The 50,814-nt window shown below is 45.5% G+C and carries 49 protein-coding genes (1 of these 49 running past the window's edge); 41 read left to right on the top strand and 8 right to left on the bottom strand.

Going from position 1 to position 50,814, the window contains the following annotated elements:
• Positions 1 to 235: 235 nt before the first annotated feature.
• The 6 genes from ahrC (at position 236) to CN378_RS16790 (ending at position 6,396) form a co-directional block, all read left to right on the top strand.
• Positions 236 to 685, top strand: coding sequence for a transcriptional regulator AhrC/ArgR (ahrC, locus tag CN378_RS16815; protein ID WP_098353657.1), 450 nt, complete (start codon positions 236 to 238; stop codon positions 683 to 685).
• Positions 686 to 785: 100 nt separating this feature from the next.
• On the top strand, positions 786 to 2,495 hold the full coding sequence (gene recN / locus CN378_RS16810) for a DNA repair protein RecN (RefSeq protein ID WP_098353648.1): 1,710 nt from the start codon (positions 786 to 788) through the stop codon (positions 2,493 to 2,495).
• A 126-nt stretch (positions 2,496 to 2,621) separates the two neighbouring features.
• Positions 2,622 to 3,911 carry a SpoIVB peptidase gene (gene spoIVB / locus CN378_RS16805; protein WP_098353647.1) on the top strand — a complete coding sequence of 430 codons (1,290 nt, stop codon included), beginning with the start codon at positions 2,622 to 2,624 and terminating at the stop codon, positions 3,909 to 3,911.
• Between the two features lie 307 nt (positions 3,912 to 4,218).
• Complete coding sequence (gene spo0A, locus CN378_RS16800) at positions 4,219 to 4,998, top strand: sporulation transcription factor Spo0A (RefSeq protein WP_098353646.1); 780 nt, start codon at positions 4,219 to 4,221, stop codon at positions 4,996 to 4,998.
• Positions 4,999 to 5,284: 286 nt separating this feature from the next.
• Positions 5,285 to 5,497, top strand: coding sequence for a hypothetical protein (locus tag CN378_RS16795; RefSeq protein WP_098353645.1), 213 nt, complete (start codon positions 5,285 to 5,287; stop codon positions 5,495 to 5,497).
• Between the two features lie 164 nt (positions 5,498 to 5,661).
• Entirely contained in the window at positions 5,662 to 6,396 is a 735-nt protein-coding gene (locus tag CN378_RS16790) for a glycerophosphodiester phosphodiesterase (RefSeq protein ID WP_098353644.1), read from the top strand.
• Between the two features lie 13 nt (positions 6,397 to 6,409).
• Here the strand turns inward: CN378_RS16790 and CN378_RS16785 are convergent, their stop codons facing one another.
• Positions 6,410 to 6,649, bottom strand: coding sequence for a DUF2627 domain-containing protein (locus CN378_RS16785; protein WP_098353643.1), 240 nt, complete (start codon positions 6,647 to 6,649; stop codon positions 6,410 to 6,412).
• Positions 6,650 to 6,774: 125 nt separating this feature from the next.
• Between CN378_RS16785 and CN378_RS16780 the strand changes: the two genes are divergently transcribed.
• The 18 genes from CN378_RS16780 (at position 6,775) to CN378_RS16700 (ending at position 27,456) form a co-directional block, all read left to right on the top strand.
• Positions 6,775 to 8,844 (top strand): sigma 54-interacting transcriptional regulator, encoded by a 2,070-nt coding sequence (locus tag CN378_RS16780; RefSeq protein WP_098353642.1) that lies wholly within the window; start codon positions 6,775 to 6,777, stop codon positions 8,842 to 8,844.
• 135 nt (positions 8,845 to 8,979) lie between these two features.
• Entirely contained in the window at positions 8,980 to 9,894 is a 915-nt protein-coding gene (gene yqiS, locus CN378_RS16775) for a phosphate butyryltransferase (RefSeq protein ID WP_098353656.1), read from the top strand.
• Between the two features lie 38 nt (positions 9,895 to 9,932).
• Positions 9,933 to 11,030, top strand: coding sequence for a branched-chain amino acid dehydrogenase (gene bcd, locus CN378_RS16770; RefSeq protein ID WP_098353641.1), 1,098 nt, complete (start codon positions 9,933 to 9,935; stop codon positions 11,028 to 11,030).
• Positions 11,031 to 11,167: 137 nt separating this feature from the next.
• Positions 11,168 to 12,289: a butyrate kinase gene (gene buk / locus CN378_RS16765; protein ID WP_483295096.1), complete on the top strand. Its 1,122-nt coding sequence runs from the start codon at positions 11,168 to 11,170 to the stop codon at positions 12,287 to 12,289.
• 18 nt (positions 12,290 to 12,307) lie between these two features.
• Complete coding sequence (gene lpdA / locus CN378_RS16760; RefSeq protein ID WP_098353639.1) at positions 12,308 to 13,732, top strand: dihydrolipoyl dehydrogenase; 1,425 nt, start codon at positions 12,308 to 12,310, stop codon at positions 13,730 to 13,732.
• Between the two features lie 114 nt (positions 13,733 to 13,846).
• Positions 13,847 to 14,845 (top strand): thiamine pyrophosphate-dependent dehydrogenase E1 component subunit alpha, encoded by a 999-nt coding sequence (locus CN378_RS16755; RefSeq protein ID WP_098353638.1) that lies wholly within the window; start codon positions 13,847 to 13,849, stop codon positions 14,843 to 14,845.
• Positions 14,846 to 14,859: 14 nt separating this feature from the next.
• On the top strand, positions 14,860 to 15,843 hold the full coding sequence (locus CN378_RS16750) for an alpha-ketoacid dehydrogenase subunit beta (protein WP_098353637.1): 984 nt from the start codon (positions 14,860 to 14,862) through the stop codon (positions 15,841 to 15,843).
• 44 nt (positions 15,844 to 15,887) lie between these two features.
• Positions 15,888 to 17,201 (top strand): dihydrolipoamide acetyltransferase family protein, encoded by a 1,314-nt coding sequence (locus CN378_RS16745; RefSeq protein WP_098353636.1) that lies wholly within the window; start codon positions 15,888 to 15,890, stop codon positions 17,199 to 17,201.
• Between the two features lie 160 nt (positions 17,202 to 17,361).
• On the top strand, positions 17,362 to 17,541 hold the full coding sequence (locus CN378_RS22360) for a hypothetical protein (RefSeq protein WP_142323621.1): 180 nt from the start codon (positions 17,362 to 17,364) through the stop codon (positions 17,539 to 17,541).
• 212 nt (positions 17,542 to 17,753) lie between these two features.
• Positions 17,754 to 19,550 carry a methylmalonyl-CoA mutase family protein gene (locus tag CN378_RS16740; RefSeq protein ID WP_098353635.1) on the top strand — a complete coding sequence of 599 codons (1,797 nt, stop codon included), beginning with the start codon at positions 17,754 to 17,756 and terminating at the stop codon, positions 19,548 to 19,550.
• On the top strand, positions 19,531 to 21,693 hold the full coding sequence (gene scpA, locus CN378_RS16735; protein ID WP_098353634.1) for a methylmalonyl-CoA mutase: 2,163 nt from the start codon (positions 19,531 to 19,533) through the stop codon (positions 21,691 to 21,693). The genes CN378_RS16740 and scpA overlap by 20 nt, the downstream gene beginning before the upstream one ends.
• On the top strand, positions 21,693 to 22,742 hold the full coding sequence (meaB, locus tag CN378_RS16730; RefSeq protein ID WP_257141177.1) for a methylmalonyl Co-A mutase-associated GTPase MeaB: 1,050 nt from the start codon (positions 21,693 to 21,695) through the stop codon (positions 22,740 to 22,742). Before scpA ends, meaB begins: the two co-directional genes overlap by 1 nt.
• Positions 22,743 to 22,844: 102 nt before the next feature.
• Positions 22,845 to 23,282, top strand: a complete 438-nt coding sequence (locus CN378_RS16725) for a BrxA/BrxB family bacilliredoxin (RefSeq protein WP_098353632.1) — start codon at positions 22,845 to 22,847, stop codon at positions 23,280 to 23,282.
• Between the two features lie 334 nt (positions 23,283 to 23,616).
• On the top strand, positions 23,617 to 24,393 hold the full coding sequence (locus tag CN378_RS16720; protein WP_098353631.1) for a transporter substrate-binding domain-containing protein: 777 nt from the start codon (positions 23,617 to 23,619) through the stop codon (positions 24,391 to 24,393).
• A 77-nt stretch (positions 24,394 to 24,470) separates the two neighbouring features.
• Positions 24,471 to 25,130, top strand: a complete 660-nt coding sequence (locus CN378_RS16715) for an amino acid ABC transporter permease (protein ID WP_098353630.1) — start codon at positions 24,471 to 24,473, stop codon at positions 25,128 to 25,130.
• Positions 25,123 to 25,839 (top strand): amino acid ABC transporter ATP-binding protein, encoded by a 717-nt coding sequence (locus CN378_RS16710; protein WP_098353629.1) that lies wholly within the window; start codon positions 25,123 to 25,125, stop codon positions 25,837 to 25,839. Before CN378_RS16715 ends, CN378_RS16710 begins: the two co-directional genes overlap by 8 nt.
• A 106-nt stretch (positions 25,840 to 25,945) precedes the next feature.
• Positions 25,946 to 26,932 carry an aromatic acid exporter family protein gene (locus tag CN378_RS16705; protein ID WP_098353628.1) on the top strand — a complete coding sequence of 329 codons (987 nt, stop codon included), beginning with the start codon at positions 25,946 to 25,948 and terminating at the stop codon, positions 26,930 to 26,932.
• Positions 26,933 to 26,952: 20 nt separating this feature from the next.
• Positions 26,953 to 27,456, top strand: a complete 504-nt coding sequence (locus tag CN378_RS16700; RefSeq protein WP_098353627.1) for a L,D-transpeptidase — start codon at positions 26,953 to 26,955, stop codon at positions 27,454 to 27,456.
• A 50-nt stretch (positions 27,457 to 27,506) separates the two neighbouring features.
• On the opposite strand, the gene prli42 is transcribed toward CN378_RS16700, so the two are convergent.
• On the bottom strand, positions 27,507 to 27,602 hold the full coding sequence (gene prli42 / locus CN378_RS22700) for a stressosome-associated protein Prli42 (RefSeq protein ID WP_179884952.1): 96 nt from the start codon (positions 27,600 to 27,602) through the stop codon (positions 27,507 to 27,509).
• 186 nt (positions 27,603 to 27,788) lie between these two features.
• On the opposite strand from prli42, the gene mce reads away from it, so the two are divergent.
• The 8 genes from mce (at position 27,789) to CN378_RS16660 (ending at position 36,252) form a co-directional block, all read left to right on the top strand.
• Positions 27,789 to 28,202 (top strand): methylmalonyl-CoA epimerase, encoded by a 414-nt coding sequence (gene mce, locus CN378_RS16695; RefSeq protein ID WP_098353626.1) that lies wholly within the window; start codon positions 27,789 to 27,791, stop codon positions 28,200 to 28,202.
• 5 nt (positions 28,203 to 28,207) lie between these two features.
• Complete coding sequence (locus CN378_RS16690; protein ID WP_098353625.1) at positions 28,208 to 29,755, top strand: acyl-CoA carboxylase subunit beta; 1,548 nt, start codon at positions 28,208 to 28,210, stop codon at positions 29,753 to 29,755.
• Between the two features lie 76 nt (positions 29,756 to 29,831).
• On the top strand, positions 29,832 to 30,956 hold the full coding sequence (locus tag CN378_RS16685; protein WP_098353624.1) for a tripeptidase T: 1,125 nt from the start codon (positions 29,832 to 29,834) through the stop codon (positions 30,954 to 30,956).
• A 169-nt stretch (positions 30,957 to 31,125) separates the two neighbouring features.
• Positions 31,126 to 31,596: a chemotaxis protein CheW gene (locus CN378_RS16680; protein ID WP_098353623.1), complete on the top strand. Its 471-nt coding sequence runs from the start codon at positions 31,126 to 31,128 to the stop codon at positions 31,594 to 31,596.
• 21 nt (positions 31,597 to 31,617) lie between these two features.
• On the top strand, positions 31,618 to 32,871 hold the full coding sequence (locus CN378_RS16675; protein WP_098353622.1) for a DNA polymerase IV: 1,254 nt from the start codon (positions 31,618 to 31,620) through the stop codon (positions 32,869 to 32,871).
• A gap of 162 nt (positions 32,872 to 33,033) precedes the next feature.
• Positions 33,034 to 34,440: an NADP-dependent phosphogluconate dehydrogenase gene (gene gndA / locus CN378_RS16670; RefSeq protein ID WP_098353621.1), complete on the top strand. Its 1,407-nt coding sequence runs from the start codon at positions 33,034 to 33,036 to the stop codon at positions 34,438 to 34,440.
• A 137-nt stretch (positions 34,441 to 34,577) separates the two neighbouring features.
• On the top strand, positions 34,578 to 35,075 hold the full coding sequence (locus tag CN378_RS16665; RefSeq protein ID WP_098353620.1) for an HIT family protein: 498 nt from the start codon (positions 34,578 to 34,580) through the stop codon (positions 35,073 to 35,075).
• 73 nt (positions 35,076 to 35,148) lie between these two features.
• Positions 35,149 to 36,252, top strand: a complete 1,104-nt coding sequence (locus CN378_RS16660; RefSeq protein ID WP_098353619.1) for an NADH:flavin oxidoreductase — start codon at positions 35,149 to 35,151, stop codon at positions 36,250 to 36,252.
• A 116-nt stretch (positions 36,253 to 36,368) separates the two neighbouring features.
• Here the strand turns inward: CN378_RS16660 and CN378_RS16655 are convergent, their stop codons facing one another.
• Entirely contained in the window at positions 36,369 to 36,989 is a 621-nt protein-coding gene (locus CN378_RS16655; RefSeq protein ID WP_098353618.1) for a cyclase family protein, read from the bottom strand.
• Positions 36,990 to 37,005: 16 nt separating this feature from the next.
• Positions 37,006 to 38,514: a glucose-6-phosphate dehydrogenase gene (gene zwf / locus CN378_RS16650; RefSeq protein WP_098353617.1), complete on the bottom strand. Its 1,509-nt coding sequence runs from the start codon at positions 38,512 to 38,514 to the stop codon at positions 37,006 to 37,008.
• A gap of 280 nt (positions 38,515 to 38,794) precedes the next feature.
• On the opposite strand from zwf, the gene rnz reads away from it, so the two are divergent.
• The 3 genes from rnz to CN378_RS16635 are packed head-to-tail and all read left to right on the top strand — an operon-like array spanning position 38,795 to position 41,054.
• Positions 38,795 to 39,721 (top strand): ribonuclease Z, encoded by a 927-nt coding sequence (gene rnz / locus CN378_RS16645; RefSeq protein WP_098353616.1) that lies wholly within the window; start codon positions 38,795 to 38,797, stop codon positions 39,719 to 39,721.
• A gap of 10 nt (positions 39,722 to 39,731) precedes the next feature.
• Entirely contained in the window at positions 39,732 to 40,271 is a 540-nt protein-coding gene (locus tag CN378_RS16640) for a histidine phosphatase family protein (protein WP_098353615.1), read from the top strand.
• Between the two features lie 27 nt (positions 40,272 to 40,298).
• Positions 40,299 to 41,054: a GNAT family N-acetyltransferase gene (locus tag CN378_RS16635; RefSeq protein WP_098353655.1), complete on the top strand. Its 756-nt coding sequence runs from the start codon at positions 40,299 to 40,301 to the stop codon at positions 41,052 to 41,054.
• Positions 41,055 to 41,114: 60 nt separating this feature from the next.
• Here CN378_RS16635 and namA read toward each other — a convergent pair whose 3' ends face one another.
• The 3 genes from namA to proC all read right to left on the bottom strand — a co-directional run bounded on the left by namA (position 41,115) and on the right by proC (position 44,274).
• Entirely contained in the window at positions 41,115 to 42,131 is a 1,017-nt protein-coding gene (namA, locus tag CN378_RS16630; protein WP_098353614.1) for an NADPH dehydrogenase NamA, read from the bottom strand.
• 96 nt (positions 42,132 to 42,227) lie between these two features.
• Positions 42,228 to 43,379 carry a glycosyltransferase family 2 protein gene (locus CN378_RS16625; RefSeq protein ID WP_098353613.1) on the bottom strand — a complete coding sequence of 384 codons (1,152 nt, stop codon included), beginning with the start codon at positions 43,377 to 43,379 and terminating at the stop codon, positions 42,228 to 42,230.
• A gap of 76 nt (positions 43,380 to 43,455) precedes the next feature.
• A complete protein-coding gene (proC, locus tag CN378_RS16620; RefSeq protein WP_179884951.1) occupies positions 43,456 to 44,274 on the bottom strand; it encodes a pyrroline-5-carboxylate reductase in 819 nt (272 codons plus the stop codon).
• Between the two features lie 503 nt (positions 44,275 to 44,777).
• Here proC and CN378_RS16615 point away from each other — a divergent pair.
• The 5 genes from CN378_RS16615 to CN378_RS16595 all read left to right on the top strand — a co-directional run bounded on the left by CN378_RS16615 (position 44,778) and on the right by CN378_RS16595 (position 48,957).
• Positions 44,778 to 45,737, top strand: a complete 960-nt coding sequence (locus CN378_RS16615) for an MBL fold metallo-hydrolase (RefSeq protein ID WP_098353654.1) — start codon at positions 44,778 to 44,780, stop codon at positions 45,735 to 45,737.
• A 16-nt stretch (positions 45,738 to 45,753) separates the two neighbouring features.
• Complete coding sequence (locus CN378_RS16610; RefSeq protein ID WP_098353611.1) at positions 45,754 to 46,548, top strand: SDR family NAD(P)-dependent oxidoreductase; 795 nt, start codon at positions 45,754 to 45,756, stop codon at positions 46,546 to 46,548.
• A gap of 49 nt (positions 46,549 to 46,597) precedes the next feature.
• Positions 46,598 to 47,125, top strand: coding sequence for a DUF3221 domain-containing protein (locus CN378_RS16605; RefSeq protein WP_098353610.1), 528 nt, complete (start codon positions 46,598 to 46,600; stop codon positions 47,123 to 47,125).
• 181 nt (positions 47,126 to 47,306) lie between these two features.
• A complete protein-coding gene (locus CN378_RS16600; protein WP_098353653.1) occupies positions 47,307 to 48,158 on the top strand; it encodes a GRP family sugar transporter in 852 nt (283 codons plus the stop codon).
• Between the two features lie 13 nt (positions 48,159 to 48,171).
• The gene (locus tag CN378_RS16595) at positions 48,172 to 48,957 is read left to right on the top strand and encodes a glucose-1-dehydrogenase (protein WP_098353609.1); all 786 of its coding nucleotides are present in this window, start codon (positions 48,172 to 48,174) and stop codon (positions 48,955 to 48,957) included.
• Between the two features lie 72 nt (positions 48,958 to 49,029).
• Here CN378_RS16595 and CN378_RS16590 read toward each other — a convergent pair whose 3' ends face one another.
• Positions 49,030 to 49,332 carry an EthD family reductase gene (locus CN378_RS16590; RefSeq protein ID WP_098353608.1) on the bottom strand — a complete coding sequence of 101 codons (303 nt, stop codon included), beginning with the start codon at positions 49,330 to 49,332 and terminating at the stop codon, positions 49,030 to 49,032.
• Between the two features lie 397 nt (positions 49,333 to 49,729).
• On the opposite strand from CN378_RS16590, the gene CN378_RS16585 reads away from it, so the two are divergent.
• A protein-coding gene (locus CN378_RS16585) for a Y-family DNA polymerase (RefSeq protein ID WP_098353607.1) crosses the window boundary here: on the top strand, positions 49,730 to 50,814 show its 5' portion. Its footprint extends 178 nt past the window's final position; the window shows 1,085 of its 1,263 coding nt (coding positions 1-1,085); its start codon is at positions 49,730 to 49,732; its stop codon lies beyond the right edge, outside the window.

Genomic DNA, 50,814 nt, shown 5'->3' with positions numbered 1-50,814 from the left:
AGCCGCCTCCGCTTTTCATTGTCCAGCTCCGGCGGCTAGTCCCTCGAGGTCATAAGATGAATCGACCAAAAAGGCCAAGAACGCCTTTCCGGTCGATTCATCTTATGCTTGTCGGGCCTGACCCAGCCGCCTCCGCTTTTCTTTTTTATTGTACTTCCCCCAAAAATAGGCTAACATAAGCGTAGAGGTATATTTATACAGGCTTTAATCAAATGTAAGAGGTGTATGTTCTATGATGAACAAAGGGCAAAGACATATTAAAATCAGGGAAATTATTACGAATAGAGATGTGGAAACCCAGGATGAACTGGTGGAAAGCCTTAAGAATGCAGGATTTAACGTGACTCAGGCAACCGTGTCCAGGGATATCAAGGAGCTTCATCTGGTCAAGGTCCCTTTGATGGACGGCCGATACAAATACAGTCTGCCAGCGGATCAACGCTTCAATCCCCTTCAAAAATTGAAGCGAACACTGACCGATGCATTCGTAAAAGTGGATCAGGCAGGACATATGTTAGTCATGAAAACGTTACCCGGCAATGCAAATGCCATCGGGGCATTGATTGATAATTTGGACTGGGAAGAAATCCTCGGCACCATCTGCGGGGATGACACATGCCTGATCATCTGCCGGACGGAAGAAGAAACGAGAGTCGTGTCAGAGCGATTTTTAGATATGCTGTAAAAGAACGATTATCATGGGGCCCTCTGTCGGCCCCTCATACAAAATCCAATAGGAAGCTTTTCTTTTATGGGAAAGTTCCTTTTTATTTGAGGTGAATGTTTTGCTACAAGAACTATCAATCAAAAATTTCGCCATCATCGATTCCCTCTCCCTGTCATTTGAAGAAGGTTTGACCGTGTTATCCGGTGAAACGGGTGCGGGTAAGTCGATCATCATCGATGCCATTCATCTACTGGTCGGCGGTCGGGGATCCTCTGAATACGTGCGTCACGGGGAGAAAAAGGCAGAAATTGAAGGGTTATTTATTCTTGATAATGAAACGCATCCTTGCTTTCAGAAAGCTTCAGAATTCGGGATCGAGATCGAGGAAGGCATGATCATCCTCAGGAGGGATATTTCGTCTACAGGTAAAAGTGTCTGCAGAATTAATGGCAAGCTTGTGACGATCGCCATCATGAGGGAAATCGGGGCTTCCCTCATTGATATCCACGGGCAGCATGAACATCAGGAACTCATGAATGAAAGCCTTCATCTATCCCTTCTAGATCAATTCGGAGGCAAAGACATCGCTTCTAATTTATACAGTTATGGACAAGTTTATAAAGAGTATCTTTCCATTTATAAGCAGTTGAACCGATTGAATGAGAACGAGCAGGAAATGGCCCATCGCCTGGATCTTATCCAATTTCAGCTGAAGGAGATCCATGATGCCAATCTTCAGCTGAATGAAGATGAGGAGCTGCAGGAAGAGAAACGGAAGCTTATGAATTTCGAACGCCTCTTTGAAGCGCTTCAGACGTCCTATGACAGCATCCAGGGTGAAAGAAAGGGAATGGATTGGGCTGGACTTGCCATGAGCCATTTAGAGACGGCTGCGGAGGTTGATGCCCAATATGAGAAAACCCTTGAATCTGTGTCGAATGCGTACTATATCCTTGAAGATGCCGCCCATCAAGTAAGGGGAGCTTTAGATCAGCTTGAATTTGAGCCGAATCGGTTGGACCTTATCGAGGCAAGGTTGAATGAAATCAACGGGTTAAAGAGAAAATATGGATCATCAGTGGAAGAGATTCTTGCCTATAGTTCAAAGATCGAAGAAGAAATTGAAACGATCATGAATAAGGATTCCCATGTTGAACAATTGCAAAGTAAACTACATTCATTAGAGAAGGATTTATCGTTAGAGGCGAAAAATCTGTCTCAAACAAGGAAGCAGTGGGCGAAGAAATTGACGGCAAGCATCCATGAACAGCTCAAGCAGCTGTATATGGATAAGACGAAATTCGAAGTCCGGTTTGTGAAAAACGGGGAAAACCAGGCTTTTTCCTTTCAGCACTTCAAGAAGGATGGCTGGGACACGGTGGAGTTTTACATTTCCACAAACCCTGGAGAGCCTTTGAAACCATTATCGAAGGTGGCTTCAGGAGGGGAACTTTCACGGATCATGCTCGCCCTTAAAACGATTTTTTCAAAGCATCAAGGAATCACTTCGATCATTTTTGATGAAGTCGATACGGGTGTCAGCGGCAGGGTCGCACAGGCCATCGCGGAAAAGATCTATCAGGTTGCCGTCCATTCACAGGTCATGTGCATCTCTCATTTACCACAGGTCGCTGCCATGGCTGATTGTCACCTGTTCATTTCGAAAAAGCTCTCAGGAGGCAGGACGAGTACCATGGTCAAACGTCTTCAGGAGAAGGATAAGATCAGGGAAATATCCCGTATGATATCCGGGGTGGAAATAACCGACTTAACATTGGAACACGCGAAGGAATTGCTGCAGTTGGCAGGTTCCATCAAAGAAACATGAAAAGCTATCCATTTCGGGTAGCTTTTTTTTGATGATTACCAGTTATAAATGTAGCTATTAAAGGCAAAATTAAAACTGTAGCCAATAGTTAGTGTGTGTGGATTAGAAGCGAGGAGAGTGAATATATTGAATTTAGATTGGTTAAGGAAATGTATAGGTGGAATTCTCCTTGTTTCGCTTTGTCTTATTGGTTTTTACAAACCCGTTCAACAATTTATCAATACACCGAACTCTGTCAGGATGATGGAAGGGGATCACGTTGCTCTCCCTAAGGCTGCATCCGTCACGACAATGGGTTCTTCGCATAATGAGCATGTTCAAGTGCAAGAGGCAAAAGGTCAGCTTTCGATCCAGGGAAGTTCTGTGGGGAAAGACGAAGTGGTGTTCGAGCTCGCAGGCTTACCCATCAAAAAGGTCGATGTTGAAGTACTGAAAGATTTCAAGGTGATTCCGGGTGGACAGTCCATCGGGGTCAAATTAAATACTGTAGGGGTGTTAGTGGTAGGTCATCATCTGGTTGACACGGATGATGGGAAAATGTCACCCGGTGAAAAAGCAGGGATTCAGGTAGGGGACATGATTACAGAAATAAATGGAACGAAGATTGAAGAACTTTCTGATGTTGCTCCTTTTGTTCAGAAGGCAGGAGAGGAATCGAAATCTCTTGACGTCGTGATCAAGCGCGAACAAAAGACAGTAAAGACTCAATTACTTCCGTTAAAAGAAAAAGGGGACAAAAACTATAAGCTGGGCCTGTATATCCGGGATTCAGCAGCCGGTATCGGCACGATGACATTTTATGATCCAAAGTCAAAGAAATACGGTGCCCTGGGACATGTCATTTCCGATATGGATACAAAAAAGCCGATCGTCGTTGACAATGGGGAAATCGTGAATTCAGAAGTAACATCGATTCAAAAAGGGACGGATGGAAAACCAGGGGAAAAATTGGCCCGCTTTTCATCTGATCGGAACGTGATCGGGAACATCACGCGGAACAGTCCTTTTGGGATATTCGGCGAATTGAATCAGTCGATTGAAAATGATCTGCTTGATAAGCCGATGCCAATCGCTCTTTCTCATCAAGTGAAGGAAGGTCCGGCGCAAATCTTGACTGTCGTGGATGGAAAAGAAGTAGAAATGTACGACATTGAAATCGTCAGCACCATTCCACAGAAATACCCGGCAACAAAAGGGATGGTATTGAAAGTGACGGATCCTGAACTCCTGAAGAAAACAGGTGGGATTGTTCAAGGGATGAGCGGGAGCCCGATCATCCAGGACGGGAAGGTCATCGGGGCCGTCACCCATGTATTTGTCAATGACCCGACCAGCGGGTACGGCGTCCATATTGAGTGGATGTTGAGTGAAGCTGGAATCGATATTTATAAAAAAGATCATAACCGAGCAAGCTGATAATGGAAAACCCTTACCGAAGTGCCGATTGCGGGCGCTGTTAAGGGTTCTTTTTTTGTCCGCTTTCTTTGTTCATACTCGTTTGCCAAAAGCAGCTTCTGCTTGTTAAAATAAAGATTATTCGACAAAAGGAAGAGCGGATATCGAATAGGGTCGAAATATAAAGAAATCTTTAGAAAATCAAAGAAAATATAATATTTTTCAAGTTTTTTTCAAAAATAAAAGGAATTTAGGTTGCATTGTCGAAAAAGTAATTTAGAATAAAATTACAGAGATGAATTAATTAGGATTGAGGAGGAAACCTGTAGTGAAATCGATTAAAGTATGTGTTGTGGATGATAACCGTGAGCTTACGTCATTATTGGAGGACTACATTGCTTCGCAAAATGATATGGAAGTGGTGGGGATTGCCCATAATGGTCAAGATTGTTTAGATTTATTAGAAGAAGTGGATCCGGACGTCCTGGTCCTGGATATCATTATGCCCCACCTGGACGGGCTGGCGGTCCTTGAGCGGCTTCGTGAAAAAAGGAGCATTCCGAATGTGATCATGCTTACGGCCTTCGGTCAGGAAGATGTGACGAAGAAAGCTGTCGACCTTGGAGCTTCTTACTTTATCCTGAAACCATTCGACATGGAAAACCTTGTGAGCCATATTAGACAAGTTAGCGGAAAATCAAACCCAATCATCAAAAAACCTTCCTCATCCAGAATGAATACAGAACAAAAACCCAGAAATTTGGATGCAAGCATTACAAGCATCATCCACGAGATCGGCGTGCCGGCACATATTAAAGGGTATTTATATTTAAGAGAAGCGATTTCAATGGTTTATAACGATATCGAGCTACTCGGTTCCATCACAAAGGTCCTTTACCCGGATATCGCAAAAAAATACAATACGACGGCATCACGTGTGGAACGGGCGATTCGTCACGCCATTGAAGTGGCTTGGAGCAGAGGGAACATCGATTCCATTTCTTCTTTATTCGGTTACACCGTCAGCATGTCCAAGGCAAAGCCGACCAACTCAGAATTCATTGCCATGGTGGCCGACAAGCTTCGCCTGGAGCATATGGCTTCCTGAAAGAGTAAGGAATAGTCCACGTCTAAGAAAAACTAAAATCATACGAACGTGAATAACCCTCTGAGCCCCTTTGGTTCATGGGGTTTTGTTTTTTTTTTTGAAGAAGTCCTTTTGTGAAGTATTTGTATTTCCCTCTCCCCATCCTCTCATGTCAACCCCTTCACTTAGAGCATCAACACAGTAACATTCGCCTCTTTTTTCAACAATTGGTGTTTCGCCCTTACAGCTTGTCCCCTGCCACATAAGATAAAGTGTAGTGCAATAACAAAACAGGGGAGGTGAGACAATGGGATACTACCGCAATAATGACGATGTAGCCGGAGCTTCTGACCGTTGCAGAAACAATGATGTAGCCGGGGCTTCCGACAATAACTTCAGAGTCCCTGTTAGAGCTTATATCAGAGGGGAAGATTTCTGTAGAGCCGTGCGTCGTTGCAGAGAAAACGATGTAGCAGGTGAAATGGACAACCGTCGCAGATGCAGATGCCGCTGGTTCTAATTGAACCCCGAAAAATCCTGAGTTTCTCAGGATTTTTTTATTTTGATGATCGTATTTAAAAGGCTCATGCTTTGAGGTCGGATAAAATAAGTTTATAATGGAGTCAGTCATACGACTATACAGAGAAAATAAGATACTTAAAGAACAGCGAAGGATGTGAACACATGACGCTAATCTTTGCCCATCGTGGATCTGCCGGCACTCATCCTGAAAATACTATGGAAGCTTTTTATGAAGCCGAAAGAGTGAAGGCAGATGGAATTGAATTGGATGTTCAGATGACCAAAGACGGAGAAGTGGTCGTGATCCATGATGAAACTGTCGATCGGACAACAAATGGAAAAGGGTTCGTCAAAGATTATACATTTAAGGAAATTCAAAAGCTTCAAGCGAACTTTAAATTTAAAAGTAAGCTATTCAAGAAAAATCGTGTTCCTTCATTGAGAGAGGTCTTTCTGTGGATGCAGGGAAATAATCTTCTTTGTAATATAGAGTTGAAAAACAATATCATTGACTATCAAGGACTGGAAGAAAAGGTGATCGGTTTAATCCGTGAATTCGGGTTTGAGGAGAGAATCATCATCTCATCATTTAATCATTATTCGATTGTGGCTTGTTACCAATTGGAGCCTGCCGTGGAAATTGCACCGCTGTACTCATCAGGATTATTCATGCCCTGGATTTATGCCCAGTCTTTAAGGGCGAAAGCGATACACCCCAACCTGAAAGCGGTCAGGGATGAAATCATCATCGAGGCGATGGATAACGGGATTGCTGTCAGACCTTACACGGTGAACAAGGTGGAACAGATGGAGAGATTACTGAATATAGGATGTTCTGCTTTTGTAACGGACTATCCTGAAAAAGCATGGAAGCTGAGGGAAAGTAAAAAAGGCTAGCGCTGTCTAAGCGCTAGCCTTTCTTGTTGAATCGGGATTGAACTTTATTGCGTTTTCGATCACGATGCAGGACGAATCCTGCAATGAATCCCAGACCGCAAATAAAGAATAGCAACCCGATAATAAATTGCAGCCATAAAAAGGGGATGGGAGGCTGCAGGATCCCAAATAACATATCTCTCATCAGCTTAATCCCAAGAGCAGCAAATGCACCGGGAATCAACATAATAATAAGGGCAATTAGACGGACCATGAGATGTATAACTCCTTTTCGTTTCCATACTAAAATTCTAACCCCAAGAAGAAAATTGTCAAGTTTCGAAAAGTAGTGTAACATTATGATTGTGAAAAAAATTGCAGGTGTCGGGGTGAAGAAAGTTGCAGGAGGTTCTAATTGTCGGCGGCGGTAAGGGTGGGACAGCAATATTGCAGATCCTACATGAAGTCTCCGTTATGAAAGTGATTGCCGTGGTAGACCTAAATGAAAACGCTTCAGGTATCAAGCTTTCTAAAGAGCTTGGCATTCCTGTAGGTACTGATTGGCGGCCATTCCTCAGTGATTCGGTGGACATCGTCATCGAAGTGACCGGTGAACAGGAAGTGTTTGAACAGATAAGGGATCATCGTGGAAAGAATACAGTTTTAATCCCTGGAAGCGTGGCTTTCCTTATTTCCAAGCTTCTCGAAGAAAAAGAGGATCTTATCCATCAATTGACGAGCGAGTCCTTTAAAAGGGATCTTATCTTTAATTCCACTGATGATGGCATGGTCGGGATCGATGATCAGGGCATCGTCATGCTGTTTAATAAAAGTGCAGAGAGAATGATCGGTAAACACCAGGAAGAAGTGATGGGGCTTCATATTTCCGAAGTGATCCCTGAAAGTAAATTGACCAGAACGATCGAGACAAGGCGGACGGAAATCAATCAGGAAGTCATCTTGGGGAATGGATTGAAGATCATCTCCAATCGGATCCCGATGATCACAGACCAAGATGAAATCATTGGTGCCTTTTCTGTATTCAAAGATATCACGGAAGTGGTGAATCTGGCAGAGGAAATAACCAACCTCAAAGAAATCCAGACGATGCTTGAAGCCATCATCCATTCCAGTGATGACGCGATCTCCGTCGTCGATGAAGAAGGTAAGGGGATTATGATAAACCCTGCATATACCAGGATCACGGGCCTTTCTCAGGAGGAAGTGATCGGAAAGCCTGCGACGGCAGATATTTCCGAAGGGGAAAGTATCCATTTGAAAGTGCTGCAAACCCGGAGAGCGATCCGCGGGACGAGGATGCGTGTGGGTCCCAAACGCAAGGAAGTCATTGTCAATGTAGCACCGATCATCGTGAACAACAAGCTTAAGGGAAGTGTCGGGGTCATCCATGACATGTCTGAAATTCAATCTCTTACCCAGGAATTGGACCGGGCGAGGAGAATCATCCGTACTCTGGAAGCGAAGTATATGTTTGAAGATATTATCGGTGATTCCGAGGAAATGATGATTGCCATCGAACAAGCGAAACTTGGGGCGAAAACCCCTGCAACCGTCCTCCTTCGCGGAGAATCGGGGACAGGGAAGGAATTGTTTGCCCACGCCATACATAACGCGAGTGATCGCAAATTCAATAAATTCCTCAGGGTCAATTGCGCTGCATTATCGGAGAACTTATTAGAAAGTGAATTATTCGGGTATGAGGAAGGCGCTTTTTCCGGAGCGAAGCGCGGTGGTAAGCGAGGCTTGTTTGAAGAGGCGAATAACGGGAGTATCTTCCTCGATGAGATAGGCGAATTAAGTGCCAATACCCAGGCGAAATTATTGAGGGTTCTTCAGGAAAATGAAATTGTAAGGGTCGGAGGGACGAAATCAATCCAAATCAATGTCCGCGTCATCGCTGCTACGAACGTAAACCTTGAAAAGGGGATAGCAGACGGATCATTCAGGGAAGACCTGTATTATCGCCTTAACCGGATGCCGATTCAAATACCTCCATTAAGACAGCGCAAATCCGATATTCCCCTCATTTCAGAAGCTTTGATCACGAAAATCAACCAGGACTACGGAAGAAATGTAGAAGGAGTGACGGAGACTGCCATGAACAAGCTGATGAATTATCATTGGCCAGGGAATGTGCGGGAGCTTGAGAATGTGCTGGGTAGGGCCATCATCTTTATGAACTATAATGAAGTGAAAATAGATGGCAAGCATTTACCTCAATTAGAGAGTACTGCGAAACCCATTGTCAACGTGGGGGAAGTTGCTTCTCAAGAATCAGGGGGAGATCTTGCAACCCAAGTTGAAAAATATGAAAAAAATATAATTCAAAAGGTTTTAGAGCAGAATAAAGGTAATAAAACGGCTACTTCAAAAGCGTTGAATGTTTCAGTGAGAAATTTATATTATAAAATTGAAAAATATAACATTGAAATAAATAGCATGAAATAATTTGCGTGGTACGAAAAAACTTGCAGGGTAAGTGACTTGTTTATAAAGCGTTTTCAACACTTTAAAGTTGGCACGCTTCTTGCATGGAGTTTAATGGGAACAAAAAAACAGAAAAAAGGGGTTGAAACGACATACATGAATCTACAATCTATAGTGGAAAATGCAACCCGAATCGAAAACTCAACTGTAGCCGTGGCTGCTGCAGAAGATAAAGAAGTCCTTGGTGCCGTCGCCATGGCGGTTGAAAAAAAGATGGCTGACTTTTTATTGTTCGGGGATAAAGAAGAGATCCTCTCCCTTTTAGAAGAGGTTGCTCCAACTCTTATATCTCATAGCAGTATCAAAATCAAGCATGCATTTTCACCGCAGAAGGCAGCTGAACTTGCGGTGAAGGCAGTAAAGGAAAATGAAGCAGGTACCTTGATGAAAGGGAACGTCCCGACTGCTGTCATCTTAAAAGCAGTATTAAACAAGGAATGGGGCCTTCGCACAGGTAATGTCCTTTCACATGTTGCCGCATTTGAGGTGGCTGGATTCGAGAGGCTGACCTTCATTACCGATGCAGCCATGAATATCGCACCCGATCTCCAGCAGAAAGCCCAAATCATTGAAAATGCCGTCGGGATCGCTCGTTCAATCGGTGTGGACATGCCGAAAGTAGCGTCGATTGCCGCTGTGGAAGTAGTGAATCCTGCAATGCAGGCAACAGTTGATGCCGCTTCTCTTACGATGATGAATCAAAGGGGGCAAATTCGCGAGTGTACAGTCGATGGGCCATTAGCCCTTGACAATGCCGTTTCCCAGCATGCCGCCCTGCATAAAGGAATCGAAAGTGAAGTGGCTGGGCAAGCGGATATCCTTCTCGTGCCGAATATTGAAACCGGAAATGCTCTATATAAGTCCTTAATTTACTTTGCCAAGGCTAAAGTGGGAGCTGTCATTGCCGGAGCAAAAGCACCAATCGTATTAACATCCAGGGCGGACAGTGCAGAAAGTAAGTTATATTCATTGGCACTGGCTATATGCTCTGCTTCTAATAAAGTAAGATAAAAATTCTAAAATCAAAAGACCACAGGGGGAAATAAAAAATGAAAATTTTCAGCTATATGGAACAATATGATTATGAGCAGTTGGTATTCTGTCAAGATGAAGCGTCAGGTTTGAAAGCGATCATTGCGATTCATGATACAACTCTTGGACCTGCCCTCGGAGGAACCCGTATGTGGACATACGAATCCGAAGAAGCGGCAATTGAAGATGCACTTCGACTTGCAAAAGGGATGACATACAAAAATGCAGCTGCAGGACTTAATCTGGGTGGAGGAAAGACGGTCATCATCGGCGATCCCCGCAAAGATAAAAATGAAGAAATGTTCCGTGCATTCGGACGTTATATCCAAGGATTGAACGGTCGCTATATTACTGCTGAAGATGTAGGTACAACGGTTGCAGATATGGACCTTATCCACGAAGAAACGGACTATGTAACAGGCATTTCACCAGCTTTCGGTTCTTCTGGCAACCCATCTCCTGTAACAGCTTATGGGGTATACCGGGGAATTAAAGCAGCAGCAAAAGAAGCATTCGGTACAGACTCTCTAGAAGGAAAGACAATTGCCGTTCAAGGAATCGGGAATGTTGCATACAATATGTGCCGTCACCTTCACGAAGAAGGGGCAAACCTGATCGTAACGGATATCAATAAAGAAGCGGTTCAACGTGCAGTTGATGAGTTCGGTGCCAAAGCTGTCGACATTAACGACATCTATGGCGTTGATTGTGATATCTTTGCACCGTGTGCCCTGGGGGCGATCATCAATGATGAAACCATTCCTCAGCTAAAGGCGAAAGTCATCGCGGGGGCTGCGAATAACCAGCTGAAAGAAACCCGCCATGGTGACGCGATCCATGAGATGGGTATCGTTTACGCACCGGATTATGTGATCAACGCAGGTGGTGTCATCAATGTTGCTGACGAATTGTACGGCTACAACAGCGAAAGAGCGATGAAAAAAGTAGAGCAGGTATACAACAACGTTGAACGTGTAATTGAAATTGCCAAACGTGATAATGTCCCAACATATGTAGCTGCGGACCGTATGGCAGAAGAACGCATTGAAAAAATGCGTCGTTCAAGAAGCCAATTCCTTCAAAACGGTCAACATATCCTTAGCAGACGCGGATAATAAGAAGAGTGAACGCTTTACTTTGAAATGAAGTGAAGCGTTTCTTCCCTGTTATAACGAACATCGAACAGAGTAAAGGGGTTATCTATCATAGGGGAAAAATTCTTTCATGCAAACAATACAATCTAGCTGCCCAAATGGAGGTAACAACAGTGCAAGAAACCAAACATCGAATACTCGTCATTAACCCTGGATCAACATCGACCAAAATTGGTGTTTTTGATGATGATCGCTCAATCTTTGAGAAGACGATCCGTCATGATACAGAAAAAATCAATGAATTTCCAACCATCATAGATCAATATGAATTCAGGAAAACCACCATTCTTCAGACGTTGGATGAAGAAGGGATCAATGTTTCAAAGCTAAGTGCAGTCTGCGGGCGTGGAGGACTTCTAAGACCGATTGAGGGTGGTACTTATTTAGTGAATGATGACATGCTTAAGGATCTGAAAGAAGGATTTTCAGGCCAGCATGCATCGAATCTAGGCGGTATCTTAGCATTTGAAATCGCTTCTGGTTTAAATATTCCTTCTTATATCGTGGACCCCGTTGTAGTGGACGAGCTTCAACCGCTTGCCCGTATATCGGGATTCTCACTCATTGAAAGAAAGAGTATATTCCACGCATTAAATCAGAAAGCGGTAGCAAGAAGAGTCGCGAAGCAGTTTGGAAAGAAATATGAAGATCTTAATCTGATCATCACTCATATGGGTGGTGGAATCACGGTAGGAGCCCACCGGAATGGAAAGGTGGTCGACGTGAATAATGGATTGCACGGCGATGGCCCATTCAGCCCTGAAAGAGCAGGGACGGTACCTGCCGGGGATCTCGTTGATCTATGTTTCTCCGGGGATTATTACCGGGATGAAATCATGAAAAAGCTTGTCGGTCAAGGTGGCCTTGTCGGTTATCTTGGCACAAATGATGCAGTCAAAGTCGAGAAGATGATTGAAAATGGCGATGACAACGCCAAAGCCATATATGATGCGATGGCGTACCAAATTGCGAAAGAAATCGGCTCGGCCAGTGCAGTCCTGAATGGTAAAGTAGACGCCATTGTACTGACGGGAGGACTTGCTTATGGCAAGGAGTTTGTGAAAGCGATAAGCGATCGAATCAACTGGATAGCAGATGTCGTCATCCAGCCGGGAGAAAATGAACTTCAGGCTCTTGCTGAAGGGGCTCTCAGGGTCTTACGAAATGAAGAAGACTATAAAATGTACCCGGGAAATGTAAAAAAAGAAGCGAGAGTATAAAGCAAGGAGGACTCAAGATTGGCAGAAGAATATGATTTAGTCATTTTAGGGGGAGGAACGGGTGGTTATGTAGCAGCCATTCGTGCTTCCCAACTTGGATTAAAAACAGCAATCGTTGAAAAAGGAAAACTGGGGGGGACATGCCTTCATAAAGGATGCATCCCAAGTAAAGCTCTCCTTCGAAGTGCTGAAGTATATGCAACAGCGAAACACAGTGAAGACTTTGGTGTGAAAATCAATGGGGTAGAGCTTGATTTCACCAAGGTTCAATCAAGGAAAGACGGAATCGTCGAGCAGCTTCACAAAGGGGTTCAACACCTGATGAAACAGGGGAAAATCGATGTATTCGAAGGACTCGGACGCATTCTCGGACCTTCCATCTTTTCGCCAATGCCTGGAACGATTTCCGTGGAAATGAATAACGGTGAAGATAATCCGATGCTGATTCCAAAGAATGTCATTGTCGCAACTGGCTCAAGACCTCGTTCACTGCCGGGACTTGATATCGATGGTGAATATGTTTTATCTTCTGATGAAGCGCTTTCACTTGAGGCACTTCCGAAATCGATCATCATCGTCGGGGGAGGGGTCATCGGAATCGAATGGGCCTCTATGCTTTCTGACTTTGATGTCGATGTGACCGTTGTTGAATACGCCGATAAGATTGTACCAACGGAAGACCATGAAATCTCAAAGGAAATGCAGCGACTAATGAAGAAAAAAGGGGTCAAAATCGTTACAAGTGCCAGGGTGCTTCCTGAATCCTTAGAAAAAGGCGACGGAGAGGTTACGATTAGAGCGGAGCACAAAGGAGAAGAGAAAGCCTTTACAGCTGAAAAAATCCTTGTTTCTGTCGGCCGTCAAGCAAATGTAGAAGGCATCGGTCTGGAAAATACAGATATTAAAGTGGAAAAGGGCTTCATTGAAGTCAATGAATTCTTTCAAACAAAGGAATCCCATATTTACGCAATCGGAGATGTAATCGGTGGACTTCAGTTAGCACATGTAGCTTCTCATGAGGGAATCACCGCGGTTGAACATTTAGCAAATGAAAAGCCCCATCCGCTTGATTATTCATTGATTTCAAAATGCATCTACAGTAACCCTGAGATCGCAAGTGTCGGAATCACAGAACAGGAAGCGAAAGAAAAAGGCTACAACCTTAAGGTCGGTAAATTCAGCTTCAGAGCGATCGGAAAAGCACTTGTATACGGGGAATCCGATGGTTTCGTAAAGATCATTGCCGACAAGGATACAGATGATATCCTCGGCGTTCATATGATTGGACCACACGTAACCGACATGATTTCTGAAGCAGGACTAGCTAAAGTATTAGATGCAACACCTTGGGAAATTGCCCATACGATCCATCCTCATCCTTCCCTTTCCGAAGCAATCGGAGAAGCAGCACTTGCTGTGGATGGAAAAGCGATACACTCTTAAATAGAGCGGAGATGGCTTCTTAGCCTTCTTCATCAAATCATAAACATTAGAAGGTAGGGAGCTTAAAATCTCCTCTACCTTTCCAACCATTAGATTGTGTAGGAGGTAAATAAAATGGCAGAGAATCGTCATGAAGAGTTAGGACTTTCCAATGAGAAAGTATTAGAGATGTATGAAACCATGCTGCTTGCCAGAAAAATCGATGAGCGCATGTGGTTATTGAATCGTTCAGGTAAAATTCCTTTTGTTATTTCATGCCAGGGGCAGGAAGCGGCACAAGTGGGTGCTGCATTTGCATTGGATCGTGAAAAGGATTATGTATTACCGTATTACCGTGACATGGGTGTTGTGTTGACATTCGGTATGACAGCACAGGAGTTGATGCTGTCAGGTTTTGCGAAAGCAGAAGATCCAAACTCAGGAGGGCGTCAAATGCCTGGTCACTTTGGTCAAAAGAAAAATAATATCGTAACGGGTTCATCACCTGTAACGACGCAGGTTCCCCATGCAGTGGGTATTGCTCTTGCCGGGAAGATGGAGAAAAAAGATGTCGTGACGTTTGTGACATTTGGTGAAGGCTCTTCTAACCAAGGAGATTTCCATGAAGGTGCAAACTTTGCGGGTGTACATAAACTTCCTGTCATTTTCATGTGTGAAAACAATAAATATGCGATTTCGGTTCCGATTGAGAAGCAATTGGCGTGTGAGAAAGTATCAGACCGCGCAATCGGGTATGGAATGCCGGGTATCACAGTAGATGGAAATGATCCGATCGAAGTATACAAAGCTGTGAAGGAAGCCGCTGACCGAGGACGTCGCGGGGAAGGTCCGACACTGATTGAAACGGTATCGTATCGCTTGACTCCTCACTCCTCTGATGATGATGACCGGAGCTACCGTTCTCCTGACGAAGTGGCGAAAGCGAAAACGAATGACCCGATCATTACCTTTGGTGCCTACTTGAAAGAGACTGGTGTCATGAATGATGATATTGAAAAAGACATCAATGATCGCATTATGAAGCTTGTGAACGAAGCAACGGATTATGCAGAAAATGCTCCATATGCTGAAGCTGAATCAGCGATGAAGTATGTATACGCAGAAGAGAAGTAAGGGGGAATTCAATCATGCCAGTAATTTCATACATTGACGCCGTAACAATGGCCATAAGAGAAGAAATGGAACGCGACGAAAAAGTATTCGTTCTAGGTGAGGACGTTGGGAAAAAAGGTGGGGTCTTTAAAGCGACTCACGGACTGTACGATCAATTCGGTGAAGACCGTGTCATTGATACACCACTTGCGGAGTCTGCGATTGCAGGTGTCGGGATCGGGGCTGCTATGTACGGCATGAGACCGATTGCTGAAATGCAATTTGCCGATTTTATCATGCCTGCGGTGAACCAAATCATATCGGAAGCAGCACGTATCCGTTATCGCTCAAATAATGATTGGAGCTGCCCGATGGTCATCCGTGCTCCTTATGGTGGTGGAGTGCATGGAGCGCTTTATCATTCCCAATCCGTAGAGGCCGTGTTTGCCAATCAACCTGGATTGAAGATTGTCATGCCTTCCACTCCATATGACGTGAAGGGCCTACTGAAAGCTGCGATCCGTGATGAAGATCCGGTATTATTCTTTGAACATAAGCGTGCTTACCGTCTAATCAAAGGAGAAGTGCCTGAGGATGATTATACTCTTCCAATCGGAAAAGCAGATGTAAAGCGTGAAGGGGAAGACATTACTGTCATCACATATGGACTATGTGTTCACTTCGCTCTTCAAGCAGCCGAAAAGCTCGCCCAAGATGGAATCGAGGCTCATATTCTGGATCTGCGCACCATCTATCCATTAGATAAAGAAGCCATCATTGAAGCTGCTTCCAAAACAGGGAAAGTCCTTCTTGTGACTGAAGACAATAAAGAAGGAAGCATCATGGGTGAGGTATCTGCCATCATTGCAGAAAACTGTTTATTTGAGCTTGATGCACCTGTGAAACGTTTAGCCGGTCCGGACGTACCTGCTATGCCGTATGCACCGACAATGGAAAAATACTTTATGATTAACCCGGACAAAGTAGAAAAAGCCATGCGTGAACTTGCAGAATTTTAATCACAGTTAACACCAATTAACGCGAGAGTAAGGAGGGTTCCTCATTGGGTATTGAAAATATGAAAATGCCTCAGCTAGGGGAAAGTGTTACAGAAGGTACAATTAGTAAGTGGTTGGTGTCACCTGGTGATACCGTTAATAAATATGATCCGATTGCAGAAGTTCAAACGGATAAAGTAAATGCAGAAGTCCCATCATCCTTTACAGGCACCATTAAAGAATTGATCGCCGAAGAGGGAGATACTCTTGAAGTCGGGGAAATCATTTGCTCGATCGAAATCGAAGGCGGTGGTTCAGCGCCTGTTGAAGAAGCCCCGAAAGAAGAGTCTAAAAAGACAGCAGACGAACCGGCTGCACCTAAAACAAAAGCTCCAACGAGAGATAGTGGAAATAAGGCAAGGTATTCTCCTGCTGTATTAAAGCTGTCCCAGGAGCATGATATAGATCTAAATCAAGTGGAGGGCACCGGTAACGGCGGCCGGATCACCCGAAAGGATCTAAAGAAAATCATAGAATCCGGATCAATTCCAAAGGCAGGAGACGCTCCAGCACCTAAGGCTGAAACACCGGCTCCACAGCAAGCGCCTGTGAAGGAGACGGCACCGGCACAACCAGCTAAGCAGTCCGCCCCTGCAGCAAATGTTCCTGTCGTACCTGGTGATATCGAGATTCCCGTTTCAGGGATCCGTAAAGCGATTGCCTCCAACATGGTCCGCAGTAAGCACGAAGCACCGCATGCCTGGACGATGATGGAAGTAGATGTAACCAATTTGGTTGACTACAGAAATTCCCTTAAGACAGAGTTTAAGCAGCGTGAAGGATTTAACCTGACATTCTTCGCATTCTTCGTGAAAGCAGTAGCCCAAGCCCTTAAAGAATATCCACAAATCAATTCGATGTGGGCAGGAGACAAGATTGTTCAGAAGAAAGACATCAATCTTTCCATCGCTGTAGCAACAGAGGATGCATTATATGTGCCCGTCATTAAAAATGCCGATGAAAAGACCATCAAAGGAATCGCAAGAGAAATCACTGAGCTTGCCGGAAAAGTCCGCAGCGGTAAATTGACTTCCCAAGATATGCAGGGAGGCACATTTACTGTCAACAATACCGGGTCATTTGGTTCGGTACAATCGATGGGTATCATCAATTACCCGCAAGCAGCGATCCTTCAGGTTGAGTCAATCGTGAAACGCCCTGTTGTCATGAACAACGGGATGATTGCCGTTCGCGATATGGTGAACCTGTGTATGTCATTAGATCACCGCGTACTCGACGGATTAGTTTGCGGAAGATTTTTACAGCGCGTAAAAGAAATTTTAGAAAACACGTCAAAAGAAAATACATCCGTTTATTAAATACAACAAAGGACTGACCGTATGAGGTTGGTCCTTGTTTTTTGTATCAAGATAAAGGTCAGTCACCGAATTTTCCTTACTAAAGGAGAGACTCTCATCCAGGTAGAAGCGAAAGATAAAGCACGAAAAATAAAATAAAGTGTAAAATACTGGCCAAGTAATGAATTCGAGTGAACTTCCGATGACGGATGCGCCAGAAGCTCGTTACGTAAGTTACTATACGGCTACTTTAAACGTTAAGGACTTGGGAGCCGTGATTGAAGTGATGATCTCCGATGATTATGGAAATGTCACGACGGAGCGAGCAGAAGGAAAATGGTATATCAATACAAAGAAATAAGCATGATGGAAGAAGAGCTGGAACGTTCAGCTCTTCTTCTTTTTTACACTCATTTTCCTGAGAGATTGAAGAAAAGCGATTTTTTTTATATACTAAAATAGTATTAGTATAAACATTTCGAATTTTCAATGAGAACGTTTGATGACCGAGGGGATTTTTTTTAAAAAAATTATGTAAACGATTACAAAATTGCAGTGTGGAAGAGGGGTATTATGAAGCTTAGTGATATGAAAGATCAATCATTCAGTCGCCGCACACATACAGAGTGGCAGGAAGCAGCTGAAAAGGCGTTAAAGGGGAAGGGAATAAGTTCCTTACATACAAGCACATATGAAAATATTGATCTTAAACCGTTATATACAGAAGAAGATGTCCCTCATCGGGATAGGGTGAAGGACTATATTCCAAATGTTGAAGCAAAGTTGGAACGCGCTTCTAAGTGGTTTATCGCTCAGTCCATCAAAAGGGATTCATGGGAAGAACTTACAACAGCTGTGAAGGATGCGTTATCGCGTGGGCAGAACTGTCTTTCATTTTCCATTGGGGACCTAAAGCATGAAGAGAATCTCTATTCATTCTTAGAAGAGATGATGGGATTCGATACTCCGGTCTTTTCAATTGATAAAAAGACATCGTTATCCATCCTTGGATTGGATGAGATCCCAGAATGGAAGGGGAGGAATGGAATCATTGGATTCGATCCTCTTTCAGAAGGAGAATGGTCGGTTGAAGATAGATTAGAAGAATGGATGAAGCTTGTGGAAAGAGCTGACAAGCGCCTTCCTGAAGTGAAGACCATTATCGTCAATTCTGCCCCTTATCACAACAAAGGTGCCAGCGCCACCCAGGAGTTGGCCTATGCACTGAGTGAGGGTGTCGCTTATATAGAGGCACTTCGAGAAAAGGGGTGGACCCTTGAGAAAGCAGCTGAAAAGATGCATTTTCACTTTTCGGTAGGCAGTCATTTCTTTATGGAAATCGCGAAAATCAGGGCATTCAAGAAATTGTGGAAAGAGATCTTGTCTTCTTATGGGGTGGCGGAGGACGTTATTTCCCGTGCGGTAAGTGTGAGTGCAGAAACGTCCCGATTTAATAAATCTACATTAGATTCATATGTAAATATGCTTCGCGGTGGTGGAGAAGCTTTTTCTGCCATTCTTGCAGGCGTTGATTATTTGGTTGTTGCTCCGTTCAATGAAGTGAGTGGGGATGTTAATCCATTTTCTGAAAGGATCGCAAGAAATACTCAACTCATCCTCGGAGAAGAAGCACATCTGGATAAAGTCATCGATCCAGGAGGCGGTTCTTATTATGTGGAATGGCTCACAGAAGAGGTCGGCAAGCTTGCATGGAAGGAATTTCAACAAGTTGACGAAAAAGGGGGAGTGGTTGTCTCCCTGAAAGATGGTTTTATTGAAGGTCAAATAAATAGAGTGAGGGACGCACGGATTCATGATTTGGCCACTCGGAAGAATTCAATGATCGGGACGAATATCTATGCAAACCTGGAAGAAAGCCTGCCGGATCCATCGTCGACTTCGGAAGAGCGGTTGTCCCTTCCATTTGAAGATTTAAGGAGTCGGGCACAGAAGCTCACAAGGAAACCGGTGGCCGGTCTAATTGGTTTAGGAGAGTTGAAGACCCATAAGCCCCGTGCAGATTTTGTCAAAGGGTTTTTAGCCGCGGGGGGCATTCATGCACATCAGAGTAAAGAGAGTTGGTCAAAGGAAGATATCCTTCATTTCATAGAAGAAACCCGTTATCCGTATTATGTGGTGTGTGGGAAAGATGAAGAATATGATCATCAATTAACCATGATCGTTGAATCAATCCATGTAATAGATGCGGACATTGTGATTGACATTGCAGGGAAAATACCTGATGAAAAGAGAAGTAAGTGGGAACGAATGGGATTGAACGGGTCCATCTATAACAAACAGAACATACTTAAAAAAATGGATGAGCTTTTAACGATCTGGGAGGAGGGACATGACAGTGAAGAAGCCTGATTGGCAGCAAATCAACCCATATGCAAATGAGGTAGTAACGAGTAAGGTTCCCTCTTCGGACCAAACCTATGAAACGAATGAAAAAATCTCTATAAAACCTCTTTATTCAGGGGAGGACACAAAGAATATTACTCATGGAGGGGATCTTCCAGGTCTTGCTCCATACACAAGGGGTCCGTACCCGACGATGTATGTAAACCGGCCTTGGACGGTCAGACAATATGCAGGATTTTCAACGGCAGAAGAGAGCAATGCTTTTTACCGCAGAAACTTAAGCATGGGACAGAAAGGATTGTCGGTGGCGTTCGACCTGGCCACTCACCGCGGTTATGATTCGGACCATCCAAGGGTTGTAGGAGATGTAGGGAAAGCGGGGGTAGCCATTGATTCAATACTGGATATGAAGATTCTATTTGACGAAATCCCCCTTGATCAAATGTCCGTTTCCATGACGATGAACGGTGCAGTGCTGCCGATCCTCGCGTTTTATATCGTGACGGCAGAAGAGCAGGGTGTTTCACAGGATAAACTGTCCGGTACGATCCAAAATGATATCTTGAAAGAATACATGGTACGGAACACATATATTTATCCACCAGAGACGTCCATGAAAATCATTGCTGATATTTTTGAATATACATCGAAGCATATGCCAAAGTTCAATAGCATCAGTATTTCAGGTTATCACATGCAGGAGGCGGGTGCACCAGCTGATATTGAGCTTGCGTATACTCTGGCGGATGGCCTTGAATACGTCCGGACCGGATTGAAAGCGGGAATTGATATCGATTCCTTCGCTCCAAGACTCTCATTTTTCTGGGCGATCGGCATGAATTATTTCATGGAGGTGGCCAAAATGAGAGCAGCACGGAGAATCTGGGCGAAAATGATGAAGACCTTCAACCCTCAGAATCCGAAGTCGATGGCGCTCCGAACCCATTCCCAAACGTCAGGATGGAGCTTGACGGAGCAGGATCCTTATAATAACGTCGTTCGTACATTACTTGAGGCACACGCAGCGGCCATGGGGCACACGCAATCCCTCCATACCAATGCCCTTGACGAAGCCATCGCCCTGCCGACAGACTTTTCGGCGCGGATCGCACGCAATACACAGCTGTACCTTCAAGAGGAGACCGGCATAACGAAAGTGATCGATCCTTGGGCAGGGTCCCATTATGTCGAGACGTTGACCGATCAGCTGATGGAAAAAGCGTGGGAGCACATCGAGGAAATCGAAGAGCTCGGTGGCATGACGAAAGCGATCGAAACGGGCTTACCAAAGATGCGAATCGAGGAAGCGGCCGCAAGAAGACAGGCGATGATCGATTCAGGGGATGAATCCATCATCGGGGTGAATAAATATCGCCTGGAGAAGGAAGATCCGATTGAAACCCTGGACATCGATAATACGGTGGTCAGACAAAAGCAGATCGAACGAATTCAATTACTGAAAGAAGAACGAAATGAAGAGAGGGTCATTAAAGCTCTTGAATCATTGACCCATGCTGCAGAGACAGGAGAAGGAAATCTTCTCGAAAAAGCCGTTGATGCTGCACGGGCACGCGCCACTTTAGGGGAAATTTCAGATGCCATTGAAAAGGTATCCGGTAGACATAAAGCAACCATTCGGAGTATAAGCGGGGTGTACAGTTCGAACTTCTCAAATGAACAGGAAATCAACATCGTGAAAGAGATGACGGAGGAATTTTTAGAGAACGAAGGAAGGAGACCTCGTATCCTGATTGCAAAGATGGGACAGGACGGACATGATAGGGGAGCGAAAGTGATCAGCACGGCCTTTGCCGACCTTGGATTCGATGTAGATATCGGTCCGTTGTTCCAGACACCTGAAGAAACGGCCCTTCAGGCAGTTGAAAACGATGTACATGTCATTGGCGTAAGCTCGCTTGCTGCCGGTCATAAAACGCTTCTTCCTCAGCTGGTGGCGGAACTGAAGAAGCTTGGCAGGGAAGATATCCTTGTCGTCATCGGTGGAGTAATCCCTGCGAAGGATTATGATTTCCTTTTAAGTAATGGGGCATCTGCCGTCTTCGGTCCTGGCACGATCATTCCAGTCGCTGCACAGAAAGTAATCAAAGAAATTTATGAAGTGCTCGGATATGAGGAAGTGACTGAATAGTGACAGAGCATCAGTCTGGTCGAAAGAAGCGGTTTGTGAAAAGGAAGAAGAACACGGTTTCGGTATCTGAATTGAAAAGCGGAATCCTGGATGGCGATCGCAGCTCTTTGGCGAAGGCGATCACGTTGATTGAAAGCAATGCGGAAGGGCATTATATGCTGGCACAAGAGTTGCTTCAGGAGCTGTTGCCCCATACGGGAAACAGCTTCCGAATCGGGATTACGGGCGTGCCGGGTGCCGGGAAAAGTACATTCATCGAACAATTCGGGGAAATGTTATGTGAAGAGGGTCTGCGTGTAGCGGTCCTTGCCATCGACCCGAGTTCCTCCATTTCCGGAGGTAGCATCCTCGGGGATAAAACAAGGATGGAACAGCTATCTAAGAATCCCCGTGCCTTTGTCAGGCCCTCCCCGACGGCAGGGACGCTCGGCGGAGTCCATCGTAAGACAAACGAAACCCTTCTTCTATGCGAAGCAGCGGGCTACGACCTCATCATCATTGAAACGGTAGGCGTCGGCCAAAGTGAAGTCATGGTGAGGCAGATGGTGGATTTCTTCTTATTACTCGTCATCACGGGTGCAGGAGACGAGCTTCAAGGAATGAAAAAAGGAATCATGGAGCTTGCCGATGTTTTACTGGTGAATAAAGCAGACGGGGAAAATAAACCTCTCGCCGAGAAGACGAGGAGGGAACTCAATCAGATCCTTCACTTCCTCATTCCTGCAACGAAAGGCTGGAGTTCAAAGGCCTATACCTGTTCAGCGTTAAAAAATGAAGGATTGAAGGAACTTTGGGACGTGATCCTACAGTTCGAAAAGCAGACAAAAGAACAGGGTGTATTTGAAGAAAGAAGGCTTGGTCAAAGACAGGAATGGTTCCATACCATGCTGAAAGAAAGAATCCTGTCAGACTTCTTCTTTCATAAGAACATCAAGTCATCCCTCCCGCATATCGAAAATCGCGTGAAAGAAGGGGAATTTACGACTTCCCAGGGGGTGGAAGAATTATTGAAGCGATATAAAGAAGCATTACTTGATGGGAATAGTTAATTTTAATTGAAAGATATGGTTTATAATTGTTATGATAAGGGTACATCAGATCCCCTCGTTTGTGGAATATGATCAAGTCTACGATTAAAGGAGAGTTCAAGCATGGATATAGATTTCAATTTATTAATGAATGACGTTGTCCGTCAGGCGCGTCAAGAGATTGAGACGGCTGGATATACTCAATTGACAACAGAAGAAGAAGTGGATCAGGCTTTCGCAAAAGAAGGTACGACCCTCGTCATGATCAACTCGGTTTGTGGATGTGCTGGAGGCATCGCCCGTCCGGCAGCAGCTCATTCCATTCATTTCGATAAGCGACCGGACCAACTGGTTACGGTTTTTGCCGGTCAGGATAAAGAAGCCACTGCAAAAGCCCGCAGCTACTTCACAGGGTATCCGCCGTCCTCACCGTCATTCGCCCTATTGAAAGACGGCAAGCTGTTAACGATGGTCGAAAGACATGAAATTGAAGGACATGACCCAATGTCGGTTGTAAACAAACTTCAATCCTACTTCGATCAGTATTGTGAAGAAGTATAATAAGGTTCAAATAGCCCGTCAGGTTTCTCGCAGGTAATGTGAGAAGCTTGACGGGTTTTCTTATGTCTGTAAAATACCTTTTTTTTATCAAAATAAGCAATTCTCGTCAGCCCAGAACGTTCATCAATGTATATATTTTGAATAGTATCTATCCCAAATTATCTGTAAATCTTTTAAAAACCAAGGATACGAACATTAATTGTCAGAAAATATAAACATTTATTTATAATTATAAAAACTATTGCATAAAAATATATCTCTGCTACAATACGAATATAGTTATTAATATACATTATAAATTATATTTATACAAAATAACCAAGGAGGAACCACAATGAAAAAGCTATTATCTTTCGTATTATTATTGATCCTTTCTACTACTCTAGCAGCTTGCGGTGCAGAAGAGGAGAAGGCGGCTTCGGGAGACTCGAAGAAACTGATCATGGGGACGTCGGCAGATTATAAACCGTTTGAATATGTCGACACGGCCAACAGCGACAAAATCATTGGGTATGATATTGATCTTGCCAATATGCTCGCAGATGAAATGGGATACGAAATCGAAATCAAGGATATGGAATTCAGCGGTTTGATTTCAGCCCTGAAAACCGGCCAGGTGGACTTCGTGCTTTCTGCCATGACGCCGACGCCGGAACGACAGAAGAATGTTGACTTCAGTGATGTCTACTATACGGCTAAAGATATGATCATCTCGACTAAGAAAAGCGGCATTCAGAGTGAAAAGGACCTGGATGGGAAAACGGTGGGAGTTCAATTAGGCTCGATCCAACAGGATGCAGCAGAAGAACTTTCTAAATCTATGGAGCTGAAAGTCGATACACGCGACCGCATCCCTGAACTGATCCAGGATCTGCAAAATGGACGTTTTGACGCCATCATCATTGAAAACACCGTGGCGAACGGGTATCTGGACAAGAATGACGAGCTTCAGGGAAATACGATGAATGTGAATGAAGAGGATGCAGGGTCTGCTGTTGCCCTTCCTAAGGACAGTGAGCTGACAGCTGAATTCAATGAGGCGTTGAAGAAGCTTAAAGACAGTGGGGAATTGGATAAACTCGCTGAGAAATGGTTTGACGGAGAACAGTAGATCGATCAAGGGCTAACCTCTCATCCGGTTAGCCCTTCCCTTTTAAAAGCCACACCATCTATTTGGAGGAGATTGTTATGCCACTTGATTTTGAACAACTGATTCCCTCGATCCCTTTTATTCTGGAAGGATTGAAGGTCACTCTTAAAATTGTCGGGTTAGCAGGGGTGCTCGGGTTCCTATTCGGCATTCTTCTCGCCCTTTGTAAAATAAGTTCCATCAAACCATTGACGCTGCTGGCCGATCTCTATACATCGGTATTCAGGGGAACGCCCCTCGTCCTTCAGCTGATGATCATCTTTTACGGGTCTCCACAGCTTTTCGGTACACAGATTGAACCATATTCAGCAGCGATCCTTGCCTTTTCCCTTAATTCGGCTGCCTATATATCCGAAATCATCCGTGCCGGTATCAATGCGGTGGATAAAGGACAGAAGGAAGCGGCGATGGCCCTTGGAGTTCCGTATCGTTTGATGATGAAAGATGTGATCCTGCCACAGGCGATCAAAAATATCCTGCCTGCCCTCATGAACGAATTCATCACCCTAACCAAGGAATCCGCCATCGTCACCGTCATCGGTGCAGCGGATGTGATGAGGCGTTCATATATGGTCGGAAGTGATTTGTATTCCTTCTTTGAACCCCTTTTATTCGCCGGACTGATCTATTATGTGCTCGTTATGATTCTGACTTTACTAGGGAAAGTGTTGGAAAGGAGACTGCGTGGAAATGATTAAAGGAGAACAGATTACCAAATCGTTTGGAAAACTGCAGGTATTAAAAGGAATCGATTTCTCGGTTGAAAAAGGGGAAGTCGTCGCTTTGATCGGTCCATCGGGATCAGGGAAATCCACTCTATTGCGATGCCTGAATCACTTGGAAGAGCCGACGTCAGGATCGATTTACTTTGAAGGAGCCTATGTGAAGGGAAAAAACATACAGAAGGTAAGACAGGACGTCGGGATGGTGTTCCAGCATTTTCACCTCTTCCCACATATGACGGCCCTGGAAAATGTCACATACGCTCCAATGAAAGTGAAGGGTATGAATAAAGCAGAAGCCAAGGCATTAGGGACGGACCTCCTGACAAAAGTAGGTCTGAAAGAAAAGAGTGATGAATACCCGAACCGCTTATCGGGCGGGCAAAAGCAGCGTGTCGCCATTGCCAGGGCCCTTGCCATGGAACCGAAAGTCATGCTGTTCGATGAACCGACGTCGGCCCTCGATCCCGAGATGGTGAAAGAGGTCCTTGACGTCATGAAGTCACTCGCCCATTCTGGTATGACGATGATCATCGTGACCCATGAAATGGGTTTTGCGAGAGAAGTTGCAGACAGGATCCTTTTCATGGATGACGGAAGGATCATTGAAGAAGGAATGCCCAAAGCCTTTTTCTCAAACCCTCAAAGTCATAGAGGAAAAGAGTTCCTGGAAAAAATATTGTAATCAAGAGAGGGATTAACGAGAGGAGTCGTTAATCCTCTTTTTATGTTCAACGCCGTTTATGGTATTCTAAAGAAGCTAAAAAATGATGTAGTAAGGAGAAAGATGAATGTTTCGAATCGGGTATCGAACACTTAAGACGGGAATCGGCACAGCCGCTGCCATCAGCATTGCACAGTGGTTCCAGCTGGATAACTTTGTATCGGCCGGGATCTTGACGATACTGTGCATACAAAATACGAAGAAGAAATCGGTCAACGCTTCATGGAGCCGCTTCCTGGCATGTGTGATCGCAATGGTCTTTTCTGCCGCCTTTTTCGAGTTCCTCGCCTATCATCCGGCCATCATCGGTTTGCTGCTCCTGGTGTTCATTCCGATCACCGTTCGGCTCAATATTAAAGAAGGGATTGTCACGAGTTCCGTCATCATCCTTCATGTATACTCAGCGGGACATGTGACCCCGGGGCTTTTTGAAAATGAATTGGGGATCATCACGATCGGAATCGGGATCGCTCTTCTTATGAATCTGTATATGCCGAGCGTCGATAAACAAATGATCGAATACCAGGAGAAGATCGAAGCGAATTTTTATAAGATCTTCTGTGAAATGGTTAACTATTTAAAGACGAATGACAGTGAGTGGGACGGCAAGGAGATCATGGAAACGGAGCGATTGCTGAAAGAGGCGAAGACGATTGCCTTTAAAGATGTGGAAAACCACTTTTTAAGAGATGAGAACTTATACTATTTGTATTTTAAAATGAGGGAAAAACAGTTTGAAATCCTTCAGCGCATACTGCCGATTGCAACATCCATATCGCTAACGGTGGAGCAGGGCAATCGGATAGCTGAATTCCTGGAAGAGCTCAGTGATCACATCCATCCTGGAAACACGGCTTTGTTTTACTTGAAAAAATTGTACGATATGAAAGTGGAGTTCGAACAGATGGAGCTGCCGAAGACAAGGGAAGAGTTCGAAACCCGTGCCGCCCTCTATCAGTTTGTTCAGGAAATGGAACAGTACCTTCTCCTGAAAAGCTCGTTTAAAGGAATTAAAAAGGATGAAAGCAGCCAAAGAGAAGTAAACTACACCTAAAACATGAAACAGGTGATAGGATGCGATTACTTCTTGCTATTATTTTGTTTGCCTCTCCCATATGGCCCCTCGGGAGAAACCCGGTGCCGGGAGATCCGTTTATCATCGTGAATAAGGAAAACAATCAATTGGCCTATATAGACGATGGTAAGATACAGGGGACATTCCCCGTGGCAACGGGGAAAACAGCGATCTTAACCCCTGAAGGCCTGTTCAATGTAACGGTTAAAGCCAAAAACCCGTATTACCGTAAAAAGAACATTCCAGGAGGAGACCCGCGGAATCCACTCGGAACAAGGTGGATCGGCTTCGATGCAAAAGGGACGGATGGCAGGATCTACGGAATCCACGGGACGAACCGGCCATCGAGTATAGGGAGATACATCTCCAATGGATGCATCCGGATGCACAACAAAAATGTAGAATACTTATTCGATCAGGTGCCCATCGGGACCAAGGTTCTCATCGTGAAAACAAACAAAACCTTCAATCGGCTGGGAAAAGAATACGGGGCATTAAAATAAAAAGGATCTGCTGATCGACGGAGTCGAAAAGCAGATCCTTTTTATTTCTTTTATAGTAAAAACGTCAGTCCTGCCATGATCGTGGATGCAATCATCGCAAACAGCATGACAAATACAATTAATTTTTGTACTTTTTTATTGCCCATCGTATCGCTCCATCCTCCCACATACATGAGATCATTTTCACCTCTATTTTATCGCGAATGGTGAGAGAAGACAACCATTGGAATGAAAGAAAACGCTTTAATTATTCGGCCGAATAGGAGGAAATTCGACAGGATGTATGGAATACTATAGGGGTGGAGCATGTAAACAACAGGGGGATGATAGGGATGAAAAAGGTAGATCATATCGGGATAGCGGTATCATCAATAGACAATGTTCTTCCGTTTTACGAAGGTACTCTCGGTCTTACACTACTCAAGGTTGAGGAAGTGGGGAATCAAGGGGTGAAGGTAGCGTTCATGGATGGTGGAAACCTGAAGCTTGAGTTACTTGAACCACTACATAAAGAAAGCCCGATCGCGGCTTTTATCGAAAAAAAGGGAGAAGGGATTCACCATATAGCCTTTGGCGTTGAAGGGATCGAGGAGCGGATCAAGGAGCTTCAAGCCAAAGGGGTACGGATGATCAATGAAACACCAAAGCCGGGGGCCGGCGGGGCGTCTGTTGCATTCATGCATCCGAAGTCTGCACACGGCGTATTATATGAGCTGTGTGATAAATCCAACATCAAAGGGGAGTAATCATAATGGATATTTATGAAAAAATCAATGAATTATACGATCGCAGACGGGAAGTAGAGCTTGGAGGCGGGGATGAAAAGATAGATAAGCAGCATGAAAAGGGGAAATTGACGGCCAGGGAACGGATTGATCTATTGGTCGACCCGGGAAGTTTCGTTGAATTGAACCCATTTATCGAGCACCGCAGCTCGGACTTTGGACTGGACGGGGTAAAGGGACCCGGGGATGGTGTCGTGACGGGTTACGGAAAAGTAAGCGGCAAACCCATTTACTTATTCTCCCAGGATTTCACTGTGTTTGGCGGGGCATTGGGAGAAATGCACGCAAAGAAAATCTCCCATGTAATGGATCTTGCCGTTAAAAACGGTGCTCCGTTCATCGGCTTGAATGATTCAGGAGGGGCAAGGATCCAGGAGGGGGTCGTTTCCCTTGATGGCTATGGGCATATTTTCTACCGGAACGCCATTTATTCAGGGGTGATTCCGCAAATTTCAGTCATCATGGGCCCATGTGCAGGAGGAGCGGTCTATTCACCGGCCATCACGGATTTTGTATTTATGGTGGATGAAACGAGTCAAATGTTCATCACCGGCCCTAAAGTGATCGAAACCGTGACAGGTGAAAAAATCAGTTCCGAGGATCTTGGCGGGGCAAAGGTTCATAACTCCATCAGCGGGAATGCCCATTTCCGGGGGAAAACGGAGGAAGAGGTGTTACAAGAGGTTCGAAGGTTATTATCGTACCTTCCTCAAAACAATGAAGAAAAGCCCCCTCGCATGGAAGCGAATCAAGAAGATGATTACCGTTCCAACCTGACGGACCTGATTCCATTTGATGCCATCCGTCCTTACGACGTGCGTACCGTCATCAATGAAATCGTCGATGAAGGCAGTTTCATGGAGGTCCAAAAGGAATTTGCGAAGAATATCGTCGTAGGATTGGCCCGCATAAAGGGTGAAGTCGTCGGGCTTGTATGCAACCAGCCAAAATTCATGGCGGGAGGACTCGACATCGACTCTTCCGACAAAGCATCCCGGTTTATCCGCTTCTGTGATTCCTTCAATATCCCGCTGATCACTTTCGAGGATGTAACGGGATTCTTCCCTGGAATCAAGCAGGAACATGGAGGGATCATCCGTCATGGTGCGAAGATTCTCTATGCCTATTCCGAAGCGACGGTCCCGAAGATGACCGTGATCTTGAGAAAGGCTTATGGCGGGGCATACGTCGCCCTCAATAGTAAATCGATCGGGGCCGACCTGGTCTTTGCATGGCCAAATGCCGAAATCGCCGTTATGGGACCTCAAGGTGCCGCGAATATCATTTTTGCCAGGGAAATTGCAGGCAGTGATAATCCCGAAGAACTTCGCGAACAAAAAATCGAGGAGTATCGTGAAAAATTCGCAAATCCTTATGTCGCTGCGTCCCGCGGAATGGTGGATGACGTCATCGATCCACGTGAAACCCGCATCAAATTGATCCAGGGTCTGGAAATGATGAGAAACAAACGGGAAGAACGTCCGAAGAAAAAACATGGGAATATCCCATTGTAAAAGGTGTACCATTTGTTGAACCCGGCTATTCACGCTATACTATAGGAGTGAATACATATTTGTGGAGGTCTACTAAATGATTAATGAAGAGCGTTTATTAAATGAATTCCTGGAATTGGTCCAGATCGATTCTGAAACGAAAGAAGAAGCGGAAATCGCGAAAGTATTAACAAAAAAATTCTCTGATCTCGGCGTAGAGGTATTTGAAGACGACACGATGGGTGAAACGGGCCACGGCGCCGGCAACCTGATCTGTACATTGAAAGGAAATAAAGATGGGGTGGACACCATCTATTTCACTTCCCATATGGATACAGTGGTCCCTGCCAAAGGGGTAAAGCCTACTCTTAAAGAAGATGGCTACATTTATTCCGATGGGACAACCATACTCGGAGCCGATGACAAAGCGGGCCTTGCCACTATGCTTGAATCCGTGCGCGTCCTTAAAGAAAATAATATCTCTCACGGTGACATCCAGTTCATCATCACGGTAGGGGAAGAATCTGGTCTCGTTGGAGCAAAAGCCCTTGATTCCTCTCTTGTCAAAGCGAAATACGGTTTCGCCCTTGATAGTGACGGGAAAGTCGGCAACATCATCGTGGCTGCCCCTACTCAAGCGAAAGTGAAGGCGACGATCTACGGAAAAACGGCCCATGCCGGCGTCGCTCCTGAAAAAGGCGTCTCTGCCATCACGATTGCAGCGAAAGCCATCTCTAAAATGCCACTGGGCCGCATCGATGAAGAAACGACTGCGAACATCGGCCGCTTCGAAGGGGGTAAAGCAACGAATATCGTATGCGAACAAGCGGATATCCTTGCGGAAGCACGTTCACTTGTACCTGAAAAAATGGAAGCGCAGGTAGAAAAAATGAAAGCTGCTTTCACATCCGTTGCCGAAGAAATGGGCGGAAAAGCGGAAGTGGAAGTGCAAGTCATGTACCCTGGCTTCAAGTTCAAAGACGGGGACGAAGTAGTGGAAGTCGCAAAACGCGCGGCTAAGAAAATCGGCCGTCCAAGTGAGCTTCTTACAAGCGGAGGCGGAAGCGACGCCAACGTCATCGCAGGATTCGGAGTACCGACCGTGAATCTCGCAGTAGGATACGAAGAAATCCACACAAAGAGCGAAAGAATGCCTGTAGAAGAACTCAACAAGCTCTCTGAAATGGTAGTAGCCATCATCCAGGAAGTCGCTGGAGAATAGAAAAGCGGAGGGGCTTTGCCCAGAGGCGACAAGCATACTATATCCAAATGTCCACGCATGAAGGGATCCTTCGTGCGTGGACATTTTCTTCTTTCAAATCTGCACCTTATTCTAAATTATGGTACATTAGTAGTATACATATCAGAAGTTTGAGAGGGGATTTTATACCATGGCGAAAGTAGTTGTTTTCCATGCCGGAAAAGAAGAATATGCTCTGCCCATTGAAAATATCGTATCGATAGAAAAAGTGGAGGAAGTAAGACCGATTCCTCATTTGCCATCATTTGTCCTGGGTCTTGTGAAGGTTAGGGGAGAGCTGCTGCCAGTCCTGGATCTTTCAGATATCCTGTACAATACTTCTGTAGAGTCTGTCACGGGGATGTTTCTCCTTGTCGTCCGCACAGAAACGATGCACGTCGGGCTGGTCGTAAAGGAAGCGAAGGAAATTCTCGAAGTAGCCGATGAATCGTTCACGAATGTCGGATTGCTCGCCTACTCTAAAACAAATTATTTCTCCAGTATCATCAATCTTGAGGACGCGATGATCACGCAGATCGATCCCGATGTTTTAGTGGAGAGCCTGGATGGTATAAAAGAAATAAAGGATTACGTAAACGAACAAAAAGCTCATCAAAACTAGACAAAGAAAGCCGCGATTGTAATGAACTCACACTATCCAAAAAACGGACGAGTGATCCTTCATGTTGATATGAATAGTTTTTATGCCTCTGTAGAGATGGCCTATGATCCCCTGTTGCGGGGAAAACCGTTGGCCATTGCCGGGAACCCGGAAGAACGGCGGGGCATCATCGTGACATGCAGCTACGAAGCCAGAAGCTTCGGTGTGAAAACGACGATGCCTCTTTGGGAGGCAAAAAAACTGTGCCCGGACCTGATCATCATGACCCCTAACTTCGACCGCTACCGTGCAGCCTCCAAAGGAATATTCGATATCCTAAGACAGTATTCGGAATTAGTCGAACCCGTCTCCATCGATGAAGGATACGTGGATATTACGGATTCCTTCGAAAAAGGAACCCCTTTACAAATTGCCTCAGACATTCAGGCCCAGATCAAGGGGCAGCTGGATCTTCCCTGCAGTATCGGGGTCGCTCCCAATAAATTCCTGGCCAAAACCGCATCGGATATGAAGAAGCCAATGGGGGTCACGGTTCTTCGTAAACGGGATATTCCGGAGAAGCTCTGGCCACTTCCCGTCATCGACATGCACGGGATTGGTCAGAAGACCGCAGAGAAGCTGCATTCGATCGGCGTTCATACGTGCAGCGATCTTGCCCATGCCAATGATATCCAATTGAAGTCACTGCTCGGGATCAATGGCCTCCGTCTCAAAGAACGGGCCAATGGAATTGACAGGAGAAATGTGGATCCAGAGTCCATTTATGATTACAAGAGCGTGGGCAACTCCACCACGTTACCGAAGGACACAACGAATCAGCATGAGCTTTTAACCGTAGTAGAGAAACTCTGTGCAAAGGTATCGTCACGACTTCAACAGAAAGACGTACTGGGAACGACGATCCAGCTGATGATCCGCGATAAATCGCGGAAAACCATCACGAGAAGCAAAAAGGTGGAGAATCCGATCTACAAGAAAGAAGACTTATTCCACCATGCGAAAGACCTGCTGCTGAAGCACTGGGATGGCGATCCCGTAAGGCTCCTGGGGGTCACGGCCCAGGATGTGGTGGAGAGAAGTGAAGCGACGGAGCAGCTGGACTTATTTTCTTACAAGAAAGTCGCCGAAAAGGAACCTCTCTACAACGTGCTTTCAAAGCTTCAAGACAAGTTTGGGAAAGACTCCATCTCTCAAGGGGTCAAAGGCGCGAACAAGAAGAAATCCTATGACTCGAAACAGGACACAAGCTTTAACAAAGATTTTTTAAGGGAATGACCGGTGGGAAAAGGGACACCTTATAATAGATGACATACTTCCTCAAACGGATTATTTGCATCAAAACTCCATTCTTGTTAGATTGAAATAGACTCTGGTCATTCATTTGATGAAACAATGAAAGTGTTAAATCATGATTCTATAGATGAAAGGACGTTGACTATGCCTCAGGAAATTGGTGTTATCGGCTTAGCCGTAATGGGAAAAAATTTAGCGTGGAATATTGAGAGCAGAGGATACTCTGTTTCTGTCTACAATCGTTCCCGTGAAAAAACGGACGAAATGATGAGTGAATCAAAGGACAAGAATGTCGTTCCTACATATACGATTGAAGAATTTGTCAATTCGTTGGAAAAGCCCCGAAAGATTCTATTGATGGTGAAGGCGGGGAACCCGACGGATGCGACAATCGAACAGTTAAAGCCTTTTCTTGAAAAAGGGGATATCCTGATCGATGGAGGAAATACATTTTTCGAAGATACGCGTCGACGAAATCACGAATTAAGTGAACTTGGCATTCATTTTATCGGGACGGGCGTATCCGGCGGTGAAGAAGGTGCCCTTACAGGACCTTCCATCATGCCTGGCGGACAGAAGGAAGCATATGATCTGGTTGCCCCTATTCTGAAAGATATTGCAGCCAAGGTTGACGGAGATCCGTGTACCACTTATATCGGTCCGGATGGTGCCGGTCACTATGTCAAAATGGTGCACAATGGTATCGAGTATGGAGATATGCAGCTGATTGCAGAATCCTACTTCCTGATGAAGAATGTCCTGGGTTTAAGTGCCGAGGAATTGCATGAAGTATTCGCCGACTGGAATAAAGGAGAGCTTGACAGCTATCTGATCGAGATCACGGCAGACATCTTCATGAAGAAAGACGAAGAAACCGGAAAGCCGATGGTAGACGTCATCCTTGATAAAGCCGGTCAAAAAGGGACGGGTAAATGGACAAGCCAAAGTGCTCTGGATCTAGGTGTTTCCTTGCCGATCATCACGGAGTCCGTCTTCGCCCGTTTCATCTCTGCCATTAAAGATGAGCGTGTGAAAGCAAGCAAAATGCTAAAAGGTCCTGATACGAAACCGTTTGAAGGCGATAAACAGGCATTGGTCGAATCCATTCGTAAAGCCCTTTACATGAGTAAGATTTGTTCATATGCTCAAGGATTTGCCCAAATGCGGTCTGCCTCTGATGAATACAATTGGGATCTACAGTACGGGGATATTGCGATGATCTTCCGTGGAGGGTGTATCATCCGCGCCCAGTTCCTGCAAAAGATCAAAGAAGCATATGACCATGAATCCAATCTGACGAACCTTTTACTCGATCCTTACTTTAAAGAGATCGTTGAAAGCTATCAATACGCACTGCGTGAAGTCATCAGTGTCGCCGTCCAAAATGGCGTTCCGGTTCCCGGCTTCTCCGCAGCACTATCTTATTACGACAGCTACCGAACTGAAACGCTTCCTGCGAACCTGATCCAGGCTCAAAGGGATTACTTCGGTGCACACACATATGAGCGTGTGGATAAAGAAGGTATTTTCCATACGGAATGGATGAAATAATTAATACGAAGCCCCTTTCCTATGGTAGGAGAGGGGCTTTTTACTGGGGTTATGACGAATGATCTTTAGGTGATATTAAGTGTTTTTTAGAGTGTTATGATATAAGATTACTGAGATAACAAAAAAGTGGAGGGCCTATGAAACAAATCACATTATCAAACGGAAAAGTGGTAGAGGTCGATTGTTTAAGCTGCGCATTGACAAGCGGGTTAATCGAACCAGATGGTGGTGTTGTATATGAAACGGAATATTTCCATGCACATCAGGATGTAGCTTATCCCATCAGGGGGTTGATTATATTAGCTTCCAAACGTCACATTAAATCATTTGATGAGCTCAATGAAAATGAAAAAATAGATTACATAACGATATTATCTAGAATCAGACAGGCTCAGAGAGATGTGTTGGGCATTGAGTTTGTTTATTACTTTTACAATGAGGACACCACGCATCATTTTCATACGTGGATGGTCCCCCGTTACGAATGGATGTATGAATTCGGGCGTTCTGTGGAGTCTGTTCGCCCTGTACTGCTTCATGCCCGGAATGAGATGAACGTTGAAGAAAATATCAGGGAAGTCATGGAAGCGATCCAGGCACTTTCACAAGAATTACATAGAAGTGAGCCAATGTGAAACAGATTTCTTTGATTTTCCTTTCGCATTTGAAATAATGAAATAGCACACCAAGAATAGAGGAGGCATTTCAATGAGTCAAACGAATACATCGACAGAACCATTATTCAGACCTTTCAATAATGAGAAACTACAGTTGTCGAACCGCACGGTGATGGCGCCGATGACACGGGGCTTTTCGCCAAATGGAGTCCCGGGTGATGATGTGGCTGCCTACTATCGCCGCAGGGCTGAAAATGGGGTGGGACTGATCGTCACGGAGGGAACCGGAATCAATCACCCCTCTTCTGTTTCAGGAGCGAGCATCCCTCTGTTCCATGGGGAAGAATCACTGAATGGTTGGGCAAACGTCGTGAAGGAAGTCCACCAAGCAGGAGGAAAGATCGTTCCACAGCTTTGGCATGTGGGGATGACCCGTAAAAAGGGGGAGCTTCCCAATGAAGAAGCCTTTCCTGTTGGACCATCGGGACTAAGTCTTTCAGGTAAAGAAATCACGGAGCCTATGTCGGAAGAGGAAGTCGTCCAGATGGTGGAAGCGTATGCCCAAGCTGCTGCAGATGCGAAGCGCATAGGCTTCGACGGTATAGAACTGCACGGGGCTCATGGATATTTAATCGATCAGTTTTTCTGGGAGAATACAAACCGTCGTACTGACCGTTATGGAGGGGATCTGGTCGGCAGAACCCGGTTTGCCGTCGAGGTGATTGAGGCATGCCGGCGCGAAGTGGGACCTGATTTCCCTATCATTTTCCGTTTCTCACAATGGAAAATGAATGATTTTGGAGCAAAGCTTGCAAATACGCCAGACGAACTGGAGCGTTTTCTCGAGCCTCTGGTGAATGCAGGCGTAGATATTTTCCATTGCTCCACACGCCGCTTCTGGGAGCCGGAATTTGAAGGGTCGGATTTGAACCTGGCCGGCTGGACAAAGAAGCTGACAGGTAAACCGGTTATATCCGTGGGATCGGTTGGTCTGGACGGGGAGTTCACCAGCTTCTCGGGTGCGGGTACGACTAGCCTGGATGGTCTGATCGAGAGACTGGACCGTGGAGAATTCGACCTGGTCGCAATCGGCCGCTCACTGCTTCAGGACCCTGAATGGGTGAGGAAAGTGGAAGAAGGCAAGGCGGATGACCTGCTGCCGTTTGATAAGGAAGCGCTGAAAAAATTGTACTGATGGTATGACAGGTGCCTCTTTGAAGGAGGCACCTGTTTTTTTATATTAACAGAATGAAGTTTCCTCCATATAAAAAGACTCCCCGGCAATAAATCCGGAGAGTCCATATCTAACGTTTACCCGATCATTTCATCAAACAACAGCACGCGTGCCGGTGATGCATCGGTATTTTGTATTTTAAGTGGTGCCGCCACCATGAAGTACTGGCCGGATTCGATATCCTTCAACTGAAGGCCTTCCATGATGATGACGCCGCTTCCCATCAGGCTGCGGTGAGTCGGGTGACCTTCCTGCGCTCTTTCGATTCCAAGGGCATCGATCGCGACGCCTGCAATCTTTTTGTCTGCTAGATAAGCTGCAGCATCTTCCGCCACATAGATGAAGTCAAAGTTGAATTCCGTATCCCAGGAATTTTTCGTTTTGAAGAGGATGAAGTCATTCTCTTCAATGTCCAATCCTTCGATATCCTTCAGGCTGATTTTTTCATCGACTTCAGTTAAATCGAATACTTTTACAGGACGGACGAGCTTTTTGATATCGATCGTTTCGATCGTTTCCCCGTCGTTGATCATGTGAAGGGGAGCGTCGACATGCGTTCCCGTATGGACGTCCATGGAGAGTCTTGACTCCGTCACATGTCCGTTTGTATTCGTTTCAATACTCGGTTGTTTCTCCGCTTTGTTCTTGTAAACGGGCATCCCGTTAAAGATCGGGGCTGTTACGTCATAAATTTTCATTGGTTCCACACCTTTCTTAGCATTGGTCTACGTCAAGATTGGCAATCGGCCACCAGGAGAAGCCGTCTTTTGCCAGCAGATTGTCAGCGGCTTTCGGTCCCATCGAACCTGCTTCATAGTTCGGGAATTCTCCGTCACGTGTATGTTCCCATACTTCTGAGATTTTGTCGACGAATGCCCATGAAAGTTTCACTTCATCCCAATGAGTGAAATTCGTTGCATCTCCACGCAGACAATCGAATAGAAGTTTTTCATATGCTTCCGGTGTATTCATGCCATCTACGCTGGTATTGGCAAAGTTCAGTTTCACCGGAGTCGTTTCGATGTTCTGCCCGGATTTCTTCACGTTCAGATGAAGGGTGATCCCTTCTTCAGGCTGGATGTGAATGACCAACAGGTTAGGGGCGAGTGGCTTGTCCGGGTTGTAGTACAGATTCATCGGGATATCTTTGAACTGGATGACGATTTTCGTTGACTTTGTCTCCATTCTTTTTCCGGTACGGATATAGAATGGTACACCGGCCCAACGGAAGTTATCAATCATCAATTTACCGGCAACATAGGTTTCCGTATTGGACTGATCATCCACGTTTTCTGCTTCCCGGTAACCAGGAAGTTCTTCGTTTCCTGCTTTTCCAGGACCATATTGACCTCGAACGAAATAGTCCTTGACTTCATCCTGTTCAAATGGACGGAGGGATCGCAACACACGTACTTTTTCACTGCGGATCTCATCCGTCGTCAATTTGATCGGAGGCTCCATGGCAAGTAACGCGACCATCTGAAGCAGATGGTTTTGAACCATATCGCGAAGGGCACCGCTTTTTTCATAGTAGCGCCCTCGGTCTTCCACACCAAGCTCTTCGGATGAAGTGACCTGGATGTTCGAAATATAGCGATTGTTCCAGAGTGGTTCAAACATGGCGTTTGAGAAACGAATGACTTCGATATTCTGCACCATTTCTTTACCGAGGTAGTGATCGATACGGTAAATCTGATCCTCTGAGAAAGACTCGCGGATTTGGCTGTTCAGTTTCTCCGCTGAAGGAAGATCGTGACCGAACGGCTTTTCAATCACCAGTCGCTGGAAGCCATTTGTATCGGTTAGTCCTTGATTTTTCAACTGCTCTGTAATCGTCCCGAAGAATTCAGGCGCCATCGCTAAGTAAAATACGCGGTTGCCTTCCAATTCATATGTTTCATCCAGTTCATCGGATAAGTTCTTTAGTGCTTTGTATGAATCACTGTTTGAAACATCATTCGGCTGGTAATAGAAATGTGAGACGAACTCATCGATGTTTTCATTGCTGCCTAACGCTTTATGTACCGATGTCTTTACGTGTTCCTGAAATTCTTCGTTCGACCATTCACGTCGCGCTACCCCTACAACGGCAAAACGCTTGGAGATTTTCCCTTTACGGAACAAATGATAAAGAGACGGATAGAGTTTTCTTTTGGCTAAATCACCAGTCGCTCCAAAGATCGTAATCAGAGATGTTGGTGTAGTTGAATTATTCAATGTCATGACCTCACTTTATCTTGTTGTAACCCTTAATTATGCGTTTCTTCTTATTTAATATCCTCTACAATTACTTAATTTTAAAGACTTCCGATTCATTTAGCAAATTATATGCTGAGGACTTTTTCTTCGTATATGCATGAAAACGTTTTATCTTTTTGACAAACATCTTCGTCATTATGTTGGCTTTAATTTTCATTCTTATGACTGATTTTCCGGGAAAGGGTAAAATTTGGGCGATTATGCTAAAATGGAAACAGAAAAGCTCATCTGAGGAGTGAATACAGTGGAATTGTTATTTTTAGGTACGGGTGCCGGGGTTCCTGCGAAACTTCGCAACGTGACCAGTATCGCCCTGAAATTATTGGAGGAACGCGGTGCGGTCTGGTTGTTTGATTGCGGTGAAGCGACACAGCACCAAATTTTACATACAAGCTTAAAACCAAGAAGGATCGAAAAGATCTTCATTACCCACCTTCACGGTGATCATATTTACGGGCTGCCGGGGTTACTCGGGAGCCGTTCCTTCCAAGGGGGGGAATCACAGCTGACGGTGTATGGTCCAAAGGGGATCAAAGAGTATATCGACGTCTCCCTTTCAGTCAGCAGGACCCACCTTCAATATCCCCTTGAAGTGGTGGAAATCGGGGAAGGGGTCACCTTTGAAGACGAAGGGTTCATGGTTGAAGCCCTCGAGCTTGATCACGCGCTGACTACCTTCGGATACCGTGTGGTCGAAAAAGATAAGCCCGGTGTCCTTCAGGTGGATCGATTACGGGAAGTCGGGGTGCAGCCGGGTCCCCTTTATAAACGATTAAAAGCGGGTGAAACAGTTCGGCTCGAAGATGGCAGGGAAATTAATGGTAAGGATTTTCTCGGACCTTCCATTTCAGGACGGATTGTCACGATTTTAGGAGACACGAGGATTTGTTCCAATGCGGTGGAGCTTTCTAAGTCTGCAGATGTCCTGATCCATGAAGCCACCTTCAACCGGGATCAAGAGGAAATGGCCCGGGAGTATTATCACTCCACGACGGAACAGGCAGGGGAAACGGCCCTTCAAGCCGGGGCAAAGCGACTCTTCCTGACCCATATTTCTTCCAGGTACACGAAGGAATCCTGGGAAGAACTGGAGAAGGAAGCGAGAGGCGTATTCCCGGAAACCTATATGGCAAAAGATTTCATGGAATACGATATACCTTTGAAGAAATAGGGGGAGAGCAATGAAGAGGATTTATATCGTACGTCATGCGAAAGCGGAAGGACAGCCGTTTCACGCTCCTTTAACGGAAGACGGGGAACGTCAGGCTGTACAATTAGCGGCCTTTTTAGAAAACCGATCGATACAAGCGATTTATTCAAGTCCGTTTGTAAGGGCGCTGGATACCATCAAGCCCTTTGCCGATCGTTCGGGACTCACGATCCAGGAGGACGGGAGACTCGGAGAAAGGGTGCTGAGCGATCAGGATCTTCCGGACTGGATGGAAAAGTTAAAGATGAGCTTCGAGGACTTCTCTTTGTCACTGCCTGGCGGTGAGTCGAATCAAATGGCGATGGAACGGGCAAGGGCCTTCGTCGAAGAAGTGGTGAAAAGTGAAGAGGATCACATTGTTTGTGTGAGTCACGGTAATTTAACGACACTGCTTTTGAGGTTGTTTGACGAGAAGTATGGCTATGAAGAGTTGTTTGCTCTTTCAAATCCGGATGTGTTTGTGGTGGAATTGGAAGGGGAAGAAGCATCCGTTCAACGGATATGGGAGTAAGACCAGATGGGGAAAAGGGGAGTACGAATGAAAAAAATCACATTTGATCATATATATAATCCGGGACATGTCGTAGCGGAGAATGCCCTCTATAAACATATTCATTTTCCGGAAATGCTGACAAGGTATGATAGTAACTTTCTTGCATTCAAGAGACAGCCTACTGTTGAGGAATTTAAAGACGCTGCCGTTTTTTTGCGGAAGTTCCATCAATCGAAAGGGCAGAAGCATGTAAAGTTTCTTTTTCCACAGGATCACAAACCTTCAGAAGAACTACTGAATTATTTTAAACAAGAAGGATATGAGATTGGTTTTAATGAACTGTATGTCATTGAACCGGATCAGTTCCCAGTGCCTTTAGACAATCCCGATATTGAGGTAAGGGAAGTGACGGAGGATGAGCTCGATGCGTATCTTGCCTTCCAATACGAGCAGGATATGGACTATGGTCCGGATTTTGCCGACCAAAAGGTGGATATGCATAAACGGAATTTCGAAAGCCCTCGTTTGTTACAGCTCCTGGCTTTCTATAAGGGAACCCCAGCAGGGTCGGTGGATGTGATCATCGATGAGGATTCGGCCGAAATCGACGGATTGATGGTTCACGAAACCTTTCAAAAGAAAGGGATTGGCAGCAGGCTTCAACAGTTTGTCATGGAACGGTTCCCTGACAGAAAGGTCATTCTGGTTGCCGATGGGGAAGATACGCCGAGAGTGATGTATCAGAAACAGAATTACACTTATTCTGGGTTTCGGTATGAAGTTCAGAAGGTGTATGAGTGAATAAAAAAAGAGTGTGGAACCTGAAATTTAGTTTCCACACTCTTTTTTGTGTCTTTTTTGTTACCAGCCGCGCTCATACTGCTTGGGCGATTCGATCTCAACACCGAGCTCACGGGCAGCGGTTCTTGGCCAGTACGGATCCCGCAGCAATTCACGTGCAAGGAGTACCAGGTCCGCCCGTTCGTTTTGCAGGATCTCTTCCGCCTGGATGCCTGTTGTGATCAGGCCGACCGCTCCAGTGTCGATGCCTGCACCGTTTTTAATGGCCTCGGCGAGCTTTACCTGATAGCCGGGGAATACGGGGATGCGTGCAGGTACAAGGGCGCCGGAACTTACATCGATCAAATCGACGCCTTGTTCTTTCATCCATTGTGCAAATACGACATAGTCTTCAACATCCAGGCCATCGTCGTGATAATCCTTGGCAGAAACCCGCACAAGGAGTGGTCCGTCCCATACCTGTTTAGTCCCATCGATGATTTCACGAAGGAAACGGTAGCGGTTTTCTGCTGAACCACCATATTCGTCTGTCCGTTTGTTGGATAGAGGAGAGAGGAACTCGTTGATGAGATACCCATGGGCCCCGTGGAGCTCGATCACATCGAAGCCTGCTTTCTTCGCTCTTTCGGCTCCTTTGATGAAGGCGGTGATCGTTTCTTTAATATCACCTGCTGTCATTTCAACTGGCGTTTTCATCTCATCATTAAATGGAATCGCAGATGGAGCAAGGATGTCACCTTCAAGGACGGCTTTTCTCCCTGCGTGGGCAAGCTGAATCCCTGTTTTTGCCCCTTGTTCCTTCATCAAGTCCACTAATTCTTTTAACCCTTCAATATGTTCATCATCCCAAATCCCCAGGTCCTGAGGGGAAATTCTTCCCTGGGGGGTGACGGCCGTCGCTTCTTGGATGATGAGTCCGACCCCGCCGACAGCACGGCTTGTGTAGTGGATGCGATGCCAGTTTTCGACTTTCCCATCTTCGTGATTGGAGGAGTACATGCACATGGGTGCCATGACGATCCTGTTCTTCAGTTCAACATTTTTAAGCGTATATGGTTCAAACAGCTTTGCTTTCATTTCCGATCACCTTCCATGACAAAATTATTTCGGGTTTCTAAACAGTTATACACATCGATTATAACAACAACGTTTTTGAGGGAAAAGAAAAGTGCTTTATTTTCTCTTTTGCTTCAGCTCCCTCAATGGATAAACGGTCCCGCGCCACTCGATCCCGCCCCGTTTAAAAGTCAAAAACGTCGCCCGTCCTATCGAATAGATGAATAACATCGCGGTCACCGGCAGGGAGAGAAGGAGGAGGGGAGACTCATTCGTCATCCTCTTTATGACTCTCAAATAGGTGATGAAGATCAAAACGATGATGGTCATGCTCACGGTCACAATCAGCGGGTCCCACAAAAAAATCGTAAGGAAGGGAAGTACCGTGGAAGAGAACACGCCCGTCATGGCAAACAAAACAAGCAGGATGGAGTAATTGAGCCCGGCAAACGTATTTTTCTCCAAGCCGGTAAAGGCTTCCTTCAATGAGTGATACCACTCCACCTCCAGCGAATGCAGGGCAGTGAGGAATGCCTGGCTTTTCCCGCACTTTTTGATGTACATGCCAAGCTGCAGATCATCGTCGGGCATGTGCTTGATCAATTCATGTGTACCGATTTCTTCATAAGCAGACCGGGTGATCAGATTGAAGGCGCCAATCCCCATCCCTGTCCCGGAGGAAGGGTCATTCGCTTTCCACGGCCGTTTATAAAAAGAGAAACCGAATAAGAAGAACGCAACAAAGCTCTTTAACCAGAACGTCCGTGATTTGATGCCGGGAGCAAGAGTGAGATGATCCAGGCTCCTGTGTTGTAAGAAAGATACAGCTCTGGATAGGATGGAAGGGTCTGTAAACAGGACATCTGCATCGGTAAACAGGATGAGCGAGCCTTCTGAGATACGGTATCCTTGATATAAGGCATGATTTTTTCCGAGCCATCCTTTTCCCAGTGTATCGATATGGAGGACGCGGATTCGCTTGTCCAGTTCCGCCAGTGCTTCAAGTTTTTCCGGTGTGCTGTCCGTTGAGCGGTCATTGACGAGAATCCATTCAATCCGCCCATAATCCTGCTTAAGTCCGGAGCGAATGCTGGCTGTGATCGTTTCTTCTTCATTCCTCGCAGGAACAATAATGGAGAGAAGCGGGCCGCTGCCCTTGGCCGGTACTCCTTCTATGGAAGAAAGCTTACCCAGCCCCTTCCACACATCAATGGTAAGAACGATCCAGATGACAAGGACAACAGAAAGTAAAATGAGTAGTAGATTCATTTGTGTCGACCTTCTTTTTTGATCTGATTGTATCAGTGAACTTGGATATAGGCGAACCCTGGTGGGCTATCTGGGTTTATTTTTTCAAAGATTGCTTCTGTAATTCACTTCCCAGCTCCTGTGAGCGGTTCTTTGCTGAAGAAATACATTGGAAAAATGCATCTCTCACTTGATATTCTTCCAAGGCAGCAATTCCCGCTTCGGTCGTTCCACCTGCACTGGTTACGTTTCTTCTTAGTTCCTGCGCGTCCAATCCTGACTCTCTAAGCATGGCGCTTGCCCCAGCGATCGTTTGAGTGACAAGGCTTTCAGCTAGGTTCTCTTCCAGGCCCAATTCTACGGCAGCATCTTTGAGTAATTCGGCGACATAATAGATATAAGCCGGCCCGCTCCCGGATAGGGCCGTGATCAGGTCCAGCTTCTCTTCCTCGATTTCCGCTGCTGTACCGACGGATTGAAAGAGAGTTTTCGTCCATTCCTTCTGGGAGTTTGAGAGGTGTCGGTTAAATGACACGGCTGTTGCTGATTTTCCCATGGCGGCACTGGTATTCGGCATGGCCCTTGCTACGGCTCCGTTAAAGGAGAGCTTGTCGCTTATATGTTCCATGGTGATTCCGGCCAGTACAGAAATGACCAGCGTATTTTCAGAAAGGAAGGCTCTGATCGACTTTGCCGCTTCTTGAAAGTCCTTTGGTTTCATGGCGAGGATGATCACATCATAGACTGCGTCCCTTTCTCCTTTTCGGACACAGAATTCGTGCGTGATTTCCTCTAAACGCTCCCGGTTGGCACGATTGGTCACATATACTTCTTCCTTATCCAATACCCCTGCCTTCAAAGCGCCACTCATCAAAGCATGGGCCATCGATCCCGCTCCAACAAACAATGTCTTCACCTGCTCATTCCTCCTCCTGTTTTGAAAAAAAACAGACCCTCTCATCCATAAAGGACGAAAGGGTCTCTCTTCCGTGGTACCACCTTGTTTTGTCCATTTCCAATAAAGGAGATGAACACACTCGAATTCCGTTAACGCCGGTAAACGTTCTGTTTTAAGACGCTCAAAAGGCAGGTTCATGAATAGAGAGGACGACGGTGCCTTTCAGCCGGTGGGCCCCGATCTCTGACATCATCTATTCACTACTGGTCTTTGTCATCGCTTTTTCCTGTATCAGTAACTGTTGATTAAATACAAATCTATATTATAGGTGATTATCATAGAAAGACAGCTCTTCTGTCAAGTGTTTATTTCAGTATATTCAATCATTTTAAAAATGACATCATGACGGAAAAAATGTACACTAGGTAATGAAGGGTCATTCATTTTTCTGGAAATGACTGACATAATGGGTAGTGTACTATGTGCTTACCTTTTTTTATTATGAAGAATGTGGTGAAAATATGACAACCTTAGTGAATGATATTGCAAAAATCACACTCTCCACCCCATTTGCCGTAGGAGATGTGAATGTTTATTTAGTGAAAGGGGATGCACTGACACTGGTCGATGCAGGTCCTCTTACCGATACGGCATGGGTGCAGCTGACTGAACAATTATCCATATTGGGTTACACACCGGGGGATATCGAACAAATCGTCCTGACCCATCATCATCCCGATCATGCAGGATTGCTTGATCGTTTTCCATCTGCGGTTACCGTGTATGGTCACCGATATAACCGCTTCTGGCTCCACCGCGACGCCCGTTTTCATGAAGTATACGATCGTTTCTTCATGCAGCTGGCCATGGAATCAGGACTGCCTGAAGTGTATCGAACGGCGGTGCCTAAATTCAAGAGTCCGTTGAAATTCATGGGGGACCGGAAGCTGGATGTAGAGATAGGTGAAGGGGATTCCGTACCCGGAATGGAAGGGTGGTCCATCATCGAAACGCTTGGCCATGCCCAGAGTCACCTGTCCTTTTACCGGGAACGTGATGGGGTTCTGATAGCCGGGGACCATATACTCGCAACGATTTCTCCCAATCCCCTCATCGAACCGCCTTTTGAAGGGGAGACCGGGCGTCCGAAGCCAATGCTTGAGTACAATGCTTCTTTGAAGAAGCTTCTGGATTATCCGATTTCCATTGCCTACACAGGGCATGGGGCCGATGTGACGGATGTCCATGGATTAATTCCGAAGAGATTAAGGAAACAGGATGAAAGAGCGAAAGGTGTCCTCGAAATGATCAAAGGAAACCGCGTGACCGTATTTGAGATATGTAAGGCGTTATTTCCTTCTGTGTATCAAAAGGAGCTGGGTCTGACCTTATCTGAAACCATCGGGCAACTGGATTACCTGGAATCGCTTCAATTCATCCGTAAAGAAAAGCTTGATGGGATCTATTATTATTTTGCTTAGAAAGATGTGACGATATATGAACAGTAGAATCAAAGGGAAAACGATTATCATTACCGGTGCCTCGGGAGGAATCGGGGAACAGATGGCCATCAAGGTCGCAGAAAACGGCGGGAATCTTGCATTGATCGCACGCCGTGTCCATCTTCTCCAAGCATTGAAGGAAAAGCTGACAGCGGAATTCAAGTGTAAGGTGGAAGTGTATCCTTTAAATGTAACGGATTATGATCAAATCCCCCGTGTCTTCAACACGATCCTCGAGGATTTCGGATCGATCCACGCCTTGATCAATAATGCTGGATACGGGATCTTCCAGGAAGCGCATGAAACCTCCTTTCAAGATGTGAAAGGCATGATCGATGTGAATGTTCTTGGACTTATGGCATGTACAGGGGAAGTGCTTCCCCATATGCGCGAGCAGGGCTTCGGGCATATCATCAATATCGCTTCTCAGGCTGGGAAGTTCGCCACCCCGAAATCAAGTGCATATTCCGCTTCCAAGCATGCTGTCCTTGGGTATACGAACAGTGTAAGGATGGAAGCAAGAAGGTATGGGGTGAAGGTGACGGCGGTAAACCCAGGGCCGATTGCGACAGGCTTCTTCTCCATTGCCGATGAATCGGGGACGTATGTCAAGAATGTGCAGAAGTTCATGCTGGATCCTGAAGATGTAGCCGGGACGGTCGTGGCTGCGCTCTTTACCAACAAGAGGGAAATCAACCTGCCACGATGGATGAATATAGGAAGCTGGATCTATCAATTGTTCCCATCTTTTGTCGAAAAAGTAGGAAATAACCTTTTCTTCAAAAAATAGTGAAACCATTTGGTGCCCTCAATCGTCTAATGTAATAAGGGGGGAGTCTATGAAAAAATGTTTGACTGTTATGATCTTTTGTTCCTGTTTCCTCATCACCGGCTGCGGACTTTCAACATCTGTCAATTCATCTCAAGCGAGCACAGATTTCATAGGCTTTGTGACCCAGTTGGAAAACAATCAAGTGCTGATCAATGATATTTGGTTTTCTTTCGATCAACAAACCATCATGATGACGGATCGAGATGAAAAACTTCATAAAGAAGACATAGAAATGGGCAAAAAAGTGAGTGTGACTTTCAATGGTGAGCTGCAGGAATCTTATCCCAGAAGAGCTTCGGCAGATCAATTGGTATTTCTGACAGATAAGCAAAGCAAAATCGAAGAGACTGTCGTTAAATTGGTCATGAGAGATCCACGGTTTTCACAGGTGGTCATCCAGTCCATCGAAAAAAATCCCACCGGCCTATATTCGTTACGGTTCAAAGATCTTTCCATCGACCAGGATGTCCATGTCATGGTGAATATTGAGAATGAAAGAGTCATCGTCCCGATACATACTTCCACCATCAAATGATACAGAAGAAAGCGTTGTTGATTACATCCCAACGCTTTCTTTTTTTTTGAGGTTATACCGGGCGGAAGAAGGGTATGCATGTGAGAGTGGAAAATATTTTAGGTTTTTCTGTCGAAACGGCTAGAATTTTCGTTTCAGAGGAAAACTATGATCATTGTTGGAAAAAGGATGTGGACGTATGATAGGGATTCTTCTAGCCCTGATCCCCGCCGTCGCGTGGGGAAGCCTAGTGTTTGTAAGTGTAAAACTGGGAGGGAATGCATACAGTCAAACGGTTGGGATCACTGTTGGATCACTGCTGTTTGCGATTGGCGTTTTCTTCATCAAGTCCCCGGAGTTAACGTTATTCGTCTGGGGGATCGGCTTTATTTCCGGAGTCTTCTGGGCAGTCGGACAAGTGAATCAGCTGGCAAGTGTAAAATTCATCGGCGTTTCGAAAACTGTCCCGATTTCAACGGGAATGCAGCTGATTGGAACGACTCTCTTTGGTGTTCTGGTATTTAAAGAATGGAAAACGACTGAAACGATCCTTCTCGGAAGCGGAGCCGTTTTAGCTCTTATCATCGGGGTCGTCCTGACCTCATTCACTCAAAAATCCGAGGGGGATCAAGATTCTCAGCTGAAAAAAGGTCTGATGACGCTGCTCCTTTCAAGTTGTGGATACATAGCCTATGTCGTCATATTAAGATGGTTCGACATTGACGGCTGGGAAGCCATTTTGCCACAGGCGATCGGTATGTTCATCGGAGCCGTTGTCATCACTTTCAGACATAAACCCTTTAACAAATATACGATTCGAAATATCTTAACCGGACTCATGTGGGCATCGGGGAATCTCGGGTTGCTGCTTGCCCTTCCCCGTATCGGAGTCGCCACAAGCTTCTCCCTGTCCCAGACGGGAATCGTCATTTCTACCCTTGGAGGTTTGTTTTTCTTAGGTGAAAAGAAATCAAAAAAACAAATCCTCCTTGTCATTGCAGGATGTGTTCTGATCATTATCGGCGGCGTTCTATTAGGTTTCACGAAAGATTAAGGAGGAATGGAAAATGTATTCAGATTTAACGGGTAAGGTTGTCATTATCACGGGTGCTGCCACTGGCATAGGGAAGGCGATTGCCAAACGGTTTGCCAGTGAAGGCTGCAAGGTGGTCATCAATTATTTCAAAGAAGAAGAAAACCCTGAAGCACTGGTAAAGGAAATCGAAGAAGCCGGAGGGACCGCCTCCATCATTCAGGGGGATGTGTCTAAAGAAGAAGATGTCCAGGGCTTTGTCCGCTTTGCCCATGATACGTATGGCCGTCTTGATCTCTATGTGAATAATGCGGGGATTGAAAATGAAGTTCCGTCTGAAAACCTGCCGATTGAAGATTGGCAGAGGGTCATCAATACAAACTTAACCGGCACATTTCTCGGATGCCGTGAAGCGGCGAAATACATGCTCGAGCACAAAATCAAGGGTTCGATCATCAATGTTTCTTCCGTACATGAAATCATCCCTTGGCCTCACTTTGCTCACTATGCAGCCAGTAAGGGTGGGGTGAAATTATTAATGGAAAGTCTTGCATTGGAATTCGCACCCGATGGAATCCGGGTAAACAATATTGCCCCCGGTGCCATTGATACACCCATCAATGCCGAGAAGTTTTCCGATCCTGAGAAAAAAAAGGGAGTGGAAAAGCTTATTCCAATGGGATATATCGGGGAACCCGAACAGGTTGCTTCCTGCGCGGCTTTTCTCGCCTCTGATCAGGCAAGCTATGTTACGGGAACGACACTCATTGCCGATGGGGGCATGACGAAATATCCGGGGTTCCAAGCCGGAAGAGGCTGATGTAGGAATAGGAAAGGGCAAAATCACCAGGTGATTTTGCCCTTTTTCCATTTTACTTTGAGTGTAGTATTTTTACTCCACTATGGTGATGATTGGCGGTTTTTCTAAGTATTTCATAAAGTTGGGAACGTCATCTCCCACTGCTTTCCATTCTTCTGACTTGAACGCCTCTTTCATATCCGCTTTGTTTTCAAACTCGATCTCCGTTACTAAATAGAGCGACAAATCCGTATTTTGATTGGATAATACCCGCTGTACATTCGCATTTTTTACATGGGGTACCTTTCCTGCGATCGGCATATGGGTGTTGAAGTAATATTCCTCGCACGCTTCCTGATCCTTCGGCTTTTCATACATCACAATCACTTTCGCCATGTTACGCCTCCCTAGTCCTGATAAGGTATGTTCATTTGAATTTTAGCAATTATAGGAAATTATGACTATGTATTTCATGACAAAAATATCGACATAATCTGACTTTTGTTTCACCTTGAGGGCTTGCCGGGCCTGCCCAAGCCGCCTCCGCTTTTCTTGATCCAGCTCCGGCGGCTAGTCCCTCGAGGTCATAAGCTAAATTGACCAAAAAGGCAAAGAACGCCTTTCTGGTCAATTCATCTTATGCTTGTCGGGCCTAACCAAGCCGCCTCCGCTTTTCTTTTTATTCTCTCCTTTTCCATTTATTTAAGTTGAAAGGGAACGTATATTCGGTTAGAATCATAGATATACTATATAAGAACGTTTGTTCTATTTGGGTAAAATGGAGGACGAAGATATGACTGTCGATTACAGTGTGCTGCCACACCACAAGATTTTGTGCATCGATATGAAGAGCTTTTATGCTAGCTGTTCGGCTGTCATGGAGGGGCTGGATCCCCTTGAATGCCACTTGGCTGTCGTGGGGGACAAAAGTCGGCAGGGAAGTATTGTGCTGGCGGCCTCGCCCAGGATGAAGAAGGACTTTGGGATCAAAACGGGATCGCGGATGTTTGAAATTCCAAACGACCCGCGCATCCGGCTGGTAGAGCCGAAAATGGCGACGTATGTCCGGATTTCCACGGAGCTGACCCGCCTGTTTCATCGTTACGTGCCGAAGGATGCCATCCATACGTACAGCGTGGATGAAAGCTTCATCAAGATTGATGGAGCGACGGGTCTCTGGGGAGACGCCACCACCATCGCCCGCAAAATCAAAGATGATATGGAAAGGGAATTCCAGCTTCCATGCGCCATAGGAATCGGCCCCAATTTGCTCTTGTCCAAGCTGTGCCTGGATCTTGAAGCAAAGAAAAAGGGGATTGCCGAGTGGACATATGAAGACGTCCCTGAAAAGCTGTGGCCCCTGTCCCCGCTCCGTGAAATGTGGGGGATCGGCGGACGCCTTGAGAAGACCCTCAATCGCATGGGCATTTTCTCTGTCGGCCAATTGGCGAAGTATGACCTGGAGAAGCTTGAGGCGAAGTTCGGTGTGATGGGCAATCAGCTTTATTACCATGCCTGGGGGGTGGACCTATCCGAAATCGGGGCCCCGATCATGGATGGGCAGGTCAGCTTCGGCAAGGGGCAGATCCTGTTGCGGGACTATAAGGAGAAAAAAGAAATCAAACGTGTCATTTTAGAAATGTGCGAAGAAGTCGCAAGACGCGCCCGGACCCATCGTAAGGCAGGCAGGACCGTCAGCTTTGGGATCGGCTACAGCCATGAAGAATTCGGCGGGGGGTTCCACCGGTCCCGGACGATAGAGGAACCGACCAATATCACGATGGATCTGTACCGGGTCTGCCTGCAATTATTCGAAGAAAACTACAATGGAAAAACCGTACGGAAAATCAACATTGCCCTTTCAAATATCGTAGAGGA

The organism is Bacillus sp. AFS015802 (assembly GCF_002561455.1).
Classification (GTDB): Bacteria; Bacillota; Bacilli; order Bacillales; family Bacillaceae_B; genus Rossellomorea.
Note: the sequence above shows the minus strand (reverse complement) of the source record. Positions and strands in the feature narration are given on the sequence as shown.

Coding starts and splice junctions, on each gene's coding strand:
- CN378_RS16790 (WP_098353644.1), top strand. CDS start 5,662: ATGACGCTAATCTTTGCCCATCGTGGATCTGCCGGCACTCATCCTGAA.
- zwf (WP_098353617.1), bottom strand. CDS start 38,514: ATGACATTGAATAATTCAACTACACCAACATCTCTGATTACGATCTTT.
- namA (WP_098353614.1), bottom strand. CDS start 42,131: ATGAAAGCAAAGCTGTTTGAACCATATACGCTTAAAAATGTTGAACTG.
- CN378_RS16595 (WP_098353609.1), top strand. CDS start 48,172: ATGTATTCAGATTTAACGGGTAAGGTTGTCATTATCACGGGTGCTGCC.
- CN378_RS16605 (WP_098353610.1), top strand. CDS start 46,598: ATGAAAAAATGTTTGACTGTTATGATCTTTTGTTCCTGTTTCCTCATC.
- CN378_RS16590 (WP_098353608.1), bottom strand. CDS start 49,332: ATGGCGAAAGTGATTGTGATGTATGAAAAGCCGAAGGATCAGGAAGCG.
- CN378_RS16710 (WP_098353629.1), top strand. CDS start 25,123: ATGATTAAAGGAGAACAGATTACCAAATCGTTTGGAAAACTGCAGGTA.
- CN378_RS22360 (WP_142323621.1), top strand. CDS start 17,362: ATGAATTCGAGTGAACTTCCGATGACGGATGCGCCAGAAGCTCGTTAC.
- buk (WP_483295096.1), top strand. CDS start 11,168: ATGGAGGTAACAACAGTGCAAGAAACCAAACATCGAATACTCGTCATT.
- CN378_RS16700 (WP_098353627.1), top strand. CDS start 26,953: ATGCGATTACTTCTTGCTATTATTTTGTTTGCCTCTCCCATATGGCCC.
- CN378_RS16690 (WP_098353625.1), top strand. CDS start 28,208: ATGGATATTTATGAAAAAATCAATGAATTATACGATCGCAGACGGGAA.
- CN378_RS16655 (WP_098353618.1), bottom strand. CDS start 36,989: ATGAAAATTTATGACGTAACAGCCCCGATCTTTAACGGGATGCCCGTT.
- bcd (WP_098353641.1), top strand. CDS start 9,933: ATGAAAATTTTCAGCTATATGGAACAATATGATTATGAGCAGTTGGTA.
- CN378_RS16750 (WP_098353637.1), top strand. CDS start 14,860: ATGCCAGTAATTTCATACATTGACGCCGTAACAATGGCCATAAGAGAA.
- CN378_RS16635 (WP_098353655.1), top strand. CDS start 40,299: ATGAAAAAAATCACATTTGATCATATATATAATCCGGGACATGTCGTA.
- gndA (WP_098353621.1), top strand. CDS start 33,034: ATGCCTCAGGAAATTGGTGTTATCGGCTTAGCCGTAATGGGAAAAAAT.
- CN378_RS16705 (WP_098353628.1), top strand. CDS start 25,946: ATGTTTCGAATCGGGTATCGAACACTTAAGACGGGAATCGGCACAGCC.
- CN378_RS16740 (WP_098353635.1), top strand. CDS start 17,754: ATGAAGCTTAGTGATATGAAAGATCAATCATTCAGTCGCCGCACACAT.
- CN378_RS16675 (WP_098353622.1), top strand. CDS start 31,618: ATGAACTCACACTATCCAAAAAACGGACGAGTGATCCTTCATGTTGAT.
- CN378_RS16680 (WP_098353623.1), top strand. CDS start 31,126: ATGGCGAAAGTAGTTGTTTTCCATGCCGGAAAAGAAGAATATGCTCTG.
- CN378_RS16660 (WP_098353619.1), top strand. CDS start 35,149: ATGAGTCAAACGAATACATCGACAGAACCATTATTCAGACCTTTCAAT.
- CN378_RS16615 (WP_098353654.1), top strand. CDS start 44,778: ATGACAACCTTAGTGAATGATATTGCAAAAATCACACTCTCCACCCCA.
- CN378_RS16640 (WP_098353615.1), top strand. CDS start 39,732: ATGAAGAGGATTTATATCGTACGTCATGCGAAAGCGGAAGGACAGCCG.
- CN378_RS16720 (WP_098353631.1), top strand. CDS start 23,617: ATGAAAAAGCTATTATCTTTCGTATTATTATTGATCCTTTCTACTACT.
- CN378_RS16755 (WP_098353638.1), top strand. CDS start 13,847: ATGGCAGAGAATCGTCATGAAGAGTTAGGACTTTCCAATGAGAAAGTA.
- yqiS (WP_098353656.1), top strand. CDS start 8,980: ATGAATCTACAATCTATAGTGGAAAATGCAACCCGAATCGAAAACTCA.
- prli42 (WP_179884952.1), bottom strand. CDS start 27,602: ATGGGCAATAAAAAAGTACAAAAATTAATTGTATTTGTCATGCTGTTT.
- CN378_RS16725 (WP_098353632.1), top strand. CDS start 22,845: ATGGATATAGATTTCAATTTATTAATGAATGACGTTGTCCGTCAGGCG.
- mce (WP_098353626.1), top strand. CDS start 27,789: ATGAAAAAGGTAGATCATATCGGGATAGCGGTATCATCAATAGACAAT.
- CN378_RS16685 (WP_098353624.1), top strand. CDS start 29,832: ATGATTAATGAAGAGCGTTTATTAAATGAATTCCTGGAATTGGTCCAG.
- CN378_RS16795 (WP_098353645.1), top strand. CDS start 5,285: ATGGGATACTACCGCAATAATGACGATGTAGCCGGAGCTTCTGACCGT.
- CN378_RS16625 (WP_098353613.1), bottom strand. CDS start 43,379: ATGAATCTACTACTCATTTTACTTTCTGTTGTCCTTGTCATCTGGATC.
- scpA (WP_098353634.1), top strand. CDS start 19,531: ATGACAGTGAAGAAGCCTGATTGGCAGCAAATCAACCCATATGCAAAT.
- CN378_RS16610 (WP_098353611.1), top strand. CDS start 45,754: ATGAACAGTAGAATCAAAGGGAAAACGATTATCATTACCGGTGCCTCG.
- CN378_RS16785 (WP_098353643.1), bottom strand. CDS start 6,649: ATGGTCCGTCTAATTGCCCTTATTATTATGTTGATTCCCGGTGCATTT.
- ahrC (WP_098353657.1), top strand. CDS start 236: ATGAACAAAGGGCAAAGACATATTAAAATCAGGGAAATTATTACGAAT.
- CN378_RS16715 (WP_098353630.1), top strand. CDS start 24,471: ATGCCACTTGATTTTGAACAACTGATTCCCTCGATCCCTTTTATTCTG.
- CN378_RS16665 (WP_098353620.1), top strand. CDS start 34,578: ATGAAACAAATCACATTATCAAACGGAAAAGTGGTAGAGGTCGATTGT.